Source organism: Actinopolymorpha alba DSM 45243 (assembly GCF_000373925.1).
Taxonomy (GTDB): domain Bacteria; phylum Actinomycetota; class Actinomycetes; order Propionibacteriales; family Actinopolymorphaceae; genus Actinopolymorpha; species Actinopolymorpha alba.
Map to the genome: position 1 here is coordinate 1 of NZ_KB892755.1, position 56655 is coordinate 56655.

55 protein-coding genes and 1 pseudogene (1 of these 56 only partly in view) are annotated in these 56655 nt (G+C 66.4%); 25 read left to right on the top strand and 31 right to left on the bottom strand.

Annotation, left to right across the window (positions count from 1 at the left end):
• Window positions 1-106: 106 nt before the first annotated feature.
• The gene (locus B141_RS49355; RefSeq protein WP_157181064.1) at window positions 107-322 is read right to left on the bottom strand and encodes a hypothetical protein; all 216 of its coding nucleotides are present in this window, start codon (window positions 320-322) and stop codon (window positions 107-109) included.
• A gap of 11 nt (window positions 323-333) precedes the next feature.
• Between B141_RS49355 and B141_RS0116815 the strand changes: the two genes are divergently transcribed.
• Together B141_RS0116815 and B141_RS0116820 are read left to right on the top strand one after the other, a co-directional pair.
• Window positions 334-627, top strand: coding sequence for a hypothetical protein (locus B141_RS0116815; protein WP_020576340.1), 294 nt, complete (start codon window positions 334-336; stop codon window positions 625-627).
• Window positions 621-1004, top strand: a complete 384-nt coding sequence (locus B141_RS0116820) for a hypothetical protein (protein WP_020576341.1) — start codon at window positions 621-623, stop codon at window positions 1002-1004. Before B141_RS0116815 ends, B141_RS0116820 begins: the two co-directional genes overlap by 7 nt.
• On the opposite strand, the gene B141_RS41115 is transcribed toward B141_RS0116820, so the two are convergent.
• The 3 genes from B141_RS41115 to B141_RS0116835 are packed head-to-tail and all read right to left on the bottom strand — an operon-like array spanning window position 1005 to window position 2705.
• On the bottom strand, window positions 1005-1676 hold the full coding sequence (locus B141_RS41115) for a Chromate resistance protein ChrB (RefSeq protein WP_237742719.1): 672 nt from the start codon (window positions 1674-1676) through the stop codon (window positions 1005-1007).
• A 19-nt stretch (window positions 1677-1695) separates the two neighbouring features.
• Window positions 1696-1914 carry a hypothetical protein gene (locus B141_RS0116830; RefSeq protein WP_020576343.1) on the bottom strand — a complete coding sequence of 73 codons (219 nt, stop codon included), beginning with the start codon at window positions 1912-1914 and terminating at the stop codon, window positions 1696-1698.
• Window positions 1911-2705 carry a COG4280 domain-containing protein gene (locus tag B141_RS0116835; protein ID WP_020576344.1) on the bottom strand — a complete coding sequence of 265 codons (795 nt, stop codon included), beginning with the start codon at window positions 2703-2705 and terminating at the stop codon, window positions 1911-1913. Before B141_RS0116835 ends, B141_RS0116830 begins: the two co-directional genes overlap by 4 nt.
• A 254-nt stretch (window positions 2706-2959) precedes the next feature.
• Between B141_RS0116835 and B141_RS45755 the strand changes: the two genes are divergently transcribed.
• The 9 genes from B141_RS45755 to B141_RS0116880 all read left to right on the top strand — a co-directional run bounded on the left by B141_RS45755 (window position 2960) and on the right by B141_RS0116880 (window position 13528).
• Window positions 2960-4027, top strand: coding sequence for a YncE family protein (locus B141_RS45755; protein ID WP_020576345.1), 1068 nt, complete (start codon window positions 2960-2962; stop codon window positions 4025-4027).
• A 5-nt stretch (window positions 4028-4032) separates the two neighbouring features.
• Window positions 4033-5136 carry a YncE family protein gene (locus B141_RS0116845; RefSeq protein WP_157181065.1) on the top strand — a complete coding sequence of 368 codons (1104 nt, stop codon included), beginning with the start codon at window positions 4033-4035 and terminating at the stop codon, window positions 5134-5136.
• Between the two features lie 54 nt (window positions 5137-5190).
• Complete coding sequence (locus B141_RS0116850) at window positions 5191-6351, top strand: PstS family phosphate ABC transporter substrate-binding protein (protein ID WP_020576347.1); 1161 nt, start codon at window positions 5191-5193, stop codon at window positions 6349-6351.
• An 85-nt stretch (window positions 6352-6436) separates the two neighbouring features.
• On the top strand, window positions 6437-8104 hold the full coding sequence (locus B141_RS0116855) for an ABC transporter substrate-binding protein (RefSeq protein ID WP_020576348.1): 1668 nt from the start codon (window positions 6437-6439) through the stop codon (window positions 8102-8104).
• 93 nt (window positions 8105-8197) lie between these two features.
• Entirely contained in the window at window positions 8198-9175 is a 978-nt protein-coding gene (locus B141_RS0116860) for an ABC transporter permease (RefSeq protein WP_020576349.1), read from the top strand.
• A 13-nt stretch (window positions 9176-9188) separates the two neighbouring features.
• On the top strand, window positions 9189-10127 hold the full coding sequence (locus B141_RS0116865) for an ABC transporter permease (RefSeq protein WP_157181066.1): 939 nt from the start codon (window positions 9189-9191) through the stop codon (window positions 10125-10127).
• On the top strand, window positions 10117-11223 hold the full coding sequence (locus tag B141_RS0116870; protein WP_020576351.1) for an ABC transporter ATP-binding protein: 1107 nt from the start codon (window positions 10117-10119) through the stop codon (window positions 11221-11223). The genes B141_RS0116865 and B141_RS0116870 overlap by 11 nt, the downstream gene beginning before the upstream one ends.
• The gene (locus B141_RS0116875; RefSeq protein WP_020576352.1) at window positions 11220-12284 is read left to right on the top strand and encodes an ABC transporter ATP-binding protein; all 1065 of its coding nucleotides are present in this window, start codon (window positions 11220-11222) and stop codon (window positions 12282-12284) included. The genes B141_RS0116870 and B141_RS0116875 overlap by 4 nt, the downstream gene beginning before the upstream one ends.
• Window positions 12281-13528, top strand: a complete 1248-nt coding sequence (locus B141_RS0116880; protein ID WP_020576353.1) for a hypothetical protein — start codon at window positions 12281-12283, stop codon at window positions 13526-13528. Before B141_RS0116875 ends, B141_RS0116880 begins: the two co-directional genes overlap by 4 nt.
• Window positions 13529-13656: 128 nt before the next feature.
• On the opposite strand, the gene B141_RS0116885 is transcribed toward B141_RS0116880, so the two are convergent.
• The gene (locus B141_RS0116885) at window positions 13657-14703 is read right to left on the bottom strand and encodes a PstS family phosphate ABC transporter substrate-binding protein (RefSeq protein ID WP_157181067.1); all 1047 of its coding nucleotides are present in this window, start codon (window positions 14701-14703) and stop codon (window positions 13657-13659) included.
• A gap of 70 nt (window positions 14704-14773) precedes the next feature.
• Here B141_RS0116885 and B141_RS41125 point away from each other — a divergent pair, with 70 nt between their 5' ends.
• Window positions 14774-15751, top strand: coding sequence for a PstS family phosphate ABC transporter substrate-binding protein (locus tag B141_RS41125; RefSeq protein ID WP_020576355.1), 978 nt, complete (start codon window positions 14774-14776; stop codon window positions 15749-15751).
• 79 nt (window positions 15752-15830) lie between these two features.
• Here the strand turns inward: B141_RS41125 and B141_RS0116895 are convergent, their stop codons facing one another.
• From B141_RS0116895 to B141_RS0116905, 3 genes are all read right to left on the bottom strand, one after another.
• Complete coding sequence (locus tag B141_RS0116895; RefSeq protein WP_020576356.1) at window positions 15831-16466, bottom strand: Chromate resistance protein ChrB; 636 nt, start codon at window positions 16464-16466, stop codon at window positions 15831-15833.
• A 99-nt stretch (window positions 16467-16565) separates the two neighbouring features.
• On the bottom strand, window positions 16566-17531 hold the full coding sequence (locus B141_RS0116900; RefSeq protein ID WP_020576357.1) for an FkbM family methyltransferase: 966 nt from the start codon (window positions 17529-17531) through the stop codon (window positions 16566-16568).
• Window positions 17532-17661: 130 nt separating this feature from the next.
• Window positions 17662-18501, bottom strand: a complete 840-nt coding sequence (locus B141_RS0116905) for an oxidoreductase (protein ID WP_020576358.1) — start codon at window positions 18499-18501, stop codon at window positions 17662-17664.
• A gap of 191 nt (window positions 18502-18692) precedes the next feature.
• Here B141_RS0116905 and B141_RS0116910 point away from each other — a divergent pair, with 191 nt between their 5' ends.
• Entirely contained in the window at window positions 18693-19601 is a 909-nt protein-coding gene (locus B141_RS0116910; RefSeq protein WP_020576359.1) for a helix-turn-helix transcriptional regulator, read from the top strand.
• Window positions 19602-20033: 432 nt separating this feature from the next.
• Here B141_RS0116910 and B141_RS0116920 read toward each other — a convergent pair whose 3' ends face one another.
• The 13 genes from B141_RS0116920 to B141_RS0116980 form a co-directional block, all read right to left on the bottom strand.
• Complete coding sequence (locus tag B141_RS0116920; RefSeq protein ID WP_020576361.1) at window positions 20034-20813, bottom strand: SDR family NAD(P)-dependent oxidoreductase; 780 nt, start codon at window positions 20811-20813, stop codon at window positions 20034-20036.
• Window positions 20810-21829, bottom strand: coding sequence for a sugar phosphate isomerase/epimerase family protein (locus B141_RS0116925; RefSeq protein ID WP_202805813.1), 1020 nt, complete (start codon window positions 21827-21829; stop codon window positions 20810-20812). The genes B141_RS0116920 and B141_RS0116925 overlap by 4 nt, the downstream gene beginning before the upstream one ends.
• Entirely contained in the window at window positions 21826-22611 is a 786-nt protein-coding gene (locus B141_RS0116930; protein ID WP_040421562.1) for an SDR family NAD(P)-dependent oxidoreductase, read from the bottom strand. The genes B141_RS0116925 and B141_RS0116930 overlap by 4 nt, the downstream gene beginning before the upstream one ends.
• Window positions 22612-22790: 179 nt before the next feature.
• Window positions 22791-23654 carry an HpcH/HpaI aldolase/citrate lyase family protein gene (locus B141_RS0116935; RefSeq protein ID WP_020576364.1) on the bottom strand — a complete coding sequence of 288 codons (864 nt, stop codon included), beginning with the start codon at window positions 23652-23654 and terminating at the stop codon, window positions 22791-22793.
• Entirely contained in the window at window positions 23654-24895 is a 1242-nt protein-coding gene (locus tag B141_RS0116940; protein ID WP_020576365.1) for a CaiB/BaiF CoA transferase family protein, read from the bottom strand. Before B141_RS0116940 ends, B141_RS0116935 begins: the two co-directional genes overlap by 1 nt.
• A gap of 23 nt (window positions 24896-24918) precedes the next feature.
• Complete coding sequence (locus tag B141_RS0116945) at window positions 24919-26325, bottom strand: ADP-ribosylglycohydrolase family protein (protein ID WP_020576366.1); 1407 nt, start codon at window positions 26323-26325, stop codon at window positions 24919-24921.
• Window positions 26325-27518, bottom strand: a complete 1194-nt coding sequence (locus tag B141_RS0116950; RefSeq protein ID WP_020576367.1) for an ADP-ribosylglycohydrolase family protein — start codon at window positions 27516-27518, stop codon at window positions 26325-26327. The genes B141_RS0116945 and B141_RS0116950 overlap by 1 nt, the downstream gene beginning before the upstream one ends.
• Before the next feature lie 29 nt (window positions 27519-27547).
• Window positions 27548-28624: an ADP-ribosylglycohydrolase family protein gene (locus B141_RS41130; RefSeq protein WP_020576368.1), complete on the bottom strand. Its 1077-nt coding sequence runs from the start codon at window positions 28622-28624 to the stop codon at window positions 27548-27550.
• Window positions 28621-29634, bottom strand: a complete 1014-nt coding sequence (locus B141_RS0116960) for an ADP-ribosylglycohydrolase family protein (RefSeq protein ID WP_020576369.1) — start codon at window positions 29632-29634, stop codon at window positions 28621-28623. Before B141_RS0116960 ends, B141_RS41130 begins: the two co-directional genes overlap by 4 nt.
• A gap of 40 nt (window positions 29635-29674) precedes the next feature.
• The gene (locus B141_RS0116965; RefSeq protein WP_020576370.1) at window positions 29675-30970 is read right to left on the bottom strand and encodes an ABC transporter substrate-binding protein; all 1296 of its coding nucleotides are present in this window, start codon (window positions 30968-30970) and stop codon (window positions 29675-29677) included.
• 33 nt (window positions 30971-31003) lie between these two features.
• Complete coding sequence (locus B141_RS0116970; protein WP_020576371.1) at window positions 31004-31843, bottom strand: carbohydrate ABC transporter permease; 840 nt, start codon at window positions 31841-31843, stop codon at window positions 31004-31006.
• A gap of 1 nt (window position 31844) precedes the next feature.
• Window positions 31845-32843 (bottom strand): carbohydrate ABC transporter permease, encoded by a 999-nt coding sequence (locus tag B141_RS0116975; RefSeq protein ID WP_020576372.1) that lies wholly within the window; start codon window positions 32841-32843, stop codon window positions 31845-31847.
• Window positions 32840-33832: a LacI family DNA-binding transcriptional regulator gene (locus B141_RS0116980; RefSeq protein ID WP_020576373.1), complete on the bottom strand. Its 993-nt coding sequence runs from the start codon at window positions 33830-33832 to the stop codon at window positions 32840-32842. The genes B141_RS0116975 and B141_RS0116980 overlap by 4 nt, the downstream gene beginning before the upstream one ends.
• 1184 nt (window positions 33833-35016) lie before the next feature.
• On the opposite strand from B141_RS0116980, the gene B141_RS0116985 reads away from it, so the two are divergent.
• Window positions 35017-36171 (top strand): phosphotransferase, encoded by a 1155-nt coding sequence (locus B141_RS0116985; protein WP_020576374.1) that lies wholly within the window; start codon window positions 35017-35019, stop codon window positions 36169-36171.
• 149 nt (window positions 36172-36320) lie between these two features.
• Entirely contained in the window at window positions 36321-37187 is an 867-nt protein-coding gene (locus B141_RS41135; protein WP_084678344.1) for a P-loop nucleotide/nucleoside kinase family protein, read from the top strand.
• Here B141_RS41135 and B141_RS0116995 read toward each other — a convergent pair.
• Both B141_RS0116995 and B141_RS0117000 read right to left on the bottom strand, forming a co-directional pair.
• Entirely contained in the window at window positions 37172-37801 is a 630-nt protein-coding gene (locus B141_RS0116995; RefSeq protein ID WP_020576376.1) for an SRPBCC family protein, read from the bottom strand. The genes B141_RS41135 and B141_RS0116995 overlap by 16 nt on opposite strands.
• A gap of 110 nt (window positions 37802-37911) precedes the next feature.
• A complete protein-coding gene (locus tag B141_RS0117000; protein WP_020576377.1) occupies window positions 37912-38220 on the bottom strand; it encodes a DUF4180 domain-containing protein in 309 nt (102 codons plus the stop codon).
• A gap of 94 nt (window positions 38221-38314) precedes the next feature.
• Here B141_RS0117000 and B141_RS0117005 point away from each other — a divergent pair, with 94 nt between their 5' ends.
• From B141_RS0117005 to B141_RS0117020, 4 genes and pseudogenes are all read left to right on the top strand, one after another.
• Window positions 38315-40879 (top strand): amidase, encoded by a 2565-nt coding sequence (locus tag B141_RS0117005; protein WP_020576378.1) that lies wholly within the window; start codon window positions 38315-38317, stop codon window positions 40877-40879.
• Between the two features lie 188 nt (window positions 40880-41067).
• A complete protein-coding gene (locus B141_RS41140; protein WP_020576379.1) occupies window positions 41068-41598 on the top strand; it encodes a SigE family RNA polymerase sigma factor in 531 nt (176 codons plus the stop codon).
• Window positions 41595-43001, top strand: a complete 1407-nt coding sequence (locus B141_RS0117015) for a hypothetical protein (protein ID WP_020576380.1) — start codon at window positions 41595-41597, stop codon at window positions 42999-43001. The genes B141_RS41140 and B141_RS0117015 overlap by 4 nt, the downstream gene beginning before the upstream one ends.
• A 98-nt stretch (window positions 43002-43099) precedes the next feature.
• Window positions 43100-43687: pseudogene (locus tag B141_RS0117020) on the top strand (dienelactone hydrolase family protein); the annotation flags it as partial.
• 350 nt (window positions 43688-44037) lie between these two features.
• Here B141_RS0117020 and B141_RS0117025 read toward each other — a convergent pair.
• Window positions 44038-44943: a sigma-70 family RNA polymerase sigma factor gene (locus tag B141_RS0117025; protein ID WP_020576382.1), complete on the bottom strand. Its 906-nt coding sequence runs from the start codon at window positions 44941-44943 to the stop codon at window positions 44038-44040.
• A 150-nt stretch (window positions 44944-45093) separates the two neighbouring features.
• Between B141_RS0117025 and B141_RS0117030 the strand changes: the two genes are divergently transcribed.
• Window positions 45094-45444, top strand: coding sequence for a DoxX family protein (locus tag B141_RS0117030; protein WP_020576383.1), 351 nt, complete (start codon window positions 45094-45096; stop codon window positions 45442-45444).
• A gap of 21 nt (window positions 45445-45465) precedes the next feature.
• Here the strand turns inward: B141_RS0117030 and B141_RS0117035 are convergent, their stop codons facing one another.
• Both B141_RS0117035 and B141_RS0117040 read right to left on the bottom strand, forming a co-directional pair.
• Entirely contained in the window at window positions 45466-45786 is a 321-nt protein-coding gene (locus tag B141_RS0117035) for a DMT family transporter (protein WP_020576384.1), read from the bottom strand.
• Between the two features lie 49 nt (window positions 45787-45835).
• Window positions 45836-46576 carry an SDR family NAD(P)-dependent oxidoreductase gene (locus B141_RS0117040; RefSeq protein WP_020576385.1) on the bottom strand — a complete coding sequence of 247 codons (741 nt, stop codon included), beginning with the start codon at window positions 46574-46576 and terminating at the stop codon, window positions 45836-45838.
• 95 nt (window positions 46577-46671) lie between these two features.
• Here B141_RS0117040 and B141_RS41145 point away from each other — a divergent pair, with 95 nt between their 5' ends.
• Window positions 46672-47328, top strand: coding sequence for a TetR/AcrR family transcriptional regulator (locus tag B141_RS41145; protein WP_020576386.1), 657 nt, complete (start codon window positions 46672-46674; stop codon window positions 47326-47328).
• Window positions 47329-47387: 59 nt separating this feature from the next.
• On the opposite strand, the gene B141_RS0117050 is transcribed toward B141_RS41145, so the two are convergent.
• Window positions 47388-48098 carry a GNAT family N-acetyltransferase gene (locus B141_RS0117050; protein ID WP_157181068.1) on the bottom strand — a complete coding sequence of 237 codons (711 nt, stop codon included), beginning with the start codon at window positions 48096-48098 and terminating at the stop codon, window positions 47388-47390.
• A 56-nt stretch (window positions 48099-48154) separates the two neighbouring features.
• On the opposite strand from B141_RS0117050, the gene B141_RS52835 reads away from it, so the two are divergent.
• Window positions 48155-48580 (top strand): GNAT family N-acetyltransferase, encoded by a 426-nt coding sequence (locus B141_RS52835; protein WP_157181069.1) that lies wholly within the window; start codon window positions 48155-48157, stop codon window positions 48578-48580.
• Here the strand turns inward: B141_RS52835 and B141_RS0117060 are convergent.
• Together B141_RS0117060 and B141_RS0117065 are read right to left on the bottom strand one after the other, a co-directional pair.
• The gene (locus B141_RS0117060; RefSeq protein WP_272944081.1) at window positions 48566-49978 is read right to left on the bottom strand and encodes an MFS transporter; all 1413 of its coding nucleotides are present in this window, start codon (window positions 49976-49978) and stop codon (window positions 48566-48568) included. The two genes, B141_RS52835 and B141_RS0117060, sit on opposite strands and share 15 nt — an antisense overlap.
• A gap of 132 nt (window positions 49979-50110) precedes the next feature.
• Window positions 50111-51001 carry a LysR family transcriptional regulator ArgP gene (locus tag B141_RS0117065; protein ID WP_020576390.1) on the bottom strand — a complete coding sequence of 297 codons (891 nt, stop codon included), beginning with the start codon at window positions 50999-51001 and terminating at the stop codon, window positions 50111-50113.
• Between the two features lie 96 nt (window positions 51002-51097).
• Between B141_RS0117065 and B141_RS0117070 the strand changes: the two genes are divergently transcribed.
• Entirely contained in the window at window positions 51098-51694 is a 597-nt protein-coding gene (locus B141_RS0117070) for a LysE/ArgO family amino acid transporter (protein ID WP_020576391.1), read from the top strand.
• A 26-nt stretch (window positions 51695-51720) separates the two neighbouring features.
• Here B141_RS0117070 and B141_RS0117075 read toward each other — a convergent pair whose 3' ends face one another.
• Entirely contained in the window at window positions 51721-52839 is a 1119-nt protein-coding gene (locus B141_RS0117075) for an FAD-dependent monooxygenase (protein WP_020576392.1), read from the bottom strand.
• Window positions 52840-53015: 176 nt separating this feature from the next.
• On the opposite strand from B141_RS0117075, the gene B141_RS0117080 reads away from it, so the two are divergent.
• Both B141_RS0117080 and B141_RS0117085 read left to right on the top strand, forming a co-directional pair.
• Window positions 53016-53984 carry a TetR/AcrR family transcriptional regulator C-terminal domain-containing protein gene (locus tag B141_RS0117080; RefSeq protein WP_020576393.1) on the top strand — a complete coding sequence of 323 codons (969 nt, stop codon included), beginning with the start codon at window positions 53016-53018 and terminating at the stop codon, window positions 53982-53984.
• A complete protein-coding gene (locus B141_RS0117085) occupies window positions 53977-55554 on the top strand; it encodes an LLM class flavin-dependent oxidoreductase (RefSeq protein ID WP_020576394.1) in 1578 nt (525 codons plus the stop codon). The genes B141_RS0117080 and B141_RS0117085 overlap by 8 nt, the downstream gene beginning before the upstream one ends.
• Window positions 55555-55592: 38 nt before the next feature.
• Here the strand turns inward: B141_RS0117085 and B141_RS0117090 are convergent, their stop codons facing one another.
• Window positions 55593-56655, bottom strand: the 3' portion of a protein-coding gene (locus tag B141_RS0117090; RefSeq protein ID WP_020576395.1) for an FAD/NAD(P)-binding protein. It continues 857 nt past the right edge of the window; the window shows 1063 of its 1920 coding nt (coding positions 858-1920); its start codon lies off the right edge, out of view; it ends in the stop codon at window positions 55593-55595.

A 56655-nucleotide genomic window follows, 5' to 3' on the forward strand; every position in this document is an offset into this window, starting at 1 on the left:
CAGCCGCAGCCGCAGCAGGACCAACCACAGGATCAGCAGGACCAACCACAGGATCAGCCGCAGCGTTAACCGGAGTTCGCCGGACGGTTGGTTCGCTGGGTACTGGTCAGGTCTGGAAGAAGCGTGCGAGTACGGGTGCGAGGACGAAGCCGGTCTGCATGCCGGCCATGTGCGGGTCGATGCCCGCACCCGTGGTCACCAGCGCGGGCGCACATTGCCTCAGCACCGGGCGCACCCGTCGACGAAGCTCGGCACCCATCAGGTCAGCGAGCGGACATCTGCGACGTCGTACTCGGTGACGGATGCCGCGAGCATCGCCCATGGCAGAGCACCTTGACCGACGCTCAACCCATAGCAGAGATCAAGACGGTGGCGCTGGTCACCGGAGCGAACAAAGGCCTGGGGCCGGAGACCGTACGCCGCCTGGCAGGCAAGGGATGGCTGGTCTTCCTGGCCGTTTGCCTGTCTTGCCTGTCATGGATGGCGCTCGGCGACACCGACCTGAACAATCACACCGGTAATCATACTGTCGCCGAGGGCGCCGAGGCGGTTATCCGGTTAGCTACCTTGGACCCTGATGGGCCCATCGGAGGATTCTTCGACCGTAATGGCTTCGTCCCGTGGTAGAAGCGAACATGACAAAGATTCTGACGATCGGGCTTCATCCGAGCGTTATCGACTACAGCAAACATCCAGACCTCGACGAGGCGACGCTTACCGCACGGATCGAGCAAGGCATGGGGGCTCTGCGAGCGGCGGGCTTCGACGCCGTGTCGTGCCCTATTGGTACCGACCCGGACGCGGCAGAGGAGTTCATCCGTGAACGACTGTCCGAGGCGCACTTCGATGTAGTCGTGATCGGGGCTGGCGTGAGAATGGCACCCGAACACACCATCCTGTTCGAGCGGCTGATCAACCTACTGGCTGCGACGGCACCCGGGATCCGGTTCTGCTTCAACACCTCCCCGGAGACAACGATCGACGCCATTCGCCGTTGGGTATAACTATCTCTCCGCCGATTCGGAGTCGGCGGTCGTCGTCTCGACGTGCGCAGTGCGCAGATAGACATCTTCCTCGAACTCCTCGAGCAGTCGTTCGCAGTGCGCGATCTGCCGCATCGCTTCGGTCCGTCCGTTGCCGCCGAACCAGTCGCGTTCGGTGACCCGCGCGAACCACCTGTGGATCTTTTCCAGGTCCTGCCGGATCTCCTCGGCCTCCTCGGCCGTGTAGTTTTCGCGGAATCGCTCAAATTCGATTTCTTTGACGAATTTGGTGGCGCATTCCTCGATGATCTCGGCGTACTCGCGGCCGGCCAGATTCCGGAATCCGTCGACAAGTCGATCTTCCTGCTCCGCGCCGATGTCAGAAAGCTCGAAGAGGTGGTACGACCCATCGAGTGAGTCGATGCGTCCGCAGATGTCAGTCAGGATGTCGCGTACTTCCGGCCTGATGGGAAGCACGCAGACGGCGTGCTGAAGATAGAGTGCGCCCGCCCGCTTGAGATCCCGCCAGATCGCCACCCGCGCGCGCGAGGAGCCCGATGGCGTTCGGTAGACGAGGAGATACCAACTCAGCGGGCCGCAAGCAGAGTCGCCGTCGGCGCGGTCGTGGCCCGACCGCGCCGACGGCGACTGCGTGGGTTGCCTGGCAAACATCTGCTCGGTATGGGTTTCCATCCTGTCCGCCACGGGTGAGCTAACTGCGATGAGAACGGGTGTCAATGAGAATGCTGGCGGTGAAGAAGAGGACGATGAGCAGGCCGCCAACGACGGTCAGGACTGCCGGCGAGGTTAGGCCCGCCACCAGGGCCAGCGTGACGACGGCGAGGGCCAGCCCGACTGCGACAGCGATCTTCCAGTCGTCACCGATGATGAAGTCGTACCAGAACTGCCCGAAGCCCTTGAGGAATCTCATGCGTTCACCTCCGCGGTGGGCGCGATCTCGCGCGTACGCGTACGTCGGCGGAAGGTCGAGACGAGGGCGACGGAGAGCAGGAACCAGGTCGCGAGCAGCGCCAGGATCGCCCAGTCGTGGCCAGGCCAGCTGAGGCTTTCACCGCCGGCACCGAAGATGCCGATTCCCTCGACCGCCCAGTAGGTGCCGAAACTGGCTAGCAGCAGCCCGACGCCGTATTTCAGTGTGTTTTCGGGAATCATGGCGAGCGGCCGGCGTACCGCGACTCCGACAGTCAGCACGATCAGGCCGGCGGCGCCGGCCCCGAGGATGGCGACCGGCATGTCCTTGGCGGACAGTCCGAAGGTGATCACGATGAAGACCACCTCGACGCCCTCAAGGAAGACGCCCTTGAAGGAAACCACGAACGCGAACCAGTCGAGACCGGCTTTGTTGACCTCGCCGGCGCTCTTCGCCGCCGCCGTCTGCTCCTTGAACTCCTCGTCTTCGTCATGCAGCGCTTTGAGTCCGGAGGAGCGCAAGATGGCCTTGCGCAGCCATTGCAGGCCGAAGATCAGGAGCAGTGTTCCGACGACCAGCTGCAGGAGGGATTCCGGCAGCCAGGTGGCCAGAGCGTAGCCGGCCGCCGCGGTGAAGGCGACGAGGGCGAGGATCGCTGTGCCGACGCCGACGAGCGCGGACTTCCAACTTCGCGTCATTCCCATGGCGATGACGATCGTCAGCGCCTCGACGAACTCCACGAATGAGGCCGCGAACGTCGCGGCCGCCAACCCCCATGCGGCACCCGTCATGGGATGCCTCCTTTCATAGGTCTCCGCTTACACGACCGCAGCCGTTCGTAACAACCTTTCGACGTAACAAGTGATACATCAGAGCGAGGGTAACAAGACTCCCAGCGAACCTCAACACCTGGGAGGCCAGTTCCGGTGGGCGTGGCAACTAACGGTCGTTACTCATTGACGGGATCGACCGTTAACTCGTACGGTCGACCACAGTTAACCCCGGGGTGATCGTCCTTTCATCGAAAGTACGAGAGGTGGTTGGTATGTCAGAAGCACTCTCCCCATCGCTGGCAGAGGTGACGACGGTCGACGTTGGCGCCGGCCCACACGGACACCTCACCTACTCGGCGGCGACGGACAAGGTGTGGGTTCTCAACGGCAAGGCCGGAACGATCTCCGTTCTTGACGGCGGCGACGGCGACGTTGAGCACACGATTGAGGTGGGAGGTACGCCTCGGCACATCATTCTCGACGACCGCTCCGACCGTGCGTATGTCACGCTCGCTGAGGATGCGGTCGCCGTCGTGGGTGTCCGGAAGGCTGAGTTGGAGTCGACAGTGTCGCTGCCGTCGGGCAGCGGACCGGGCGCGATGGTTCCGCTGCTGGACACGAATCGGTTGTACGTACTCAACAATGGTGGCTCGAGTGTTTCGGTCCTCGACGCCGACACTCTTAGGCTGCTCGCGACAGTTCCGGTCGGAAGACAGCCCGCTTGGGGTCAGCCGCACAAGAAGTCGTGCGGAAAGATCCACGTGGCCAATGAGGGCTCGGATGACGTCACCGTGATCGACGAGAGCACAGGGCAGGTGCTCGCCACCGTCGGCGTCGGCAAGGGTCCGGCTCGCAACGCGGTCTATCGTGAGCGAGACGCGATGTATACCGCCAATCTGGGGGACAACACCCTCACCGGGATCAGCCTGCAGGATGAATCGGTTGTGGGCACAGCTCATGTCGATATCGACCCCTTCCGGCTGGTGCCGGCGGAGAAGAAGACCGGGCGTCCCGAGATCTGGGTGCTGGGGCGCGGTGACGAGCGGAGCCCGGGCGGTGTCGTGGTCGTGGATTCCACCACTCACACCGTCAGCCACACGGTGGAGACGGTCGATCGGCCGGCTAACTGGCTCTTCGACGGTGCCATCGCGCACGTGGTCGGGACGAGTTCCCGCGAGCTCGCCGTCGTTGACGCGCAGGCCATGGCAGTGGTCAGCACAACTCCGCTCAGCCACGATCCTGACCTGTCCGCCTTGAGCAACATGGTGTTCGCCAGTGACCATCGGTTGTTCCTGGTCAACTCGGACGACACTGTGACGATCCTCGCGCCGTCCGCATGACCGCCATGGGCGAACGGCTTGGCCGTGCCGTCGACTTCCGCGAGTCGCGCACCGTGGATGTCAGTGCGGGCCCACACCTCCACATCGGATACGTCAAAGAAGCTGGCGAGGTGTGGGTCTGCAATACCGGTGGTAACACCATCACCGTTCTGGACCACGCCGATGGTCGGATACTCCACGAGCTGCCGATCGGCGCGGGGCCAGCACACTTCTCCTTCGACAAGGGATGCCACCTCGGTTGCGTGACGCTCAGCGCCGACGACGCCGTGGTGATCATCAGTCCGCTCACCCACGCGATCCACGCGCGGATCAGTCTTCCGGCGGGAAGCCGGCCAACCGGCACGATGCCGGCGTTCGATCGCAGCCGGATGTACACCCTCAACCTCGGTAATGCGACCGTGAGTGCCATCGACACCGATCAGCACACGCTCGTTGCGAGCATGGCGGTCGGAGGTCGGCCGATGTGGGGGCAACCATGGGGCGCAAGCTACAAGCCCATCACCAAACCCGTCGGCAAGTCATACGTGGTGGGCGCCGACTCCGATGACCTGACCGTGTTCGACGACAAGACCGACACGGTGCTCGGCAGGATTCCAGTCGGCCGGCAACCCATCCGCAACGCGATATTCCGAGAGCACGGGACGATCTACACCGCGAACGCCGGCGACAGCACGGTCACTGTCGTACGCATCCGCGACGACGAGGTCCTGGCCTTGATACCAGTCGAGGCGGCGCCGTTCCGGCTGCTGCCCGTGCAGGCGATCGCGGGTCGCGATGAGATGTGGGTCCTGTCCGCGGGCTCGGCAGGTTCGCCTGGCGGAGTCAGCGTGCTGTCGGGCACGGAGCACGTCGTACTCCGCACGGTGGAGGTCGTCGACCACCCGGCCAACTGGGTCGTCAACACGCACAAGAACCTCTTCGTGGTCAGCGGCGACGGTCGACAGCTGAGTGTGATCGACCTGCCGGCCGACCGGATTGTCGGGACGTCGACATTAAGCCACGACCCGGCGCAAGGAGCGATCAGCGGTCTGATCTACACCGAGCCCGGAACTCTGTTCGTGCTCAACGCGGACAACACCGTCAGCTTGTTCACGGACCGGAACGCCTGAAGGCTGCGGGAGCAACTCGAAGAACGCCGGAATGTCGAGGGAAAGGGGCTGGACATGCAGGTGGCGAACACTGGTCCAACAACAGGTATAGACCCTGAGGCGCTGGCCCGGGCGCGAAACCTCGGCATCACGGCGCGGGCCAAGCAACGCTTCTACACAAAGAAGTTCGACCTGAGCGGCCTGCCCACCTACCAACCGAAGCACCGGGTGAGATCGCCGATCCGCCAATGGGGCGACAACTACTACGCCCTGAGCGGACTGATGGACGTCTGGGAGAAGCAGTTTCGCACGTACCATCCCCAGGCGACCTTCGAGGACAACCTGAGTAGCTCGGCGGTGGCGTTTCCGGGGCTGATCGCTGGGGTGGCCGACCTTGCCCCCATGGGACGGGCGGCGCTGTGGACCGAACTCAAGGGTGCCGAACGCCAGAACGCCGACCAGAGCGGCAGCGGAAGCGTCCCATTGGAGATCGTGGCGTGCACGGGGTCGTACAACGTGAGCGGTTGGACCTTTGCCCTCGGCGTCTTCGTGCACAAGAGTAATCCGCTCACCCACCTGACTCTCGACCAGTTGGATGGGATCTACGGCGCCGAACGCAGCGGGGGTTGGAAGGGCCTGGAATGGGACCAGCGCGTCGCCCGCGGGGCAGAGGGCAACATCCGGACGTGGGGCCAGGCAGGCTTGACAGGTGAATGGGCCGACAAGAAGATCAACGTCTATGGCTACAACCTTCATTTCCACTTCCCGGACGAGTTCGACAAGAAGGTGCTCAAAGGGTCCTACAAGTGGAACGAACGCCTGGTGATGTACGCCAACCAGTTCGGTCTGAAAGCCGACGGATCCATGACGGTGGCCGGGGAGTTGATGATCGAGGCCCTCGCCAACGACCCGTACGGCATCGCGTACACCGGAATCCGCTATCAGAACGCTGACACAAAGTCAGTGCCGCTTGCCGCCGGGCCGGAGAGCGCTCCGGTCGCCTTGACTCTCGACACAGTCCAGAACCGGTCTTATCCGTTGACCAGAGACATCTATTACTACGTGAACGTGAAGGGAGGTCGCATCAACCCGGCGGCCGGTGAGTTTCTGCGATACGTACTCAGTCGCGAGGCGCAGGAGGCGATCCAGGAACACGACGGGAAGTACCTTCCGTTAACGGCGGATGTCGCTGCTGAGCAGCTCGCCAAGGTCGAAAGGCACATAGGGCTGCACTGAGCTGGTCAGCCGCGCGGTAGTGCGGCCGTCATCGGCACTTGACACAACCTACGTGAATCTCAGCGTCCCCAAAGGAGGGAGCGCCGTGATCAACGCAGTGCAACGAATTGCCGCCGTCGTCGGGGTCCTGCTGCTGCTCGGCGCCTGCACGGCGAAGACCAATCCCGACGCTAATCCGGGTGTGACTGTCAAGGTCGCTGGAGCGGCTTCCGGGCCGTTCGTTCGGGGCTACAACCCATTGCTGCTCGGCGCTGCCAACGGCGCTGGGTATTCAACACAGTCGATCTACGAACCGCTTCTGCAGGAGGACTTCGCGAAGGGCGTGACCCGGCCGTGGCTTGCGGAGTCCTTCCGGTGGGGCGACGGCGGCAAGTCGTTGACGGTCGAGCTCCGCAAGGACGTCACCTGGTCCGATGGCCAGCCGTTGACGGGCGAGGACGTGGCGTTCACCTTCGAACTACTCCGGAAGTTTCCTGGCCTGAACACGAACGGCTATCCGCTCGCGGGCGCCGAGGCGCCCGGCCCCAACACTGCCCAGATTCGCTTCACGGAGCCTTCCTACCAGCTCATGTGGTGGCGTACCACGCCGGTGCCGAAACACCTTTGGAAGGAGGTCAAGGATCCGGTCACCTACGCCAACAAGAACCCAGTGGGCACCGGGCCTTACCGCCTGAAGAGCTTCACGTCGCAGGTCATCACCCTGGAGAAGAACCCTGGGTACTGGCAAAAGGGCCTCCCGGCCGTGAAGACGGTGCGGTACATCGCGTTCGACTCCAGCAGCAGCATGATCGCCGCCCTCCAAGCCGGCGAGGTCGACTGGATCGGCGCCACCGGCGTCGACGCGGCGGCCGTGGCGAAACTCGATCCAAAGTCGATTGGCTACTGGAACACCAAACCGAATCCAGCAGTCGTGATGGTCATACCGAATCACAGTGTGTATCCGCTGAACCTACCCGAGGTGCGGCAGGCAATGAGCCTGGCGCTGGACCGAACCGTGATCTCGAAGATCGGAACCGGCGGCCAGAACGCGCCGGTCGAGTCCCCGACCGGTTTGGATGTCGAGAGCCGCGCCGACCTGCTGGCTCCGGCCTACGCCGACCTGCGGTATGGCTCGGCCGATCCCGCTGGCGCGAAACGGTTACTCACCGGCGCGGGATTCACCATGGGGCCGGACGGTGTGTTCCGCACGCCCAAGGGAGCCAAGCTCAGCCTCACTATGTTGCTTCCCACCAACAACCCGTTCGGCGACTTCGTACGCGCGTCGAAGGTGATGGTCAAGCAATGGGCGGCCGCTGGGATCGAGGTGAAGGTCAAGACGGAGCAACAGTCCGCCTGGCGCGAGGACACCGAGCTCGGAACCTTCGACCTGACGATGCGGCCGAATGGCGGTACTCCGGCCGTCTATGACTTCTTCAACCGGATCTTCAGTCAGGAGCTCCTTGTCGAGCCTGGCAAGAGGACCCAGCGAAACTACGAGCGTTACAAGAATCCTGAAGCCGGTCCACTGCTGAAGCTTTATGCCTCGAGCGCGGCTCGCAGCGCCGGCGAGCGGGAAGCGCTGGCCGGCCTGCAGAAGCTGATGGTCGAGGACGTGCCGGTCATCCCGTTGATGTTCACGGCGGGTCTCGGTTTGTGGCGTACCGACCGGGTTACGGGCTTCCCGAGCGAATCCAACCCCTACGCGGTGCCGCTTCCCAACAGCGTCAATTCGGAAATCGTGCTGACGAAGCTGCGCCCGGTGCGCTCGCCCTGATCTGACCACACGGGGGCGAAGGACAAACGCGGCACATGCCGAACCCTCCCGCAAGCCTCTTACCTCACGCAGTGTCGAAGGCAGGCGAGCCGAATGCATTTCCTTCTCCGGCGAGCGATCTTCTATCTCATCGCCGCGTGGGCGGCGATCACGACGAACTTCATCCTGCCGCGCCTGATGCCGGGCGGTCCGGTCGAGGCGGTGATGGCGCGGCACGAGGGTCAACTCAGTGATCAGGCGGTGAACGCGCTACACATCGCGTTCGGCCTCGATCCCAACGCCAGCATGTGGTCGGAGTACGTTGAGTACTGGCGCAATCTGTTCACCGGAAACCTTGGCCTCTCGTTCACCTACTTTCCGACACCGGTGTCGACGGTGATCGCTCATGCCCTGCCGTGGACGCTGGTCCTGCTCGGAGTGGTGACGCTGGTCGAATGGATCCTCGGCACGTTCGCCGGCATCGTGGTCGGGTGGCGCCGCGGCACCTGGGTCGATGCCGTGCTCCCGCTGGGTGCGTTCCTTCGCGGAATTCCGCACTTTTGGATGGGACTCGTCATTGTGACGGTCTTCGCGGTGACCCTCGACTGGTTTCCGGTGAGCGGCGGCTATTCGTCGGACCTGCTGCCCAACGTCAGCGTGCCGTTCGTTGGCAGTGTGCTCTATCACGCGGTCCTACCAGCGTTGGCGATGGTGGTGGGGTCGCTGGCCACGCACATGCTGAGCATGCGCAACATGATGGTGACGACCCTGTCAGAGGACTACGTGCTGGTCGCCGAGGCGAAGGGCCTGCACCGTCGGCGGGTGATGCTGTCCTATGGTGCGCGCAACGCGATCTTGCCGAATGTGGCGGGCTTCGCCCTGCAGCTGGGATTCGTGGTCAGCGGGGCGCTGTTGGTGGAGAAGGTGTTCTCCTATCCGGGGATCGGTTATGTGTTGTTCCAGGCGGTCCATAACCAGGATTACCCGTTGCTGCAGGGGATCCTGCTCATCACCACATTCACAGTGCTGATCGCCAGTTTCCTCGCTGACCTGGCGTTCTTCGCGCTCGATCCACGAACCCGGGAGGCGTGAAATGGCGGCGGAGGTGACGGTCACATCCAGCGACGTCGGCCTGGTGTCGCAAGGCGGCGCCCGCCGCCGCCCCAGGGCGCCGTGGCTCCGCTCACCCAAGGTTGTGGCAGGTCTGGGGGTGGCCGGGTTCTTCATACTCATGGGCGTGTTCGGCCCGCTGATCGTCCCGGCCGACCCGTCGGCCACCAGCGCCGCGGTCCTTCAGCCGCCGTCACTCGAGCATCTGCTGGGTACGACCGCCACCGGCGAGGACGTTCTCTCACAGGTCCTGGCCGGGGCGCGGCTGAGTCTCGTGGTTGGCTTCACGGCGGCGGTCGTGGGCGAGGCGATCGCGATCCTCGTTGGCATCACCGCGGGCTATCTCGGCGGACTCGCAGACGAGGTGCTCTCGCTGGTGACGAACGTCTTCCTGGTGATACCGGTTCTTCCGCTCCAGATTCTGATCGTCACCTATCTCGGTGACGGCGGATGGCTTCTGCTCGCACTTGTCATCGCCCTGACCACGTGGTCACATGGCGCGCGACGGTTGCGGGCGCAGACGCTCTCGATCCGGCAACGTGACTATGTGCAGGCGGCAAGAGCGGCTGGCGAGCCGACCTGGCGAACGGTCGGTTTCGAGATCCTCCCGAACGTCAGCGCGATCGTCATCACCAGCTTCGTTTTCCACGTCACGTCGGCCATCGTGGTGCAGACCGGTCTGGCGTTCCTCGGCCTCGGAAACGTGTCCGACTGGAGTTGGGGCAGCGTTCTCTACTGGTCCGACAACAGCAACGCCTTCCTGCTGGGTGCGTGGTGGTGGTTCGTACCCCCGGGACTGTGCTTGGCGTTCCTTGGCAGTGGGCTCGCTCTCATCAATCTCGGGATCGATGAGGTCATCAACCCGCGACTGAGAACCGGCCTGAAAGCGGCGCGGTTGTTCGGGAGGGCAAGGGCGGTGGGCAATGAGCACTGACTGGACGGCGCGGCCCTCGGCGACGCCTGCGGACGCCGATGCCGTGCTCGAGATTCGCGGGCTGCGGGTCGATTATGGTGCTGGAGCGCACGCGATCCATGCGGTCAACGGGGTCGATCTGACGCTCCATAGAGGAGAGGTGCTCGGCGTCGCGGGCGAGTCTGGCTCGGGCAAGTCGACCCTTGCGTACGCGGCGAGCCGGCTACTCCGCCCACCGGGGCGAACGGTCGCGGGCGAGGTCACGTACTACCCCGCTGGCGCCGGCAGGCAGGAGCCGGGGATCGACGTACTCGCGTTGCCGCCAGAGCGGCTGCGGAAGTTTCGATGGACCGAGCTGTCTGTGGTGTTCCAGGCCGCGATGAGCTCCCTCAACCCGGTCTTGAACGTCGCAACGCAGCTCACTGACGCGCTGGAGGCGCATCGGCCGGGGATGACCCGGCGGCAGTGCCTTGCCCGGGCGCGGGAGCTCCTCGAGTTGGTCAACATCGACGTGGCGCGGCTCTCCGCTTATCCGCATCAGTTGTCCGGCGGGCAACGTCAGCGGATCATGATCGCGATGGCGCTCGTGCTCGAGCCCGAGGTCATCATCATGGACGAACCCACCACCTCACTGGATGTCGTGGTGCAGCGCGAGATTCTCGCCCGCGTGATGGAGTTGCGGGCGCGATTGGACTGCTCGGTCATCTTCATCACCCACGACCTTTCGTTGCTCGCCGAAATCGCCGACACCATCGCGGTGATGTACGCCGGCAAGGTGGTGGAGATAGCTCCGGCCGAAGTTCTGTGCCAGACGCCCAGCCACCCTTACTCCGCTGGGCTCCTGTCGTCGTTTCCCTCCTTGCACGGGCCGCACCGGACCCTGGTGGGCATTCCCGGCCTGCCGCCGGACCCGCGGGCGCTCCCAGCTGGCTGCCCCTTCCACCCGCGTTGTGGCGAGGCCGTCGCGGCGTGTTCCCGCGACGTCCCCGCGTTGTTCGCGCTGGGGCAACGGCATCAAGCTGCCTGCCTGGTGCGAGAGGCGGCGGCCCACGCGGAGCTGAACGCGACGGACAGTCGGCAGGCATCTCCGAGTCTCCCCGGGAGGGCGGAACGATGAAGGCACCTGACGGGCTCGACGGGGTACCAGTGCTCGAAGCGCGGGGTTTGACCAAACTGTTCAAGGTCAGGTCAGAGCGGGGCGCGGGATACCGCCGGGGAAGGGTGCTCTACGCGGTCGATGGCGTCAACCTCGCCCTGCGCCCCGGGCGGTCGGTCGCGCTCGTCGGCGAAAGCGGGTCCGGAAAGTCCACGGTCGCGCGGCTGCTCGCGCATCTCTACCCGATAACCGCGGGAGAGGTTCGGCTGAACGGCCGCCCGACGCGGCCAAGGTTCGCGCGAGCGCGCCGGGCGTACGCCAGGAACGTCCAGCTCATCTTCCAGGACCCGTTCGCTTCCCTGAATCCCACGCACCGGATCCGGTATCAGCTGACGCGCGTACTCCGCCTCCACGGTTACGCCCGGGGGCGAGACCAGACGGCGCAGGTGCTGGAGGATCTGCTTGCCCGCGTACAACTCACGCCCGCGAACCAATACCTCGAGAAGTTCCCGCACGAGTTGTCCGGCGGGCAGCTGCAGCGGGTGGCGATCGCCCGCGCACTCGCCGCACGCCCTCTGGTGCTCCTTGCCGACGAGCCGGTATCGATGCTGGACGTCTCGATCCGGCTGGGTGTGCTCAACCTGCTGGCGGCTCTGAAGGTGCAGGAGCGGCTGGCGATTCTCTACATCACGCACGACATCGCCTCCGCACGTTACTTCGCCGAAGAGACGCTGGTCATGTTTCTCGGGCAGCTGGTCGAGGGCGGGCCCAGCGAGGAGCTGACCCAACGGCCAGCTCATCCGTATACCCAGTTGCTCATCTCCTCTGCTCCCGACCCGAGCAAGCGTGGAGTTCGCACTGAGGGTCGACCTCCGCGCGCGGGGGGAAGGCCGTCGCCGGAGGGCTGCCGCTTCGCCGGGCGCTGTCCGCACACGATGCCGGTGTGCCGCGACACCACTCCGGTGGTGTCCGACCTGGGTGGCGGCCATTGGGTCCGGTGCTGGCTGCATGAGCCGGCGAGTGCCGAAACAGTGGGGGCAAGTGCCACCCGTCCGGACCAGCAGGAGGTTGCGCGACCATGAAGAAGATCGCCGCGATCGTCAACGAGTACTGGGAACGCTCGCACGCGGACCTCATCGTGACAAAGCTCTGCGACGGCTACGAACTCATGTGGACCCCGCTGCGTCCGCACGTGCACGTCGCCTCCCTGCATGTGAGCGATCCCGGGCCGACAGATGTCGGGCAGGATCGGGCGGACGCGCGCGGTGTCCGTACTCACTCCAGCATCGAGCGGGCACTCACCCGCGGCGGGGAGAAACTCGCGGTTGACGGCGTGGTCCTCATCGCCGAACGCAACCGGCGAAGTGGGCGTCCCGAGCAGTTCGACGAGCGCGGCCGTCCGGTAGACCGCCGGCACGAGTCCTTCTCCGAGATCGCGAGGGTGTGTGCGGCGAACGGACGTGGAGTTCCGGTCTTTATTGACAAGCATCTCGGTCACAACTGGACGCAGATCAAGGATGTCTATGACACGGCGAGAGAGGTCGGCATCCCGCTGATGGCGGGATCGTCCGTGCCGGTGACGGTGCGGTGTCCACCGGTCCAGTTACCTGCCGGAGCCACCGTCGAGGAAATCATCGTACTCGCGACCGGCGGGGGCGAGCCGCCGATCTTTCATCCGCTCGAACTCGTGCAGTCCATGATCGAGCATCGAAATGGACACGAGACGGGTGTCGCGGCCGTGCGGTTCCTTTCAGGCAAGGCGTTCTGGGACGCGTGGGAGTCGGGCCAGGCCTGGTCGCGCTCCCTTCAGGAGGCCGCTCTGGCGGCGGTGCCGCACATCGACGGCCCGCCTCGGGACTACTACGAGAAGGAACGCGCGGCCGGACGGTTGAGCGCGTTACCGGAGCTGGGAGCACCCACCAAGCCCGCAGGTCGCGAAGAGGCGCTCCTGGTTGAGTACGTCGACGGCACCCGCCTGGCCATCCTGCTCCTGACCGGATACATGCTGCGCCGCTCTGTTGCCATGCGGGTGCGCGGTCAAGACGCGCCGCTGGTCACCTGGACCCCAACCGGCGCGAAGGTGCCGGACATTCCGATGGTGGGTGCCGCAGTGCCGCCACCGGGGTCGCCGAAACCGGCCACGTGGAACTTCGACCACCTGGCGTTCTTCATCGACGAATTCATGCAGACGGGGGTTTCGCCGTTCCCGATCGAACGAACGCTGCTCACCAGCGGGATCATCGACGCTGCCATGACGTCGCGGCACCGCGGGGGCGAGCGGGAAATGACGCCGCACCTGGCGATCGAATACCACCCAACGCGGTGAGGTTGTTGGTTGGCGGCATGGGCCACCGCGACGAAGCGTGCTCTTCGTCGAACGTGGGTTGGTCGAATGCCGATCGAAGGGGAGGCGGCCGAGGCCGCCTCCCCTTCGGTTGTTGGAGGATGCCGCGCTCAGGTCGCGGAGGAGATGTCCGTCAGCCGGGTGAGCTCCTGATGAACGTGCCCTGCAGGCAGCGGCAGGTAGTCGCCTTCCTGCGCGACCACCTCCTGGCCCTCGCGGCTGAGGATGAACCTGAGGAACTCCCGCACCATCGGCACCCAGGTGGTGTCTTCCGCTTCGCGGACGAAGGCATACACGGATCGGCTCAGGGGGTACGCCCTGGTGGCGGTCGTCTCGCGGGTTCCCTCAACGAACGGTCCGTCGTATTCGGAAAGGGCAACCGCCTTGATCTTGGCGGTCCGGTTGCGAAAACCGGCCAGGCCGATGGCGTAGGGGTCCTGTTCAAGAGCGGTCACCAGCGCGTCGGCCGCGTGGCCTCCAGAGCCGGCATACATCTGGGTCGGTGCGCCTGGTGGAAGTTGTGCCAGGGGAGACCACCTGCCGCCCTGCAAGACCCGAATCTGGAAATGCTGGGCGGTGCCGGTGTCGGGATCGAGGCCGTATATTTTTATCGGCTTGTCTGCCCACTCCCCGGTGAGTCCAAGCTGTCCCCAGGTCGTGATCGGTGTGGATCCACCCTGTTTGCGGTCGGACGAATAGATCGCATCGAGCTGCTGAAATGTCAAGCTTGTCACCGGATTGTCCGAATTCACCAGAACGGCGACGGCGACCGTCTTGGCGAACGTGTCGAAAGCGCCGGTCGCGATACTGAATCCAACCGGTTGATGACTGAACACCCGCTTCCACGACGTCCGCTCCAGCTTTCGCATCTCGCGGCCGAACAGGCCAATCTCCGCCGTTCCCGTATAGAGCGCGCCCACCGCGGTCGAGGTCCCGACGAGGAAGTGCTCAAACTCCAGGTCCTGATGAAACCGCGCGAACCCGGTGGTCCAACCACGCCAGAGCTTCTCAAATGCCGGATCGCCCCAGGCTGTGAGCTTTCCGTGGACATCCTGCAGCGGCTCGTAGGCCGGCAGCTCAGGTGACTCCTTGAGACGGGACTCCGTTGCAGTCATAGGCGTCAGCCCTCTCGGAATGTAATCCGATTCTAGAATCAATCGTTATTCTGAAAATGTAGCGACTGTTAGACTCTTGGTCAAGATCGACTGTCCGGATATGCTTCGTCATATGCTGATAGAGAAGCGGACGCACGCCCGGCCGCGTGCTGAGGCGTCGCGTCCGAAGCTTGACGAGCAGCTACCCGAGTTCGAGCCGGGTGATGATTCCACCGCGTGGTTGAGGTGTGTCGAGTCGGACACCACAGTCGAGTTGCTGGACCGGTGGATGACCGGCTTCAGGCGCTACCATCCCGAGGTCCGTATCGACAGGTTCGTTGGTGGATCGACGTCCGCTGGCCCGGCACTGACCGGTGAATGGGCGGACCTGGGCTTGATCGCCCGCGAGTTGTTACCGCGCGAGGAGCGCCCCTTCGTCGACAAGTTCGGCTATCGCCCAGAGCGGATCGCGGTCGCTGGCGGAAGTTACCGCACGATCGGATATACGGATGCGATCGCGGTGTTCGTCCATCCTGACAACCCGCTCGATTCCCTGTCCCTTCCCCAACTTGCCGCGATCTACGGTGAGATTCCGCCGCCGGGGCATGAACCCATCGTGACGTGGGGACAGCTCGGCCTCGAGGGTGAATGGGCAGGTGAACGAATCAGGCCGTGGGGAACCAAACCGGAGAACGGCTTCGAGCACTTTCTCCGGGAGCGAGTCCTTCGCAACGGGCGATACCGCAGCGGGATCGCCGTGCGAGAGACGGTGCGCCCCCTTCCTTCGGCGGTGGCGGAGGACCGCTACGCGATCGGTTATGCGGGCGTTGGCTATCTGACGCCGACGGTCAAGGCGCTGGCACTCGCGGCGGACGACTGTGGGCCACACCTGAGTCCGTCGATGGACAACGTCGCCACTCATCGGTATCCGCTCAGCCGGCTGATCTACCTCTTCCTCAATCGGAAGCCAGGCGGGCAGATACCGCCCGGATTACGACAGTTCGTGAGGTACGTCCTCAGCTACGAGGGCCAGCAGGCGGTCCTCGACGAGGGGATATTCATGCCGTTGCCGGCCGAGATCGTTAGTCGGGAGCTCGGACGCCTTCATTAGAGGTCGCGCGACCTCCTAATGCTCCGTCCGTCGACCCCGGGCGGAGAGCGGACGGTCGTCCGCGCACTCCAGGCTCTCGTCAGCGGCGACCGCGAAGCACGGAGTTGGTGGCAGTGTCGACCTCATAAACCCGGTCGGCGAACCCGTTCAATGCCTGGGTGCACTCGGTGAGCGCGTCCTCGGCGTGCCGTGCACCATCTGACCCGAGCACGTCACGACCGCGAACCTTGTCGAACCACCGTCGAAGCTTGGTCAGGTCCTCGTCGTTCTCTTCGAGTTCGACGTAGGTGAATCGCTTCTCGGCGGTCTCCTTCTCAATCCGATCAAGGAAGGCCTGGCAGCGATCGACGATCTCTTGATACTCCTCGTCGCGTGCTGCGTTGAACGACGCCACTATGTCGGCTTCACCTACCAACGCTTCCGATGCGAGCAGCAGCGCGGTGCCACCCATCTCCTCGACGATCTCGTTGCGCAACGCGCGGAACGCGCGAGCCCCGCCGACGGTGGACGGCATCGCGGCGACCGAATTCTGGAGGTAGATCGCGCCGAGCGCCTTCAGGCGCCGCCACACTGCCGCACGCAGGCGGGTGGGTTCGCTCGGAACGCGGTACACCAAAACCAGCCACGGTGCTCCGACGTCGCCCGCGCTGGTCGATCCGCGGGTGCGTGCGCGGGGCGAGTTGGCCCCGCCGGGATTGCCAATCTGCTTCTCCACAACCTCATAGGGTAACGGGAGTAACGAACAAGGGCTAACGGGCGTCATCATCTTCGAAACGCGCCGATCCCGGGCGCAGCCTGATGACGGCGACTGAGGCTAGGCGGTGGCCACCGAGATTCCGAGGTCACGCAACTGTTCGGAGCTTTGGGTGGTGAGGAGCCAGTCCCGGTGGCGCGGGTTTGGTACGAGGTCGCCCGCGGGGGCCAGCTCGTGATCTTGGACGAGATGGAACCGATAGCCGTGGGGTGCGAGGAGCCGCGCGAGGCGCGCCTCGTCCGCCTGCTCCAGCACCTCGCACAGGATGTCCGGCCGGTGGGTCCTGAGGAAGCTCTGCCCGTGTTCGAGGACGGCCGCCTCCGCGCCCTCCACGTCGATCTTCATGATCACGCGGGCGTCGCCGTCGGCGACCTCGGTGAAGGAGTCGAGGGAGCGGATGGCGATCGGCACGCCGTCGTTGAAGCGCATGTCCACGGAGTAGTAGCAGGGCAGAGCGGCGTCACCGGAGGCGATGGGCATGTCCACAGTCGAGCCGGGAACGCCTATGCCCACGTGATGCAGGGTTGTCCGGTCCAGGACGCGGTTGCGTACGCAGTTGTCGAAAAGCATCCGGTAGACCTCGGGGACGATCTCGAACGCGTGCGCCACGAGCTTCGGGTTGACGGTCGTCCCCACCAAGGTGAACAGCCCGGTGTACGCGCCGACATCGAGCAGCACATCGGCAGACCGGGCCAGAGCGGCGAACATCTGGACAGCGAAGTCATCGGCCGGCTGTGGGCGTCGACCATTGCCCCAGTACAGCTCCTTCGCCACCACACAGGCCGCCGGCCGGAGCATCACGAACCGCTCCTCCGCTACGACGCCGGCAACCTCGCTCAGCGCCGCCGGTGCGGGCAGCCGTCCGGTCTGCCGTAACTCGGGTCGAACCGCGGCCACCGCCCACCGCATCGCCACATTCGGCACCCGCCAGCCAAGGACCCGCTTGACGTGCTTCTTCGCACCTCGCCAACTCTGCCGCCGCCCAGCCGCCGTATCGCGGAAATCGACACCCGTCACCTCGACCACACCCCGGTCCTCGCGTCACCGGCCAACGAACCTAGCCGCAGGCCGCACAGGACGTGCCCCGACACGCATGCCCAGCGCGGGAGTGGTTCACAGCCTGACAGTCCGCCGGCAGTGCAACGACGGGGTTCGCTCAAAGAGTCACAGGGTCGTATCCGGTGCTGACGGTGAGCTTGCTCCATTGCTCGATCTCGGCGCGCGCAGCGTCGAGCACACCGGTGACCGCGGTGAGCGCGTCCTCGCCGAGCAGCAGCAACTTTGGCGGGGCCGGCGACTCGACGGCGGCGATGATCGCGCGGGCGCCCTTCGCCGGGTCTCCGGGCTGGGTTCCGTGGACGGTGGCGTTCTCCTTGCGTCGCTTCCCGGCGGTGTCGGCGTAGTCGGCGATCGTCGTGGCCGACTGTGTGAGGGAACGCCCGGCGAAATCGGTGCGGAACGCGCCGGGTTCCACGATCGTGACGGTGATGCCGAGCGGCTGAAGCTCCTTCTGCAGCGAGCCTGACAGTCCCTCCAGAGCGGCCTTGGTGGCGGCGTAGTAGCCAGATCCGGGTGGGCAGATCCGGGCACCCATCGAGGAGACGTTGACGATCGCGCCTGACCGCCGCGCCCGCATGCCCGGCAGGACGGCCTTGGTCATCGCTACGGCGCCGAAGAAGTTCGTCGCGAACAATTGCTCGACATCGGCTTCCTCGGCTTCCTCGACGGCGGCCCGGTAGCCATACCCTGCGTTGTTGACCAGAACGTCAACGCGCCCGAATCGTCCCTCTGCCTCCCGCACCGCGGCTTCGACCTGGCTCCGGTCGGTGACATCGAGTGGCTGCGCGAGCGCGGTGTCGGGGTACGCGTCGGCGAAGTCGGCGATCTTCGAGGTGTCGCGGGCGGTGACGACCGCGTTGTGGCCACTTTGGAGGACTGCCTCGGCAAGGGCGCGGCCCAGGCCGGTGGAGCAGCCGGTGATCAACCACGTACTCATGTCGTGTTGGCTCCTTTCGGTTCTCATACGAGACTCAGAGCCCGGCGATCCGGGTTCGCGAGCCAGCACACCGCAGCGCTGGCGCGGGAGGAAGTTCCTGCTGATCCGTGTACTGGCAGACCACCTCTCAGCTCTGAGGGGTGTCCTGGCAGTGCCTGCCACCACCTCGAGCGGCGGCATACCCTGACGCCATGGACAGCCGAACCGAGGTGCGTGAGTTCCTTCGCTCGCGCCGCGGCAAGATCACGCCAGAAGAGGCGAGCCTGGCCGTCAGCGGGCGTCGCCGAGTGCCCGGCCTGCGCCGCGAAGAGGTGGCCTTCCTCGCCGGAGTGAGCGTCGACTACTACGCCCGCCTCGAACGCGGAGACCTCTCCGGTGTCTCGAACGAAGTGCTCGCAGCGATCGCGCGCGCTCTCCGGATGGATGAGGCCGAGACCAGCCACCTCTTCAACCTCGCCCGTGCTGCCCAGACTCGGACCACTCGCCGGAGGCGCCCCTCGACCAACGCGGCGCCGCAGATCCGGCCCACGCTGCGGAGATTCCTCGACGCCGTTACCGGCGCGCCGACCCGGATTCGCAACGAGCGCATGGACTTCATCGCCGCCAACCAGCTTGGCTGCGCGCTCTACGCACCGGTCCTCAAGGATCCCGTCCGCCCGGCCAACAACGCCCGCTTCATGTTCCTCAATCCCGAAGCGCAGAGTTTCTATCCGGACTGGGAACGAGGCGCTGACGACATCGTCGCGACCCTCCGCAGCTACGCCGGCCGCAATCCCAATGACAAAAGCCTCACCGACCTCATTGGTGAACTTGTCACCCGAAGCGATGCATTCCGCACCAGGTGGGCCAAACACAACGTGCGCTTCCACCGCACCGGCATCAAGCGCATCCACCATCCCGTCGTCGGCGAACTCGAGCTCAACTACGAAGCCATGGAGCTACCCGCCAACCCGGGCTGGACGATGTTCGCCTACACCGCCGAACCCAACTCCGCCACCGACGAACGCCTCAAACTCCTCGCCAGCTACGCAGCAACGATCAATCAACAAGAAGGCATCACGCAAGGCCTGGATCACGACCTCGCGGTGCGCGAACCGTAATCAATGCTCGCGTGAGCCCAAGTTGGCGGGACGACGTTAGGCAGGTCGGAACTCGGCGATCGCATTGGTGGTGTCAAGGACCGGTTGCGGGTGGTTCCGCTCCCAGCTGAGTTGGGCACGGTCGATTGTTCGGACCCGCGCCCATTGGCGCACGTGTTCGCGGTCCAGTTCCGATTCGAGTTGGGTCCTGAAACTGTAGACCGAAGGGCCGCGCGGTCTACAGTTTTAGGACCCAACTTGGCGAAAGGGGAGGGGAGTGGAGACTTTTCCGGGTCAGGACACGGAAAAGCTTCCACTGTTTCGCCGGTTAGCCTGCGGCGCCGGCGAGCCGGTCCGGGTCGTATGCCCAGCGCTGCGACGCGAGCTTGATCGCGGGTCGCCAGAAGCGCCCGTACGACCGGCTCGCTTCCATTCTGCAAGCGAGCCGAGCGGCTACCAGCAGACGATCGTCTCGCCGGTGAGGTGGTCCGAGGCCGGTCCCGCGAGGAAGAGCACAATCGAGGCCATGTCGCCGGGTTGTGCGATGCGTTGCAGCGGCGACTTGTCGCTCTCATCGGCTACTTCACGAGTGGCGAGAAACCGGCCGGTGTAAGTAGGGCTCGGAGCAAGGCAGTTGACGTTGACGTTGAAAGGCCGAAGCTGTTCGGCCAAGCATCTGGTGTAGTGCGAGTTGGCCGCCTTCGCCGCGGCGTAGACAATGCCTGTCCGGGCCGGCACGTGACCGGCGGTCGAGCCGATGTTGACGATCTTGCCGCTACGGCGTGTGCGCATGTGCTGGCCGGCGTACTTGCATGCGTACATCGTCGTCAACACGTTGCGTTCGACAACAGCGCGGATGTCGTCGGGGTCGATGTCCAACGCATCATTCGGATCCGGTCGTGGAGTGACGGCGCCAATGTCGCCGCCGGCGTTGTTGACAAGGATGTCGATCGTTCCGAACGACTCGATCACCTCCGAGACGAGTCGCTCGGACTGTGCTGCGTCGGTCAGGTCGGCCATGTGAAAGCCCGATTGGCGGCCGAGCGCACGGATCTCCTTCGCCACCGCGATGCCCGACTCCGCTTCACCGAACCTGGCGGCCGCCGTCACGTCCACGTCGTGGATCGCCACGTCCGCGCCGTGCCGCGCCAGCTCCAGCGCATAGTGGCGGCCCAGGCCCCGGCTGGAACCGGTGACCAGGGCGACTTTGCCGGTAAGATCCGGGGTTGTCATCGACCTTGCCCTTCGCGAGTTCCTGGACCAAGGGTGCGCATCCGTTGCAGGGCTTGCAGGTAGCCGAGGCTCTCGGCCAGCTGCCGTTGTTCGTACGCGACGATCACCTCGGTGGGTTCGCCGCGTTCGAACGGCGTACGCCAGTCGCCGCTCGACCTGGCGTTGGCGTGCACCACCCGCAGCGCCTCAGCCAGCTGGGCCGGGGTCCTCGGCGGGTAGTCGGGCCAGAAGTCCGGGGCGAGCACCCGGATGTTTCGGGCCTCCAGCGCGCCGAGCTCGATCGCCATGGTGACGCCGGGAACGGAGGCGTCGAGGATGTCGAGGAGGCCCGGGAAGTCGGTCAGGCCCTGTCCAAGCGGGCAACGGACCAGCAGGTATCCCTCCTCGCTCCACCAGGTCCAGTAGTCCTTCAGATGCACGTTCTTGACGAAGGGCGCGACCCGGCGGAAGTAGTCGACGGGCTCCTCGGCGGTGCCCAGCGGGTTACCGGTGTCGAGGTTGATGCCGAAGTACGGCGAGTCGATGGATTCGCACAGCCACAGGAGTTCTTCCGACGCCAGGTCCTGGTGGTTCTCCACGGCCAGGTTGATGCCTGCGCGCTCGGCAGCACCGGCGGCGACCCGCAGCTTCGCCTGGACCTCGTTGAGGAAGGGTTGCCATCGCCCGGCCAGCGGTCGCCGGTCACCGCCGATCTTCGCGCCACCAACGACAGTGCGTACCGTGGGCGCGCCGATCTGTACGGCGATCTCGATCACGCGGGCGAGGTGGTCCGGCTCGTAGCCGCCGGTGTCAAGAGTGACGAACACATCCCGCTCTGCCGCGTACCGCCCCACCGCCGCAACGTCCTCACCCTCGAGCAGTCTGACCGGTAGCTCCACACCCGTCAGGCCCAATGCGAGAGCTTGGTCGATCACCGCGCGCGGAGTGATCGCGGGGCGGCCGGCCGCGGGGTGCAGGCCCATGCTGTACGTGGTGCCTGCCACTGTCAGCCCCACCCGCATTGTTGATGAACTCATTGCGCTGTCCACCCTCCGTCGATCACCAACGTCGAACCCGTCATGAAACTCGACGCGTCGGAGGCGAGGAAGATCGCCGCGCCGGCGAGCTCTTCGGGGTTTCCCCAACGTCCTAAGGGAATCCGCTCGACGAAGTATTTGTTCGTCTCGGGGTTCTCGATCACAGGAATGTTCAGGTCGGTGGCGAACGGCCCTGGGCACAAGGCGTTCACCGTGATGCCGTGTCCGGCCCATTCCAGTGCGAGCACCTTGGTCAGCTGCATCACGGCTGCCTTGCTCGAGCAGTAGGCGCTGCGGTCGGGTAAGGCGGTCACGCCGAGCATCGATCCGACATTGATGACGCGGCCGTACTGCCTGGATTTCATGTGGGGCGAGACCGCACGTGCCAGCAGGTACGGCGCCTTGAGGTTGGTCGCCTGCACCAGATCCCAGCTCGCCTCGTCGAACTCCTCAACCGGCTTACGGATGTTCACACCCGCGTTGTTGATCAGGATGTCCAGCCGACCGAACTGCTCCACCACCGCCGCGACCGCGCGTTCGACGTCGTCGGCCCGGGTCACGTCCGCGCCCACCCCCAGGGTCCGCCGCCCGCTCGCGTCAGCGATGCCGGCCGCCGCCTGCTCGGCCTGTGCCTGTTGGCGGCTGACCACCGCGACCTCAGCACCCGCGCTGGCCAGTGCCGTCGCCATGACCAGCCCGAGGCCCCGGTTGCCGCCGGTGACCAGCGCGACCCGGCCGTCGAGCGCGAACGACTCCAACCCCATGACGCGAACCCCTCTCATCCGACGCAGCGGCCGGGCGGCTCCCGGCGCCGATCTTGAACGCCATTTCGAGCCCAGCCTCGGCCCAAGTTACTGAGGCGGCGAAGGAGCTTTGGGGAGTTGTTCACATAGCGGAGCGTGTACTCGGGCCGATTGCTGACAACCCGATCGCAGTCAACAGCACGTTGCGGGGGAAGCCCTTACGACGCTCCCTCCGAACCCGCCCCGGCAGGCGTTGTACCCGTCCGCTCGGCCAACTCAAGCACACGCTCGGCGCCGCGTCGCATCGCGACGTCCAGGAAACGTCCGTCTGCGAGTACGGCAGTGCCGTCGCCCGCGACCTCTGCCTGTGCGAGCGCGTCGATGACGGCCCGGGCACGGGCGACCTCCGTGGAGGAGGGCGCGAAGGCCGCCTCGATCACCGGTAGCTGTCGTGGATGGATCGCCGCGCGCCCGAGCATTCCCAGACTCCGCCCGACCTGGCAGGAACGCGCAAGCCGGGCGAGGTCGCTGACATCGGTGAACGCCGACATGGCGGGCGGGCGGAGTCCGGCAGCCGCCGACGCGACGACGATACGACTGCGTACCCAGCCCAGCGCGTCCTCCTCGCTGATCGCGAGCTGCGAGCACAGGTCGGCTTCACCCAGACCGATCGCGGCCACCTGCGGATGAGCGCTGGCGAGCTCGGCCGCGCGTTCAACGCCACGTGCGGACTCCAACAGCAACGTCAGGGCTCGACCTGTCCCAACCCGGGCGATGATCGTGGCTACGTCGTCGATCCGTTCGACCTTGGGTATACGTACGGAAACGTTCGGCGGTAGTACGGCCACCACGTCGAGATCGGCGGCCAACCACGCACTGTCGATGGCGTTGACGCGTACTTCCACGGCGCGGCCCGGGAACTCCTCGACAACCTCCGCGAGAGCGGCCCGCGCAAGGGGTTTGTGGGCAGGGGCGACCGCGTCCTCGAGGTCGACGATCACCACGTCGGCGGCACTCGTCATGGCCTTGCGGATCCGCTCGGGTCGATCACCCGGAACGTACAACCAGGTCAACGCGGCCATCAGAGGACTCCCTGGTCGCGGAGTTCCTTGATCTCGGCTGGGTCCAGGCCAAGCTCGGTGAGGAAAGTGGCCGTGTCGGCGCCGTGCGCCCGACCCGTGAATCGGATCGTGGCGGGGCCGGCAGAGCTACCCGACGGTCCCGGTGGCCGCGACGGCTCCGACCCGCCGGAGCCGTCGGACAGCCGGAACAGCGAACCCTGCATCGCCATCCGCCCGAAGTCGGGATCGTCGACGTACTGAACCGTCCCGAGCGCCGCGAACTGCGGATCGGCCGCGATGTCGGCCGCGTCGTACACCGGCGCGACCGCCGCCTCGGCCGCCTCGAACGCCTCCAGCACCTCAGCCCGGGTACGCCCGGCCACCCAGCGCGCCACCGCCTCGTCGAGGACATCGGCATGCTCGGCCCGACCGGACCCGCTGGCGAACCATGGTTCGTCGATGACCTCCGGCCTCCCCACCAGCCGCATGACCCGCTCGGCGATGCTCTGCGCGCTGGTCGACACCGCGACCCAGCTGCCGTCGCTGGTGCGGTAGGTGTTGCGCGGCGCGTTGTTCGCCGACCGGTTGCCAGTGCGCGGCGCGATGGTGCCGAGTTGGTCCCAGCGGGTGATCTGGGGTCCGAGCATGGCGAGGATGGGTTCGATGATCGCCACGTCAACGACCTGACCACGCCCGGTGGCCGCACGTGCGTGCAGTGCGGTCATGATGGCGAACGCCGTCGCCAACGACGCGACGCCGTCAGCCAGACCGAACGGCGGAAGCGTCGGCGGACCATCCGGCTCACCGGTGAGGGACGCGAATCCGCTCATGGCCTCGGCCAGCGTGCCGAACCCCGGCCGGCGGCGGTAGGGACCAAGCTGGCCGAAGCCGGTGACGCGAGCGAGGACCAGCCCGGGGTTGGCCGCGGACAGTTGGGCGTACCCAAGGTTCCAGCGTTCCAAGGTGTCCGGGCGGAAGTTTTCGATCACGACGTCCGCCGTCTCGGCGATCCGGACGAACACCTCCTGCCCACGCGGCCGCGACAGGTCGAGGGTCACCGCCCGCTTGTTCCGGCCGAGCGTCTTCCACCAGAGGTTCTGGCCGTCCTTCGCCGGTCCGTGTCCGCGGGCCGGGTCGGGCCGGCGCGGATGCTCGATCTTGACGACCTCCGCGCCCAGGTCGCCGAGGTGCATCGCGGCCATCGGGCCAGCGAACAACGTCGACATATCGATGACCCGTAGACCGTCGAGTGGGGCGTTCATCGCGGGTCTCCTTCAGAGGTGTGTCATGAGGTCGACCGAAGCCGGTCGGCCACCGTCTTGGTGCGCGCGGCAAGGACGTCGAAACCGATCCCGTCGAAGCCCGCGAGGGTCGAGGCGAGCCGGTTGTCCAGGGGGCTGATCCACGACTGAGGAAGTGCCCGCGCCCCGGTGAGTGCCCCGACGATCGAGCCGACGGTCGCGCCGTTGGAGTCGGTGTCCCAGCCACCGCTCACCGCGTGGGTGATGCTCGCGGAGTAGTCGCCGTCGCCGTACGCCAGTGCCGCGACGACCAGCGCGGTGTTGTTCAGGACATGGACCCAGTGCAGGTTGCCGTAGCGTTCCGCGATGGCGTCAACGGCGTCCTCGAAGTCGGCATGGGTGGCCGGCAGATCGCGGGCGAAGCGCACCGCCTCCGCGTACCTCGACTGTGGGGGTACGACGTCGAGCGCCGCATCGAGCACCTCGTCCACGCGGTCAGCCACCAGTGCCGCGGCGCTCGCGGCCGCGACGAACATCTCGCCGTACACGCCGTTGCCGGTGTGGGTGAGCACCGCGTCGCGCCAGGCGAGTCGCGCCGCTCTGGCCGGATCGCCGGGTGCGGCCCAGCCGAAGACGTCGCCGCGGATCTGGGCGCCGATCCACTCCTGGAACGGATTGCGGACCCGCGCGCACCGCTGAGGCGGGTATCCAAGCAGGAGGTTGCGGTAGGCGACCCGCTCGGCGGTGAAAACCCGACCCGCGGGTAGCGCCTCGAGCCAGCGCTGCGCGATGTCCTCGGTCGTAACGGACGCACCATGGTCTTCGAGCAGCGCGAGGTTGAGCAGCGGGAAGTTCAGGTCGTCGTCCTCGGGCATGCCCGCGATGTTCTCGACGAGTGACGTTGGCGCGCTGCGCCGATTCCATGGCCAGCGGGCCGCGACCTCAGCCGGCAGATCACGTTCAGTGAAGTACGCATGTAACGGCCAGCGCCCCTGCGACTGAAGGATCTCCCGGATGCCCCGGCGGGGGATCTTCTCGACCGGCTTGCCCAGCAGGCAGCCAGCCGCGCGGCCGAGCCACGCACCGTGGTACCGATCCATCGACGGGGCGCCCGGCGACGGGGACGCGGCAGCCGGTGCGGCCGGTGCCGCGGGCGCGGCCGATGCGGAGTCCCGGAGCGCGGGGGCGAGGTGGGCGATCTCCGGCAGGTCGGTGGGTTCGCGGTCGGCGTACGGCGATGGGAGGGCGTCGAGCTCGTCGAGGAGCCGCTCGGCCAGCGCCCGCAGCTCCGCCGAGAACGGCAGGTCCGATGCGCCGGCATGGAGGGGACGGGGGTCGCCGCCGGCGTCGACCCATTGCGCGCGCAGGGCCGCCACGTCGAGGCGAGCGAGTTCAGCCCGGTGGAGCGCGTGCCCCACCAGATCCGGCGGCTGGATCCAGGTCAGTCTCATCACGACGCCTGCGCTGGAGCGGTCTCGGACGGCGGGCGCTGAGTGGCGCCCGTCAGCGCGTCGAACGCCGCGTCCGCAGCCGCGCGGCGGGCCCCGTCCGCCTTCCGGATCGTCTCTGTGGCCTGTACCAGCCGGGCAATCGGCCCCTCCAGGTCGAGGCGGCTTGCCGTACCCACCGCCTCGACGAGATCGGCCGGAACCACGTCGCGGCCGCCGAGCGCTCCGGCGATCGCACCGGCCATGGTGGCGATCGAGTCGGAGTCGCGGCCGTAGTTGACCCCACCCAGAACGGCATCGGTCCACTGTCCGCCGGACAGGACCACCATCCCCAGCGCCACCGGCAACTCCTCGATGGAATGCAGGCGACTTGGTCGGCGGGCACCGAGGCCCTGGTCCCGGTAGTCGTCGCCGACCGTGTCGAACTCCCGCATCGCCGCTCGCAGAACGCCAGAGGTGATCGCGTCGGTCCAGTGGTCCGCGGCCTGCGCCGCCTCGACGACCCGCTCGATCGCCGCGCGGGTACCGTCCTTCGCCAACCGCAAGGCGTCGTTGACAACCTGGTCGATGGTGGCGCCCGGCCGCAGCGCGCTGGCCACTGCGGCCGCCATCACCCCGGCCGCCTCGCGACCGTACGACGTCTGGTGGGCGCCGGCGATGTCGATCGCTTCGGCGTACGCTCCATCTGGATCGCCCGCGTTCACCACTCCTACGGGTGCGACGTACATCGCCGCGCCGCAGTTCACCGCGTTGCCGACGCCGCCTTCGCGCGGATCGGCATGCGCCCAGTTCAGGCGCAGGGCCATGTGCTTCTCGGCGAGGAAGACCCGCTGCAAGGGGAGCGCCATGCTTTCGAGTTCGGGCACCCAGACCGGCGTACTGATCATCTTCGGCACCAGGCGTTCGGCCACGTCGTACGCCGTCAGGTGCGCGTTGGCCTCGGCGTACACCTCGATCAGTAGGTTCGTCATCAAGGTGTCATCCGTCACGTGCCCGTCGCCCTTGTGGTACGGCGCGATCGGGCGTGCCTCGCGCCAGTTGGCGTAGTACGGCGGGACGATCCCCTCCACCCATCCGCCCCACCGGGCGCGGATCTGGTCGGGGCTCCAGCCCTCGGTGGCTCCGCCCAGGGCGTCGCCGACGGCCGCTCCTAACAGGCATCCAGCAGCACGGTCAAAGAGGGCTCCCGCTGTCACAGTTGTTCCTTTCGAAGGTCGGGCCGGGCTTATGAGGCGAACTCGCCCGAGGACGGCGTGGCCGGTTCCACAACGGTGGGGAGCCGGGCGGCCAGGTCGATGAGGTCGATGCCGGCGAGGTCGGGCCGGCAGCAGCCGCTGCTCGTCCGGCACCGGTCCACCCAGGCCGCCGGGAGCGCCGCGAGTCCGCGGGCGGCCCCGATCACGGCGCCGGTGAGGGCCGGGGCTGAGTCCGCGAGTCGTGGGAGGCAGGCCGCGGCGGCGATCGCCTCGGCCGGTCCCACGCCGGTCCGCAGCGCCGTCGCTGCCATCGCGCACGCCACCGCGACCGTCTCCGCGGCGGCGACGCCGTAGCTGTAGACGACATCGAGATGGTCGTCGAGCAAGGCCGCGGCGTCCATCGGCCCGGAGGCGGTCCGGCCGATCTCGCGGGCGCGGCCTACGTTGCGGCCGATCAGGCTCAGCTCCGGCAGGTACGCCTGGGCGAGGTCGAGGGCCGCGTCGAGTTCGGTCCCTCCGACACAGGCCGCGACGAGCGCCGCGACCGCCTTCGCCGCGTGTACGCCGTCCTCAGCGTTGGTCACCTCGGCATCCCAGCCGGCAAGCTCGGCGGCGCGTTCGGGGCTGCTCGCGTAGACCCCGAACGTCACCGCGCGGACCGCGGCCGCATCGTCGAAGTGGTGCGGATTGTGCTGTCCGGTCAGCGGAATCTCGCGGCCGCGTACGAGCGCGTCGGCGGCCGTGGCGACGCTGATCCGACCACGGGGCAGGGTTCCTTCCCGGGCCGCCGCGCGCCACTGCTGGTGGACGCAATCCCGGGTGGGGTGGGGGCCGAGGGCCAGCAGCCACTGCGCGGTCCACACCACCCAGTCGGTGTCGTCGGCGGGTCCAAGGTGAAGGGGTGCCGTGGGCTGATTGAGGGCGAAGGGCACCGGGAGGGTGGTGACCTCCGCGTCTTCGGCAAAGGTGTCGAGCTCGCGGCGGATCCGGCGGGTCCAGGCCGGTAGCAGGAGGGAACGATGCTGACGCGCTGGCCAGCCGGCGGCATCGCCGACAGCGAGGCCCACCAGTGCGCCGGACCGGCGTTCCGCAAGCGCGGCGCTCATGCGCGTCCTTCCAAACGAGGCGTCGTGGATCTCAGTCCTGCCGTCACCAGCCGCTCGGCCAGCTCGTCCATCCGCTGACCAGCGACGACCTCGCCGAGGCACCGTCCCCTCACCACCCCGGCGGCGCGCCGCCAGTCCGCCGGGATCACCGACTCTCCCCCGAACGCACCGCTGAGCGCGCCGGCGATGGCAGCGGTCGTATCGGCATCCCGGCCCATGGCGACGGCACCCGTCACCGCTCGCCGGAACTCGCCGTCCGCCCGCAGGAACGCCGCGAACGCCAGCCCCAGTGCCTCCGGGCCGAGATCAGTCCACGGGTAGCGCCGCGTGACGAGGGCGTCCAAGATCTGCTCGGCGGACCAGGACCCGGCTGCGGCGTGCATCGCCGTACCCAATCCGGCCGCCGTCCACGACGTGGCCGGAACAGCGGCGAGCGCGTAGTCAGTCGCGGTCCGCGGATCAGCGCCGCCCATCAATGCCGCGACCGCGGCGGCGACCGCCGCACCAGCATGAACGCCTTCGCCGCTGTGGCTGACCGAACCATCAATGCGGGCCAACTTCGCCGCCGTGCCGGGGTCACCTGGCGCGAAGACGCCGTACACCGCCGCCCGCATGGCGAGTCCGTCGCTCCATCCGTGCAGGTGCTGGCCGGTGTCTGGTGGTTGCAGGCCGGCCAGCAGGTTGACGATGGTCCCGAGTTCGCTGAAACCCGCGCCGGGAAAGCCACCCTGGCGGCCAACCAGGTGCTGGCGGTAGGCGTCAGCGATGTGCGCGGCCGACAGAGAATGCCCGTGTTCGAGGAGCAACAGCGCACTGAACGCGGCGTACTCCGTGTCGTCAGTGCCGCTCGGCTGCTCGGTAAGGAAGCCGGTGATCTCGCCCCAACGCTCGCGGATCGCCTGCGCTGTCATGTTCTCCGCTGGTGCGCCCATGGCGTCGCCGACGGCCAGACCGAGCAGGCAGCCACGAGCCCGCCTATGGGCGTCAGGTATGGATACCTGCTCGGTCATGGGTGTCCTCACTTCTTACAGGTCGGGGAACCAGGCTCGCTCAGCGTTGGTAGCGCTCGAGGATGCCGTTGCCGTCCTTGACGAGCTTCTGGCCGAGCTGGTCGATCGTGATCCGGTCCTGGAAGTACTCCTGGATGGACGGGTTCGCGATCTTGTTCTTCCACTCCTCATAGCCCTTGACCGTCTGGAAGGGCGCCTTCTGCAGGAAGGACCCGGACGCGACGGCGACCTCCCAGCCAGGCGTCTTGGTCAGCACTGGGTCGTCAAGAGCGCCTTGACTGGCCGGCACCATGGCGTCGCCGTTCGCGAGGCGGGCTTGGTTCTTGGGGCTGAGGAAGAACTCCATGAACTTCACGGCTTCTTCGGGATGCTTGGTGTCAGCCGATACCGAAAGCGTCTGAGGTGCTGCGGCCTGGGTCTGGCTGGTGCCTTTCAGTGCCGGGATCGTGACCCACTCGAAGTCCTTCGGCGCCTGCTCGATGATCTGTTGGCGGAGCCAGATACCGCTTGGCACCATTGCGAACTTGCCGTCGAAGAACGCGGGAAGGGTGTCGGCGCCGCCCATGCCGATCGCCTCCGGAGCGGCGATCTTGTCCTTGTAGAGCATGTCGTGGATGCGCTGGAGAACGACCTTCTCCGGTGCGCCGAAGACCGCCTGGGACTTGTCGTCCTGTTGGGCGAAGAACTTCCCATCGAAGTTGAGGGAGAGGTTGAGGATCCGGTTCGCCGGCGACTTCAAGGCGAACGCCGCGCCGTACCGTCCTTGCTTCGTCAGCTTCTTCGCATTGGCGGTGAACTCGTCCCAGGTCCAGGGGTCGTCCGGTGCCGGGACCTTGATTCCGGCTTCGTCCAGGAGCTTCTTGTTGGCGAAGACCACAAAGGCGTCGAGCAGGAATGGCATGCCGTAGACGCCGTCGTCGAAGGTCGCGGTGTCCCAGATCGCGGGCCGGATATCCCTGCGGGTCTTGTCCGTCAGGTAGTCGTTGAGGTCGAGAAGGTTCCCGCGATCGGCGAAGTCGCGAAGGTACGACGACTCGTAATGAAAGATGTCGGGCGCGGTCCCGCCTTCAAATCCGGTGACGAGCTGGTCCTGGACGGACCCCCAGTCGCCCTGGACGTACTCCACCTTCACATTCGGGTTGGCCTTGTTCCATTCCGCCACGATCTCCTTGTTGGCGGCGATGGACTCAGGCTGGAACGCCAGACTCTGGAAACGCAGCGAGATGGGTTCCTTCGGGGAGCCCGCCTCATTGGTGCCGGAGCCGGCGCCGCAACCGGCGGCGATGAGAGCGCCGGCGGCGACAAGTGCGGCGGCAGCGCGGACGCGGTGTCGCATTCTTCCTCCTTCAGTAAGGCTTGGGGTGGTTGCTCAGGACTTCACGGCGCCGCTCAGCAGCCCGCTGGTGAGATGACGTTGGATGATCGCGAAGAAGATGAGACTGGGAATGGTCGCGACGAGTGAAGCCGCCGCGAGTGCTCCCAGCCGGGCTACCCCCTCTGCGCCGATGAACTTCACCAGCGTCAAGGACAGCGTCGACAATTCAGGACTCTTGAGCAGGACCAGCGCGAAGAAGAACTCATTCCAGGCGGAGACGAACGTGAACAATGCGGTTGCCACGACACCGGGCACCAGCAGCGGTGCGAGGATTTCGCGGATCATCCGGACTCGGCTCGCTCCGTCGATGGCGGCGGCTTCTTCGACTTCGATGGGAATGCTCTGGACGTGGCTGCGCAGCATCCACAGCGCGAACGGCATGCTCCACACGATGTAAACGATGATCAGGCCCAGGTGGGTGTCGAAGAGCCCGAAATCTCGCACGATCAGAAAGAGCGGGATGATCACGAGAATGAACGGGAAGATCTGGCTGAGCAGCACCCATACCATCGTCGACTTGCCGACGATGGAGCGATATCGGGCCATCACGTAGGCGCCAGGTACAGCCAGGCCCACCGTGACCAGTGACGAGACGCCCGCGACATAGAGCGTGTTGAGGATGGAACGCAGGATCGGTTGCTGTTCGAACGCCGTACGGAAGTTCTCCAGCGTCGGGTGGATCGGAATCACCGTCGGGTCGATCCGGGCGATCTCCTGCGGCGTCTTGAGGGCGGTGGAGATCAGCCACCACAGCGGAAAGGCGAGAAAGACCAGATAGCCGGCCAGGGCGAGGTACTGCAATGCGCGCCGCGACGGGCTGGTGCGGGTCATCATGTCAGTCGTCCTCCCGCATCCGGATACGTAGGTAGAACACGACGAAGAGAGCGATCACGATCACCATCGCGTTACCAAGAGCCGCCGCGTAGCCGTAGTTGCCGTAGCGGAATGCCTCCTCGTAGGCGAACAGCAGCGGCAGTCTGGTTTCTCCGCCGGGCCCGCCCTGGGTGAGCACATAGACCAGGCCGAAGGAGTTGAAGTTCCAGATGAAGTCCAGCGTGGTGATTGCCACAATGATGGGGCGCAGGTGGGGCAGGGTGACAGACCAGAATCTGCGCCAGCTTCCCGCGCCGTCGACGGCCGCCGCCTCGTGCAACTCCTGGCGTACCCCCTGCAGGCCGGCCAGGAGGACCACCGTCGTTTGCGGCATCCCAGCCCAGACGGCCACCAGGATGACCGCGGGCAAAGCCAGCTCGGCCGTATTGAGCCAGTCGACATCGCGACTGATAAGCCCAAGGTCTCCCAGAATGGTGTTGAGGATGCCGGCATTCGGGTGATAGACGAGCCGCCACATGATGCCGATCACGACCGGCGGCATCGCCCAGGGCACCAGTGCGAGTGTCCGCGCGAGCCACCTCATCCGCAACGGCTCGTTGAGCAGGAGGGCGAGCCCGAAGGCAAGGAAAAACTGCAGGGCCGTTACGGCGACGGCCCAGATCAGGCCGATCCGGAAGGACGACCAGAAGTACGAATCGCCGAGGAGCTGTGCGTAGTTTTCGAAACCGGTGAAGCTGGTCACGGAGTTCCGGCCGGCGCGAGCATCGGTGAACCCGAGGTAGATCCCGCGCAGCAGGGGATAAACGCTGAACGCAACGATCGGTAGGAGTGCCGGAATCACCAGGATGAGGCCGTCCCGGTCGAGCCCGAGAAGCGTACGCCGGCCCGACGGGCGGCCGGACCCGTGCCGACCCGGCGTACGACCGGGTTGACGGCCTGCCGTCCGGCGCCGACCTGCCTGCGCCGAGGTGCCTTCGGGCACCGTCGTTGACCGGCTCATCTGCTGCTCTCCCGAATGTTGAGGGAAGGCTCGACCGCGACGCGAGTGCGTGCGGCGGCGCGGCCGGCCAGCCGATCGAGCAGCAACTGGGCCGCCAACTGCCCGCGTTGAGCCGCACCGAGGTCGACGCTGGTGAGCGGCGGGTAGGCGGTCGCGGCCAACTCCGTGTCGTCGATGCCGACCACCTTGACGTCGCGAGGAACGACCCGGCCGGCTTCCCGAAGCGCCTGCATGGCGCCGATCGCGATCCGGTCGTTCGCGCCAACCAGCCCGTCGATCGGAGTGCCCGCGAGCAGGTCCTTGGTCGCCTCGAGCCCGCCAGCGATGTGGAAGTTGGTGAAGCGTACGAGCTCGTCACGTACCGGCAGGCCGGCCGAGCGGAGTCCGTCCACGTAACCGGCGTACCTCGCTGATCCCGGCGTTGTGTCGGCTGGCCCGTTGACCAGGGCAATGTCTCGGCAGCCGGCAGCCGCGAGGTGCTCGACCGCCAGCCTGGTGCCAGTGCGGGAGTCCGCCCGCACAGCGTCCACGTCCACGGTCTCCGGCAGCGAGCCGATGACCACGACCGGGACGGCCGTTTGGGCCAAGGCCGCGAGGTGCCGGTCGGTGACTCGGATGGGGCACAACACCAGACCGTCCACATAATGCTGGTTGAGGCTTTCCAGGACCTGGATCTCCTCCCCGACGTCTGCGCCGGTGCTGTGCAGCAGAAGGCGATAGCCCGCGCTACGCAGAAGCGGCTGGATCGCTCGCACCATCGCCAGGTAGGCCGGGTTGCCGATGTCCTCCATCGCGAACGCGATCTGGCCGGTGTGCCGCGTCTTCAGCGTCTGCGCGGCCGCACTCGGGAGGTAGCCGACCTGCGCCGCCGCGGCCCGGACCCGCGCGACGGTGTCAGGATTCGAGGTCTGGCCGTTGAGCGCCCGCGACACCGACGAGATCGACACGCCGGCGGCCTGCGCCACTGTCTTGATCGTCGCGCGCGCCATGGTCATCCTTCCAGGCACCTAGGGGTTGGAAACGTTTCCGACCTGGCCCGACCGATGTCTCGGAAACGTTTCCGGGCGATGGCGGCAGAGTTAACTCGGCTGCGTGGCACCTTGTCAAGACCCACGGAGTGAACCCGTAGCCACCCACTCAGCCGGGGCCGGCCTGCCGCGAGGTTGAGATCGCGGGTGGGGAAGGCGTGCTCTACCGGCCCTTCGCAGATGCGAGCCGTCTGCCTGACTCCAGTGGTGAGGGCCCAGGCGGGCCCGCCGGCGCCTCCGCACGGTCGCGGCTGCGGAGGCTTCACCTCGCCGCGGTGTGACGCCACCTATTTCGATCTGCAGAAGAACGCCGTCCGGGTTGAGGACGAGGCGTACCGCGCGAGCGGCTTGCATCATCCCCGCCATAACGGCGGCCCCTTTCATGACCGGCAAGTTGGTGCCCGCCCATAGAGCGGGGCCAGTCGACGTCCGCGTGTTGGGACAAGAGCAGGACGATCTGAAGGGTTATTCGTACCCCGTCGCACCGGCAACTTGCGGCGTCGTGAAGGAAACGGGAGGTGCCGGGGGCGTCTCGCATTGTGTACACCTTCTGCAGTGCGAGGCGGGGCATTTCCCTACCAGACAAAGCAAATTTGCCTAGCGAGGTGGGGACTTGCCGCGTGAGGACTGCCAAAGGGTGTACACAATGTGAGACAGAAGCCTGGCTTCTCACTATCCGATACAACCGGGTGTACGCCATTCGAGGCAGCCGCCACCTCATTCGGATTCTCCCCACGAAGCACGCCGAATTCGCTTGCTCGGTGGTCGCGTGGCGCACGAGGACTCGACCTGGTCTCACATCCGCTGTTCTTCAGTAAGATTGTGAAAACTTTAGGGGGTCATAGCGCCCCAAAGTTTTCACGATCACAGCTGGCCCGCCCACTACGACATCGCCGCGCCTTGCCGCGGCGAGGTGGCGCCCACAATGCGCCGGTCTTCTGGTCCGCACACGGGTCCTCGGCCTTGGCTGTCAGGGGTTGACAACCCATCGATGGGCGTGGCTACGCTTCGACCAGCGCGTTGGGGATCGCGCCGCGACTCGCCGGAAGGCTTGAAGCCATCCCTCTCCTTAACGAGTCGAGCGACGGACGCCGAAGCTCTTTGGTCTGCCCGTGCGAGTCCGGGCGAAAGAGCGAGGTGTTCTTGTGAAGACGCTCCCCGACAATCCGAATCTCGATCATCTTCGCCAGCAGGCCAAGGATCTGTTGGCTGGCCTGCGCGATTCCAAGCCCGAAGTCACGCTTTCGGAGGCGCAGGCGGCGCTGGCGGGGCAGTACGGCTTCCGTACCTGGACCGACCTGAAGGCCGAGGTCGATCGCCGGGCAGGGAAAGCCGACATCACCGACGACGCACTCGCAAAGGCGATCGCCGAGCGGTACAACCTCGGGAAAGTCACCGCTCCGATGCGATCATTGGCCCGCGCGGACGAGGGCGGTCGACGCTGGTCGCTCGAAACCGAGCGCGGTCGGTGGGAAGCCCGGACGATGGACAACTGGATCCCGATCGTCGACGCCGACACCGGCGTCCAGTTGCAGGAAGCGGCCGCGAAGGTCGGCGTCGGGCTCCCCCTCCCAGTCCGCAGTATCTCCGGCGCCGTCATCGAGACGATTGGTGAGCACAGCTGGCGGGTCGACGAGTCGGTGCAGGCTGGACCGCCGCTGTCGGCGCCGGTGGGAGCGACGGCCGCGTACGCCGCCGGCGAGGTGCTCGCGACGCTGCACGGTCTGGCGCTCCCTGTCGACCGGATCTGTCCGTACCACTCGAGGCGGTTGACTGAGGAGAGCTGGGCCGAGTTGGCCGCCAGGGCAAGGGCCGCGCAGGCCGACTGGGCTGAGAAGCTGGCGGCCGCGACGCCCAACCTGACCGACCTGGAACGCATCGGTGAAGGCGTCGAACCGCCGGCGCCCGTGCTGACGCACAACAACTTCACGCCGGGCAACGTTCGCAAGGCTGCTGACAGCCGGCTGATCGTCGTGGGCTGGGAGAACGTCGGCGGCCAGCCGCCAAGCTGGGAACTCGCCAACACCCTGATGCAGTGGGTGATTGGCAATAGCGCGGGCGCCCGCGCGATGCTCGGCGGCTATCGTGCGGTCGCCGGAGGCCTGCCGAGGCTGGACCTCGCGATGTTCCGGGGTGGCACGATCAGCTTCGCGAACTACGTGTTCGGTCAGGTCGACTACGCGCTGAACGCCACCGAACGCGAGGACCGGCGGCACGCGAACCGCAGCGTGCGGCACCTGCTGGCCGGTCTGCCAACGCGCAGAGACCTCGAGCGGTTGGTCGAACTCGCCACGCACTGAAGGTTGGCGGAAGGAAGGCCACCGGGAAGCGGTGCGTCTCCACCTAATTAATCACGGTGGGAGCCGAAGAACAAGACTTGAATTCGGGAGTGCGGACACCGAAAACTTGCCACCGGAATAACCAATAGCCACAGGTGAAAGGGGATTCGGTGAAGCTTCCGCAGGTGTTGTGGATCGGTGGTCCACCCGGGTCGGGTAAGACGACGGTTGCGCGACGGCTAGCCCGACGGTACGGACTGCGGTGGTACAACTCCGATGCGCACACCTGGGAGCATCGTGATCGAGCACTCGCGGCGGGAGTTGCGGCGGCGGTCCGCTGGGAGGCATGGCGGGCAATGGATGAGGCAACGCGGGCGGCCACACCGCTCGCCGAGCAGCTCACGATGGCCTTGCACGACGAGCGCGGGCCGATGACCGTCGACGATCTGCTGGCGCTGCCGAGCTCGCCACTGATCGTGGCAGAGGGTACGCAGATCACGCCGAAGCTCGCTGGTGACGGTTCAAATGCCCTTTGGTTGATACCTTCACGCGAGGTTCGGCGCGACAGGTTGGAGGCGCGCCACGGTCCCGGCGGGCCACCCCCGCTGTACCTGTTCCTGGGTCAACTGATCGAGGATGAGGTGAGACGCGCGGGCGCCCAAACGCTGGTGATCGAACGCGAGACCACAGTCGAGCAGACGATGGCGGCGGTCGAGGAGTATTTCGCGGACGCGCTTGCGAGCGGACCGAAGGCCGAGACGGCGCACGACCGCCGCGCACTTCTGCGCTATGCCAACCGCGCCATTGTCTCGCAGTACCGCGCATTCTTTGCCCGGCCGTGGAGCTCCGGCGACCTGAGTTCGGCGGTCGCGGCGTTCGAGTGCGAATGCGCGGATCCCGAATGCGATGCGAACGTCGAACTCCCCGTCACCGACTTTCCTACCCCGCCGGACGACCACACCTCGCCGCCCGTTGTCGCCGCGGGCCACAGCCACCCCGACTTCCGGAGCGGCCGAGCGGGTCACCCCGAGGTGTAGAACTCGGTTGTCCCCGCGACCTGCTTGGCGACGGCATCCGCTGGCTCGCCGGCCGCGATCGATACCTCGCCCCAGGCCTGGGAGCTGCGGGTCGCCGCCCGCTTGGCGTCCGCGCTGGATTCCCACGTCTCGACGTCGAACTCCAGTCCGCCCAGATGCCAGCCGAGTGCGACCAGTGCGAGGTCCCAGCCGACGCCGCCAGCGCCCGGGCCGTACTGCTCCCACATGTCGTCTGGGATTACCGCGGCGTGCTCGAGCACGAGCTCGGTCGACCCGTCGATGGCGGTAAGGCGTACCTCGACCTCGCTCACATCTTTGTCGGTGACGTTCTCGCCGTAGATCCACGTGGCCTTGAGCAGGTGCGGTGGCTCGCAGACGAGGATCTCGCCGCGGGCGTTGTCCTTGAGTTGGTACGTCCCACCGAGCCGCAGGTCGCCTTCGACGGGCAGCAGCCACCGGCTGATCCGGTCGGTGGTCGTGAGCGCGTCCCAAACGTCGCTGATTTTGGCGTCGTACGTGCGGCTGAGCACGATCGTGCGCCCTTCCCCGGCCGGGATGCGCTTCGTGTCGACCGTCCGCGCAACCGCATTGATCTGGTCGAGGATGTCACTCATGCTCGTTGCCTTCCCTCTCTAGCGGAAACCTTCCCGCGCAAACAGTAACAGCTCTCGCTTATATAAGCGAGGGCTGTTACGGAGAGAGGTCGACGAACGGAGTCGACCGGTTAGCGGGCGGTCAGGCGCTCGTTGAGTTCGTCGAGGCTGGTCAGGAACCACACCTGTCGGCCGCGGTTCGACTCGCGTACGAAGCTCGCGAACGCCTCGCTCTGCTCGACGTACCGCGACACGTCACCGAGGACAACGAGCCGCGGCAGGTGGTTGACGAGCTTCTGCAGAACCGCGCCAGCGGTGCCGGTCCTGAGCTGGAAGAAGTCTTCCGAGAACCGCTCGACCGGAATCACGATCAGCTCGGCGTGATGCTGGGCGACCTCGCCGATGAGATCGAGGGCGTCGCCTCGCCGCCGCGCCCGCAAACCAGTTTCGCTTAACCGATGAGAACCGACGCGGAAACTCGGCCGTGATCTCGCGGTAGTTGGGTCGCCTCACCAGAACTACCAAGGAGTTCGCATGGCGCAGCGCGGTTCCAAACGGGGAAGAAGGCGGCTCGTCGTCGGCCTCGCCGGATCGATGGCCCTGGCGGGCAGTCTCCTGCCCGCGTCCTCGGTGTCGGCGGTGACGCCGGAAACCTCCGGCAACGGCGCGACGTGGTGGATCCATGACGCCGCTCCACCTGGTCTCGACACGGGCAGTATCCGTTCGGTCAGCCAGTCTCCGGTCGACGGATTCGGCAACATCCTCGTACGTGTCTCCTCCGAGCCCGTGCCCCGCCTCAACGGTCAGATGATGCGGGGCTTCGGGCTCACGTACGACGGCACGGACACGTTCGAGACCACCAGGTCGGTCGACCTTGGTGGAGTGCTCATCACCCGCGAGGTCACGCTCGACGAGGGCGGCGACTGGTCGCGGTTCTTCGACACGTTCACCAACACCACCAACAAACCCGTCACGGTCGAGGTCTCCTTCGGCGGCGCCCTCGGTTATGGATCCGGAAACGATCAGGGTGCGGTCCGTACCACGTCCAGCGGCGACCAGGCCATCACGCCCGACGACGCGTGGACGTTGGTCGCGACACCCGACGCGAACGACCGTCCGGTTGGCGTCGTGCTGGGCAGCCCCGCGCCGTACGCAGGTGCCCTGACGAAGGTCGGCAACCAGGAGCGGGACCCGTTCGAGACGCCACGGGCCACGACGGGTCACGAGTCGAACTTCTACGGGTACGTCAGCAAGCTCACCTTGCGGCCGCAGGAGACCGAGTCGCTCGCAAGGTTCGTCCTGGTGGGAACGACCGGCGCCGATGCCCAGCCGGCCACGGCCGAGCAGCTCGGGAGCCTCGCCGCGGCCCCCGACCTCCGTGGCCTGTCGAAGGCCGAGATCTGTTCGCTGGAGAACTGGGATCTCTCTCGACTGCCGAAGTTCGACGCCAGGACGTGCCCGCAGTTCAGCAAGCTCAAGGTCCCGGCGGCACCGAAGGCGGCCGAGGCGTACACCACCTCGCCGTACGACGTGACCGGCAAGTCGATCGCGAAGCTCCAGGCGGACCTGACGGCCGGCGTCACCACGTCGGAGCAGATCACCCGGGCATACCTCGACCGGATCGCGGTCTATGACCGTGGGCAGTTCGGGTTCCACGCGTACCTCAACGTCGCCGGGAACGCGATCAAGGAGGCGCGGGCGGCCGACCAGGCCCGCAGGAAGGGCGCGACGGGCGAACTGCTCGGCATCCCGATCGCGGTGAAAGATCTGTACGACACCAAGGACATGCCGACGACGGGCGGCTCCCGTGCCCTTGCCGGCTGGCAGCCGGGCACCGATGCCTACCAGGTGGCGAAGCTGCGCGCGGCCGGTGCGGTGATCATCGGCAAGACCAGCCTGTCGGAGTTCGCCCGGTCGGGCAGCTACAGCGACAGCGGCTGGGGCCAGGTGTGGAACGCGCTCTACCCCTCCAAGACGTCGTTCGGGTCCAGCGGCGGGTCGGCGGTGTCGGTCGCCGCGGGCATGGCCGCCGGTGCCATGGGTAGCCAGACCGGGGTCTCGCTGTACGCGCCGAGCACGGGTGCCAGCCTGACGACGTTCCGGGGTACGGACGGCATGGCGAGCGGGCGCGGCGTCATGCCGCTCACCTGGGGGCAGGATTACGCCGGCCCGATCGCGCGTACCGTCACCGATCTCGCGTACCTGCTCAACGCCACCACTGGCACGGACCCGCTCGACGAGCAGACCTTGGAGGCCGATGCCCGCCGCCCGGACGACTGGACGGACTCCCTCGACGCGGACGCGCTGAAGGGGAAGCGGATTGGCTACCTGCCGGGTTCGTTCGTGTCGAGTTACGCCGACGACGGTACGGGTGAGGCGGTGATGAGCCGCTTCGCCGACCTGGCGGCCGCGGGCGCGACGATGGTCTCGATGGCGACGCCGCCGAGCGGTGGGCCGAGCCCGTCCGGTAGCCGCCTCGAGGAGGGGTGGGCGCGCTACATCGAGCCGCACGACACGTTCCCGTACGTGGACGGCGATGCGGTCCAGGCGTCCCCCGACGTACTCCCGTACAGCCGGCAGGAGTTGCGGGACACCCCGCGGATGACGCCGGAGCAGGTGGCTGCGTGGCTCGCCTACCGGCAGCAGTACAAGCAGCGGATCGCCGCCTGGATGGATGAGTACGACGTGGACGCCGTGGTCTACCCCGGCTTCATCAGCGACATGTACAACAACGACAGCGCCAGCAACCAGCACAGCTCCGACCGGGGGACCGGCGTCCTGACGTCGAACGTCGGCCTCCCGACCGTGGTCGTCCCGGTGGGGACCAACCCGCACGGCTACTCGATCTCCATGCAGCTGGTCGGGCGGGCGTGGGACGACGCGGCGGTGCTCGGACTGGGGTACGCCCTCGAGCAGCAGGCGCAGGGTCAGCAGCACTCGGCGTACGTGCCGGCGCTGCCGTACCGCCCGAACGGACGTCCGCACGAGGTCGCCGGCGCGGTCGCAACCGTCGCCCCTGACCGGACTGCGGCTGGCAACAGTGCGCGGAGTCCGCTGCGCAGCGGCAGCCGGATTCCCGAGGAGCAGTACGACCGGTAGTAGCCGGAGTGAGAGGTCGCGCGACCTCGTAGGTGGGGCCGTGGAGACTTTCCCGGGCGCTGGCTCGGGAAAGTTCTCCACGGCCCCTAGCCATGTCTCGGCGCAAACGCTCGAATTCTTGATGCCACTCAACCTTCTCCACAGCGGCGGTACTCCTTGCAAGTGACAGGCTCAACGAAGGGGTAGCGATGAAGGCGAACGACGAAGAGGCGTTCCGCGACTTCGTGAACGCACGCTGGCACAGCCTGTTGCGGACGGCGTACCTGCTGGTGGGTGATTACGGGTACGCGGAGGATCTGGTCCAGGTCGCCTTGGTACGTACGCACCGCCGCTGGCTGAAGATCGAGCGGATCGATGCGCCGGACGCCTACCTACGAAAGGTCCTGGTCAATCTGGCCAGCTCACACTGGCGCCGCCGGTTGCGGTTTCGTGAGTCGCTGGTGGCAGAGCCACCGGATGGCACCGAGGACGATGCGGCTGCGGTGAGCGATCAGCGGGATGAGGTGTGGGCCGCGCTGCGTTCGCTGCCGCCGAGGATGCGCGCGGTTCTGGTTCTGCGGTATTTCGAGGATCTCTCCGAGGTCGAGACCGCCGCGATCCTGGGGTGTTCGACGGGAACGGTCAAGAGCCAGGCCTCGCGTGGCCTCGATCGGCTGCGCGGGGTGTTGCTGGGAGCACAGGTTGATGCGGGCAGCGTGAAAGGGGAGATGTCGGCATGAGAACGCACGCCGATGAGGAACAACTCGAGCAGGAGCTGCGTACTCACCTTCAACGCCATGCGGGATTGGTCCCGGGCAACCTGGGCGGATATGGCAAGGTCATGCGCCGTCGCCGGGCGAGCCAGCAGCGCCGGATCGCCGGGATGGCCGTGGGTGCGGTGGCGGTTCTCGCGGTTGGCGGCACGCTGGCTCCGAGCGTGCCGGGCCTGGTGGATCGGCTGCAGCCGGCCCAGACAGTCCAGGTGGTGACCAGCGATCCGCTGACCTGGCCCACCCGTGGATCCCTCGCCGGGGACAGGGCCTTCCTCGCCAAGGCCAGCACCTTCTTCCGGATCAGGAATGGTGCGACGCCCGGCCAGGTGAAGTTCCTGTACGCCGGTGATATCGCTGACTCGCGGATCGTCGCGGCGGTCGCCAGAGACGCGATCTGGGTGCTGGAGGCCCCGAGGGGAGCTGAGAGTGGCTTCAATGGCTCTGAGGGGCCGTGGCGGGATGAGAAGGGCCAATGGACAAACAACGGCCTGCTGGCGATCGCGATACCAGACAGCGATGGGACGACGGTTATCGCGATGGGGGGCGACATCGATCGGGTAGAGCTGTCGCCGAGACAGGAGATCGATGCCAGCGGCCAGGTCACGCGTGACTGGGGGGCACTGACCGAGCGCAAGGGTGTCTACACCACGCACGTCGATGGATCCGGAGTACCGCAGATGCGGGCTCGAGCGATCAAGGACGGCAAGGTCGTCGCGGACGATTACCTTGTGACAAGTCGCGACCGGAACATCACCGAACCCAAGGCCAGCGCTCGGCTACGTTCCCTTGTCGAGGGGGCCGCGCGCGCCCACGGTGAGCAACCAACCCCCAGGCTCGCCGACGCGTTGGCGGATCTGGAACACGACGTGTTGGGCATCGACGCGATCACCTCGGTCGACGCGTTGTGGCAGTTGAGAGACGAAGCCGGCAACTGGTGGGCCGGCGTAGTGGTACGTACGTCCTACGGTGCGGCCGTGGAAGGGATCTTCCGGTACCGCGACGGCGAATCCCTGCAGCCGCGGTCCATGTTCGACGCGTGGCCGGTCGCCGTGGACCGGGCGGGCACGTCCCCGATGTTCTGGAATCCACCATGCGAGGTGGGTGGGTACCTTCCAGAGGCCATCGGCCCTGTCACGTCCGTCGAGCTCGTCCTTGCGGGTGATGTCCAGCCACGCGACCCGGTGACGGGCCGGCTCTTCAGCAAGCGGATCTGCTCCACCGTGGCCGAACTCGACCGGCTGGCAGACAGGGTGGAGGTCCGGCTCTACGACGCGAACGGCAAGCGGGTCTGGTCTGGCAAACCAGAAGGCGGCTATGACGTTTACGGCCGCCTCGATGCGCCGATAACGAGGGGCCAGAAGGTCGACTGACTGCGTGACCACGCAGGACGTCGTGGTCGCGTACATTGCTCGATATGATTGGATCGTTCTAGAATTCTGGATCGTTCGTTTCCCTCGCAGCCCCGAGCAGGAGTATCGAGATGGTTGAGGTAGTGCTGTTCCACCACGTGCAGGGCCTGACACCGGGCGTCGTCGCGTTCGCCGATGAGCTGCGCCGAGCTGGGCACACCGTGCACACACCCGATCTGTTCGACGGGCGGACCTTCGGCAGCATCGAGGAGGGTCAGTCCGCCGTCGGCGAGATCGGCTTCGAGGAGATCCTCGACCGCGGTGTCCAGGCGGCCGAGAAGCTGCCCGCCGATGTGGTGTACGCCGGCTTCTCGCTCGGCGTCGTCCCGGCGCAGAAGCTGACCCAGACCAGGCCGGGTGCGCGCGGCGCGCTCTTCTTCCACTCCTGCGTGCCCACGTCGTACTTCGGATCGTGGCCCGCCGGCGTCCCGCTGCAGATCCACGGGATGGAGGCCGACCCGTTCTTCGTCGACGAGGGTGACATCGAGGCTGCCCGTGCGCTCGTCGATGAGGTCGAGGACGCGGAGCTGTTCACTTACCCTGGCGACCAGCATCTCTTCGCCGACAGCTCGCTGCCGGCATACGACGCTGACGCCGCCAAGCTCCTGACTGAGCGGGTGCTCGCATTCCTCGCGGCGCGGGGGTGAGGCAAACTCGAAATCCTCGCTGGTTTCCTACCTGAGCTATGACTCTACGGATCGCGTCCAGCCCCGCCCCGTGATCATGATCTTCTTCATGAAGGGTTTCGGGACGTATAGCCCTTTCTGCCTTCATGATCATGGGCCCTCGGGTTGTTGGGCAACGTGCCGTGCGGCCTGGAACCGTGCTGCTTACCGTTTCGGGTCGGGGCACCCTTGTGCGGCTCTATTGGCCAAGGGGACCCCCGACCCAGAACGATGGCCCCGCCGGATGCCGGATTCCCTTGTTTTGTTGGGCTTTCGGGATCCGGTGTTGTCGGTGGTCGCCGCCGTTGACCGGTGGTGTGCGCGAGCAACCGTCACTTGACGGTGGACCAAGGCCCTGGCTGGACGAGCGTCAGTGTCATGGTGCCGAGACGGTCGGCGTCGCCGATGATCTCGATGCGGTGGATACGGTCGTCCGCGTCCATGGTGAGCCGCATGACCGCGCGGACCCGTCCACGCGGTGCGAGCGCGATCCCCGGGACGCCATCGACGAGCACGACGACACCAGACCGTGCGCGATGCGCGAACAGCGGGGTTTCCTCGGCTACCTGCCGGGCGCCGCGCACCTCGGTCGCCACATTGTCAGGTACGAGTTGACGGTCGACCGTGCGTACGACATCCGGGGCGAGCAGGTTGAGGAGGGTGGGAAGGTCCCCGCCCCGCGCGGCCGTCAGGAACGCCTTGACGATCCGGGCGTGTTGCGTGGTACGCCGAGTGTCGAGAGGTGGCGGGCTTCCGTGCAGGCGTTCGCGGGCCCGGCTCGCGAGCTTCTTCGCGGCCACGGCTGATCGGTCCAGCAGTTCGCCGATCTCGTCGAAGGGCATCGCGAAAACGTCGTGCAGAACGAACGCCACCCGCTGGGCGGGCGACAGACGATCGAGCACCACCAGCAACGCGCGACTGACCGAATCGGCAAGCAGGACGTCCTCATCAGCGGAAGCCGCTCCCGGATCATCCCATTCAGTGTCGATGTCGCTCAGGGGTCGCTCGGCTCGTCGTCGGCGGGCGCGCAACTGGTCCAGGGATTCGCGGACCGTGATGGTGGTCAACCACCCGGTGGGGTTCTGGATGTTCTGGACATCGGCGCTGCTGGCCTTCAGCCACGCTCCCTGCACCGCGTCGTCGGCGTCGTCCACCGAGCCGAGCAGGTGAAACGCGACCGATCGCAGGTGCTGCCGATCGGCCTCGAACTGGTCCGCGAGCGCACGGGTCGCTTCCATGGGTCACCTTTCCTGCGCGGCGGTCGTCAAGGAGGTGACCGAACCTTCAGAACGACCGAGAACGACCGAGAACACGGAGACCTGTCACTCGTGAGCCTACAGATCGGGTGCTTCCTGACACTCCAGGACTCGACCGCTGAGGAGTAACCCATGGAACTCGCCTACGTTCTTGTCACGGCGGTGACGGCTGTGCTCATCGCGGTCAATGCCGTGGCCGACTTTCCTCCCGCGAAGTTCGTCCTCGCCAACTCCGCCGAGGTCGGAGTCCCGCCGTCCTGGTTGCCGATGCTGGGAACGCTGAAACTCGCCGGCGGGCTCGGCTTGATCGTTGGCCTCATTGGCGTGCGGGCGATCGGGATCGCGGCGGCGGTCGGGCTCGTGATGTTCTTCATCGGGGCCGTCGTCACGCACCTGCGCGCCCGCGTTCTCTACAACATCGCGTTTCCGGGTGCCTACCTCCTGCTGTCGATCGCCTCACTCGTGCTGGTGATCAGCCACTGACGCCTGACGCCACCGACTCCGCTACGAAGGCGCAACGAACTTCAGGCCGGCGATACCGATGATGATGAACGCGAGGAACACCAGCCGTTGCCAGGTTGCGGGTTCGCCGAGGGCGAGCATGCCCACCACCGCCACGCCGACGGTGCCGATGCCGACCCACACCGCGTACGCCGTACCGACAGGGAGGCTTTTCAGCGCCACCGACAGCATGCCGAGGCTGACCATGGCGACCCCGATCCCGAAGACCGCGGGCCACAGACGGGTCATGCCGTCGGCGTGCTTCAACGCCAGTGACCAGACGATCTCGAGTAAGCCGGCGACGATGAGGATGAGCCATGCCATTGCTGTCTCCCTTGTGTGTAAAGCTCGACTCGCAGAACCGCGGGTGCCGTCAGGCGTTGGCGCCGCCGTCCACGGTGATTGACGTACCCGTGATGTTGCGGCCGGCTTCACTGGCCAGGTAGGCGACCATTCCCGCGACGTCGGCGGTGGTCCCGTAGCGTCCGAGAGCGGTGCGGGCGCGTTCTGCGTCGGCGATCTCCCCGTCGGCGGGGTTCATGTCGGTGTCGGTGGATCCGGGATGTACGACATTGGCTGTGATACCGCGCGGACCGAGATCGCGGGCGAGGCCCTTGGTGAAACCAACCAGCGCGGACTTGCTCAATGCGTACAGGCTGAGACCTGGCCCGGGCACGCGTTCGGCAAGGTTGCTTCCGATGCTGATGATCCGGCCACTCTCGGGCAGATGCTTGACGGCCGCCTGTACAGCTACGAACACCGCGCGGACGTGAACCGCGAGCGTCTCCTCGAACTGCTCAAGGGTCAGCTCGTCAATCGGTCCGTACGTGAAGATCCCGGCATTGTTGATCAGGATGTCGAGCTGGCCGAGCTCGGCGACGGTCTGCTCCACCGCCTCGGTCACGGCCGCGGGGTCGGTGGCCGGAGCCGCCAACGCCAGGCCCCTTCGCCCTGTGTCCTTGATCTTCGCCACCACGCCGTCCGCCCGGTGCGCCGCGGTGTTGTAGGTGATCGCGACGTCGGCGCCGTCCGCGGCGAGGCGCTCGGCGATCCCCGCGCCGATGCCGCGACTGCCGCCGGTGACCAACGCGACCTTGCCTTGCAGAGCCAGCATGTCCCCACCCGTTCTTTCTGTAGTGATCGATACATAAATTGGTATCATCGCTACAGTCGGGCTGTCAACGCGACGCTGGTAGGGAGGGATCGCTGATGTCGCCACGTGGGCGCCCCCGAAGCTTCGATCGGGAGACGGTCCTCCGGGTCGCCATGGAGCTGTTCTGGGAGCACGGGTACGAAGCCACGTCCGTAAGCGATCTCACGGCGGCGATGCGCATCAGCGCACCAAGCCTGTACGCCGCGTTCGGATCCAAGGAGGAGCTGTTCCGGGAAGCCGTGGGGCTCTACAACCGGGCCGCCGACGTCTCGGACCAGGGCGCCCTCGAGGAGCATGCGACGGCCCGGGAAGCGATCGAGGCCTGGCTGCGGGGCCACGCCGATTTCTACGTCGATCCGAGCACGCCGCGCGGTTGCATGGTCGTCCTCGCGGCGACCACCTGCGCCGAGGAGAATGCTCGCATCCGCGACTTCCTCAGCGCCTGCCGCGCCGATGGCTATCGGGCCGTGCACGTGAGGCTGCAACGCGCGGTTGACGAGGGTGACCTGCCGGCCCGCACCGATGTTGCCGCGATGGCGTCGTTCTATCTGACCGTCCTACAAGGCCTGTCGATCCAGGCGAGTGACGGTCAGTCGCGAGCGGCCATCCACAAGATCATCGACTGCGCCCTGCTGGCGTGGGATGGGATGACCGAGGTGCCCCGGCGCCGACCCGGCAGCGTCAAACCTGGCCGCCAGATCGAGGCGTCGTGAGGCGGGCGAGGGTCTGACCCGCCGCGCCGGACGCTGGCGACGCTGACCTCGGACGTGGTTCAGGCGCGTGCTGCGGAGTTGATGCGGGCCCGCATCACGCAGTGCCGGGGGCTCCTCTCGACGAGCTCGAACCCGTGTGCGGTGAACAGCTTTGCTGGCCCTCGCCAGTTGTCCTCGTCGACATTCTCCTGATCGTTGAACGGATATGCCTCCACCCATTTCGCTCCCCTGGTCGGAGCGTCAGCGAGGACCCGTTGAAATAGGAGATGCACCAGCCCGTGACCGCGGTACGGTGGTGCGATCCCGAAGCAGGAGAAGGAAATGACGTCCCAGTCGGGCGGCGCGGCACCATCGCCGATTCGGTACATCGAACATTCGGACCGTTTCGAGGCGTTGACCCAGCCTGCCGGTTTGTCATCGACATACGCGAGATAGCCAAAGGCGCGGCCACTCTGGAGTAGGCCGATCATGAGTTCGCGGTTCTGCCGCCAGGATCGGTGTTCGAGTCCACCTTCCTGTTCGCGTGGCAGGATGTGTGGTCCGGTGCAGTAGCACACCGCGTCGACCGGGTTGCCGGCGAAGGCGTCGTGGTCAAAGAAACTCAGCCAGTCAGGGATTCGTGACGGGGTGACGTGGTGGATCGTGACGGGCCCGACTGCTTCGAGGCGTTCAGTCGAACCCGTGAGGCGCTGCGTCGCTTCGGCGGTGTTCCGGATGGCCATATCGGGGAACGGCGCGGGGAGGTTGCCGCGCCACCTGACTGACCGCAACAGACTACGCTTGCGACCGCGGATATGGCGGATTGAACTCAAAGGGAGGCAGGGTCGTGATTGATGTCGTTCCGTTGGATTACAGTGAACCTACTGACCTGGAGGGTGCCGACGAACTGCTCCACATTCTTTATCCAGGGTCCAGCCGGCGGTTCCAGCCAGACCTGAGATCGGACGGTGTAGAGGTATTCCTCGCGAAGAAGGCTGACCATCAGGCAGTCGGCCTCGTCGTAGCAACCTTCGTCCATGACGGGTGGGAACCCTACGGGCTCATTGACCAGCTTGTCGTTCATCCTGAATACAGATTGAGAGGGATTGGGCGCCACCTTGTCATCCACGCATGTAGGTCCCTGGTGGAACGCGAGGCAGTTGTCGTGTTCGTGACCACCAATACGGCAGAGGCCGAGCGGTTCTATAGAAAAGTTGGGTTCGATTCAACGGGTCCATGGCTGGCACGGGCAACGCATTCAGGCCGTAGGTGACAGTGCACGATCGGTGTCGCGACTGATCTGACGGACGCCCTTGAGTTCAAGGAGAAGCACCAGAACGAAGCCGGTGCCGGCGATCGCCCAGACTGGTCGTAGCCCGATCCAGTGTCCGAGGAAACCGCCGAGGGTCAGGCTGAGTGGGACGGTGGCGGCGCCGACAATGCGGAAGACCGCGGAGACTCGACCGAGCAGGTTGGCCGGAACGATGGTCTGCTGCAGAGACCTCGTGGTGGAGTTGCAGGCGATGAGTGGAATTCCCTGGATGAACGCCAGCACACCAACGGCCACGCCAGAGGTCAGGAAGGCGGGCGGGATGAGCAGGAGTCCGTAGGTGGCGTACGTGACGATCAGCAGACGACTCACGCCGAGACGCCGGAACAGCCGGCCGGAGAGCAGCCCGCCGACGACGGCGCCGAGGGTCGTGGCGGCCAGAAAGATTCCGAAGCCCCGGTCCGTGAGGTGTAGCTCCTCCTTCGCGTAGAGGACCAGCGTGGCCTCGGGCAGCCAGCCAAAGATGCTCGAGGAGGCGACGAGCACCAGCAGTGTTCGCGTACTTCTGTTGTCTTTGATGAACGCCGCACCAGCGGTGATGTCAGCCAGATACGTTCTGGCCCGCTGTCCGCGGGTCTCTACGGACGTCGGCGCTGACGGCTCTTTCGGCTGCTTGTGCCACGCGAAGGAGCCGATGAGTACTGCTGAGATGAGGTACGAGACGCCGTTCGCCAGGAAGGGCAGGACGGGTTCGGCGGTGTACGCCGCGCCGCCGACGGCTGGGCCGACGATTCCGGAGCCTACTGATGAGGACGTCGAAAGGTAGCCGTTCGCCTCAACGAGTTTCCCTTTGTCCACGCTGCTTGGAAGAAGCGCGAACGAGCTGGTACCAAAGACAAGCTCGGCCACGCCAAGAGCGGCTGAGACGGCAAAGAGGTGCCAGAGTTCGAGTTGGCCGAGCAGGAGCAGGCTCACCAAGCCGCCGAGCAGTGCGGCACAGGCCAGATCGCTGCCCACCATCAGCCGGCCTCGATGGGACCGATCGACCCACGCTCCGACAGGTAGTGCGAGCAGGAGCGAAGGAACGCTCGACGCCGCCGCAAGCGCTGCGATGATGCGAGGGTCCCTTGTCAAGCTGCTCGCCAGGAGCGGGATCGCCACCAAGTGAAGACCGGTGCCGAGACTGGAGGCGGAACTCGCTGCGAGGAACCGAGCAAATCGTGATCCGAGTTCGGTGACAGACAACCGACTACTCCCTACAGGAAGACGTGGACAGGTCTCACTGAGGTTGTCGGTCGAGTCGCTTCCCGCTCGGCTTGAAGATCGAAGTCGCTGACGTCGCCAGCACGAGGATCGTGGAGGGGCTGGAGGCGCTGGCAATGGCCGGATGCTGGCCGCCACGGCGTGGCAGCCGTCACCGGAGGGGGCGAGAGTTAGCTCGACCGACCCATCGTGCAGCGCATGACGACAACGTTTATCACATGTGGGGGAAGGCTCGCACCTGTGTTGGTGAGGGGCTGGATCATTCGCGGATCAGCGAAGTGCGGCGCGGGCGGCACGTTTCACGGATGCAGTGAGCGCCGCGAGGATGGCCGAATCAACTCGCCAATGTTGCCAGTACAACGGCACGTCCAGGTGGCGATCAGGGGCGATATCGAGGCAACGCCCGGATTCGAACTCCGGCCGTGCGATGTCCTCGGGAACCATCCCCCAGCCCAGCCCGAGTCGCACGGCATCGAGGAATCCCCAAACGGACGGTACGTAATGAACCGGCGGGTCGAACCGGCGCCGAGTGATCTTACGGAGGAAGCGAAACTGCAACTGATCCTTGCGGTTGAAGACCACGACGGGAGCGGCCGGTAGTGCCGTACCAAGATCGTCCGAGAGATATCGCTCGACGAACGCCGGCGAGGCTATCGCCTGATAGCGCATCGCACCGAGGCGTTCGACCTGGCAGCCTTGCACTGGCGCGTTCTGTGCCGTCACTGCCGCCATCACCGAGCCGTCCCGCAGCAGATCCGCCGTGTGGTCCTGATCGTCCTCACGCAGGTCGAAGAGGTATGCGCGCTCCTCCGACAGCTCCGCCAGCGCCGGAAGGAACCACGTGCCCAGCGAGTCGGCGTTCACCACCACCGTCACCCGCGTGCGGGGTTGGCCGTCGGCGAGCGGACTGCGGGCCGCGTCCATGGCCTCGCGTTCGAGAACGGCGATCTGCCCGGCCAGCCGGAGGAGCGCCTGTCCGGCTTCGGTCGCCTTGCACGGTTTCGTACGGCGGACCAACACCTGGCCAACGGCGTGCTCCAAGGCCTTGATTCGTTGGCTGACAGCCGAAGGCGTCACGTGAAGCGCACGCGCTGCTGCGTCGAACCCGCCCTCGTGAATCACCGCGGCGAAGGTGGCCAGCTGCACCGAGTCCAGTCCCATGATGAAGCAATACTAATCGTCCATGAAAATCTTTAGCTGGACTGTCGAGCCGGGGGAGCCCTAGCGTCAGCGCGTGACCGAAATCCTCGACCTGTCGTGATCAGCTCCGCCCTTGCTGGGTTCGCCACCTCCATCGCTCTCATCGCCGTGATCGGTTCCCAGAATGCCTTCGTACTTCGCCAGGGGCTGCGGCGTGAGTACGTGGTGCCAGTGGTCGTGACCTGCGCCGCATCGGACGCGTTGCTGATCTCCGCCGGCATCGCCGGGCTTGGTGAACTTCTGACCCGGCACCCTGCCGTCGTGGTGGTGATCCGCTGGGGCGGTGCGGCGTTCCTGCTGTGCTATGCCGTACTCGCGGCGCGGCGGGCGCTGCGGCCGAGCGCGCTGACGCCGACCGTCCAGGGGTCCGCCGCCTTTCGCGCGACGATCCTGGCGTGTCTCGCGTTCACCTATCTCAATCCCCACGTTTATCTGGACACTGTCCTGCTGGTCGGCGGGGTGGCGAACCAGCACGCATACCCGTGGTTGTTCGGTGCGGGCTCTGTGCTGGCCAGCGTCGTGTGGTTCACCGCGCTGGGTGCCGGCGCCCACCGGCTCGCGCCATTACTCGCCCGCCCAATGGCGTGGCGAATCCTCGATGCCGTCGTTGCCGCGATGACGGCGACCATCGCGGCAACGCTCATCCTTCAATGACCGCAAGCAATGCCCACGCATTTAAGTCAATTGGAAGGAGTGTCCAGTGTGATCGCGTTCTTTGCGTTCGTCATCGATTCTTCCGATGGTGGCCCGCCGGCATTGGCGGTGACGAGCGCCTGGTTGACCTCGACGAACGGTCGCATCCGCGCCACGTAACAACCGAATGCGGTGCGATGGTCGCCGCCTGCCTTGCGGAGTGCGTCGGCGAGGACGTACGCGCCTACCAGCGCCAGGCTGGTGCCCTGTCCAGACAACGTTGACGCGCAGTATCCGGCGTCGCCGATCAGCGCCATCCGGCCAGTTGTCCAGGCGTCCATGCGGATCTGAGCCATCGTGTCGAAATAGAAGTCTGGTGCCTCGGCCATGGCCTTCAGGAGCCGGGGGATCTCCCAGCGGAGGTTCGCGAGTTTGTCGGCGACAATCTGCCGCTGCCACGCGGTGTCCCGATAGTCGTACTCCAACGGCTCGGACTCGAAGCCGAGCGTGACCCGGAGTTGGGTATTGTCGCGCACCGGATAGACGACGCCACCGGTGGTCCCGTCCCGGAACCACACCTGCCAGTTGTCGAGATCCAGGATGTTATCCAGGCCGAAAACCGCGAGGTACGTGCCCAGGTGGTGAAGGTAGTGCTCCTCGGGGCCGAAGGCGAGCCTGCGTACCTGCGAGTGAAGGCCATCCGCTCCGACGACAAGGTCGAACCTACGCGGATGACCGTGGGTGAACTCAACGTGGACGCCGTTTTCGTCCTCGGTGAGGGTGCTGATCGAGTCGCCGAAGATGTACTCGACATCTGAGCGGGTCCGCTCGTACAGCAACTGAGTCAGGTCCTCGCGCAGCAGCTCGACGTCATCGCTGTCGAGCCGGCCACTGCTGAACGCAGTCTCCGTCGACCGCATGAGTTCGTTGCCGTCACCGTCGACTACCGACATGCCCCGCATACGGGTCCGGGCCTGCCGCACCTTCGGCAGGATCCCCAGCCAATCGACGACCTTGAGTGCGACGCCACGGACGTCAATCGCCTGCCCGCCGACCCGGAGCGCGGCGGCCTGCTCGACCACCGTCGGGGTGAGGCCGTGGCGATGGAGCCAGTACCCGAGCGTGGAACCCGCGACACCCGCACCAGAGATGAGCACCGTTGTCATGAAGAACTCCTTCGTACGCCGTACACGCTGCGCGTACACCGTACACGCAGTTCTGAGGCGCGGCAACGTACTGCTCGCTGATTCAGTCAGCGCCTTGGTAGCGCGGGACGCTGAGGGCTTTCGGCTACCATTAGCTGCGACTGGCTGTACTAGTACAGATTGGGGAAGGTGTGCCGATGGCGACCGCTGATCCGCCGTATCTGCGAATCGTCGCGGAGATCCGGCGGCGTATCGCGGCCGGCGAGCTCGCGCCCGGCGACCGGGTGCCGTCGACCCGGCAGATCGCCAGGGAGTGGGGCGTCGCGCTCGCGACCGCAACGAAGGCGCTGACGGCGCTCAATGCGGAAGGGTTGGTACACGCCAAGCCGCGCGCCGGCACCGTGGTGGCGGCGCGCGAGTCGCCGGCGACCGCGCCCTCGCGGCCGAGGTCGGGGTGGTCCGACCATGAGCTGACCCGTGAACGGATCGTGCGTGCGGCGGTCGAGATCGCCGACTCCGAAGGGATGGCCGCGCTGTCGATGCGGGGCATCGCGGCCCGTCTCGGGGTCGCGGCCATGTCGCCGTACCGCTACGTGACCAGCAAGGAGGAGCTCATCCTGCTGATGGCCGACGCGGCGTACGGCGAAGAGGGCTACCCCGAGCAGCCGGTTGGTGGTTGGCGAGAGCAGGTGGAGCTTTCGGCGCGCACCTTGTGGGCGTTGCATCGGCGGCATCCCTGGCTTGCGCAACTCAGCCCACTCACGCGGCCGCTGCCATTGCCCAATCTGCTGGTCCACGGCGAGTGGCTTCTCCGGGCGGTCGATGGCCACGGGCTGGATCCAGGCGCGATGCTCGATGTGGAGGTCCTGATCTACAGCTACGTTCAGGGCATCGCCGTTAATCTCGAACGCGAGGCTCAGGCGCAGGCCGCCACCGGTGTCTCGGGCGAGCAGTGGGTGGACAACCAACAGCCGGCCCTTACTGCGATGGCGGCCTCCGGTCGTTATCCGACGTTCGCCAAAGTCCTCCAGAGCTTCGCGACGGACGGATACGACCTCGATCTCGATGAGCTTTTCGAGCTGGGTCTCCAGTTCCTCCTTGACGGCCTCGCCGTCCGCCTCGAAGGCGACCGCTCGGCACACGCCGCGAAGGGGTTCCATGCCTGACTACGGGCACGATCTGATCTTCGGCACGTTCCTGACTCCCTCAGCGGACGAGCCGCGGCGCGTCATCGAATTGGCCCAGCTCACCGAGCAGGTCGGGCTCGAGCTGGTGAGCGTCCAGGACCATCCGTACCACCCCAGGTTCCTGGACGCCTGGACGCTGCTCTCAGTCCTCGCGGCCAGCACCTCGCGCGTCCGGATGGTCCCCAACGTGCTGAATCTTCCGCTGCGCCCGCCGGCGGTCCTGGCGCGCAGTGCCGCGAGCCTCGACCTCATCAGCGGTGGGCGGGTCGAACTCGGGCTGGGTGCTGGTGCGTTCTGGGACGCCATCGCAGGTCAGGACGGTCCCCGGCGGACGCCGTCCGAAGCGGTCGCCGCCCTGGCGGAGGCCATCCAGGTCATCCGGGCGCTGTGGGCGCCCGGCGGACGGGTGCGGTTTGACGGCCGCTACTACCACCTGCACGATGCCGCGCCGGGTCCGGTTCCCGCCCACGACATCGGCATCTCGATTGGCGCCATCAAGCCTCGCATGCTCCGCCTGACCGGACAGCTTGCCGACGGGTGGCTGCCGAGTTCGCCGTACGTCGCTCCAGAACGCCTGGCCGCGGCGAATCGCCTCATCGACGAGGCGGCCACCGAGGCGGGAAGGTCACCGTCAGCGGTACGCCGGCTCTACAACATCGTCGGGCGGTTCTCCGCAGCTGGGAACGGATTTCTCGACGGACCCCCCAAACTGTGGGCGGAGCAGCTCGCCGAACTCACCCTCACCGAAGGCATCAGCGGCTACATCGTGATGGTCGACTCGGCCGACATTATCGAACGCTTCGCCGGCGAGGTCGTGCCTGCCGTACGAGAGTTCGTGGCCACCGAACGCGCGGGCGGCACGGAAGGTTCGGTACGTACGACAAGCGACGGCGAGGCTCGGCCCTCAACGCAGGCGTCACCGGTGCGGGCGACGGCTCGGATCGCGACTGGCCCGCTGGCCGTGACGCCCACGTCTGACGACGGCGTTCGCCGAAGCGACGTGCGGGTCTGGGACGAAACGACTCGGCCCACCGGGCCGGCACCCGATTCCGCCCGGCGGTACACGCCGCACGAACAGGCCGCCGGCCGCCACCTCGTCGACGTACACGATCATCTGCGCACCGAGCTCACACAGGTACGCGACCTCGTCGCGCAGGTCCTCGCTGGGTCCACGGATCCCGGCGTCGCGCGCTCGCACCTCAACACCATGACGATGCGCCAGAACAACTGGACGCTCGGCGCATACTGCGAGTCGTACTGCCGGATCGTGACCACCCACCACACGTTGGAGGACCAGAGCGTCTTCCCGTACCTGCGCCGGGCCGACGCTCGGCTCGCTCCAGTGCTTGACCGGCTCGAGGAGGAGCACCACGCCATCCACGGTGTGATCGAACGCCTGGACCGGGCGCTGGTGGGGTTCGTGACCGGACCCGACGGCGCGGCCGAGTTGCGCACCGCCGTCGACCTGCTCACCGACACGCTGTCGTCCCACCTGTCGTACGAAGAACGCGAGCTGGTCGAACCCCTTGCCAGACTGGGTTTCGGCTGACCGTAACGCGACTCGACGACGTACCGACCTTTTGCTGATCAGGTCCGGGGTTCGGGCTGGCCGGCGTACACCTGCGCCGCCGCGACGTCGGCTCCCGCGATCAGCGGCGAGGGAACGCCCGGCGTGGCCCCGATCGCCGAGCCGGGCTGCACCCCCTCAGCCGGGATGCCGAGGACGATCACCCGATCGTCCGCACGACCTTCGGCGTCGAGCAGGTGGAACCCCTCACGCGTGACGTCGAGGCTGGCGTCCGGCGTCCGCGTACCGTCGTGGTTCGGTAGCGAGTGCAGGCGGGCCCGGCCGGTGTCGAGGAGCCGTCGCAGCAGCGGATCGCAGGTCGTGGTCACCTTGCCCTTGGACATGCGGGTTTCGATGAACGCCCTTGCCCGCACCGGCTCCCGGGCCACCCTGGCCGCGCGGCCGACGAAGGTGCCGTCCTCGAGGCTGATGCTCGAACCCTCACCGAGTAGCTCGAGTACGCCGGCCTCAATCAACGCGTGCACCTGCGAGCTGCGACCGGGCGGGGGACCGGAGGCCAGGGCCAGGCCCAGCGCGTCGAACCACCCGTTGAGGTCACCGACGACCGACCGCCCGTCGATCGCGCCCGCTCGCACCAGCCGGCGGGCAGGCCCGCGGACGGCGGCCATCGCGCGGTTGACCGCGTTGCGTGGATGGGTGAGCGGGTCGGTGATCGCCGCGCGCTCTTCCGCGACGTACGCCGCGACCCACTCCTTCCAGCCCTCGTCGGTGAAGACCTCCTCGGGCGTGGGCCGGTCGAGCCGGTCGACGCGGAACTCCCATCGGGGATCGACGATCGCGGCGGCCACTACGGCGTTGATGTCGGCGTCGTACTTCGCGTCGACGAGCGCCTGGAGGAGGGCCGCCTCGCGTGCGTCTGCGCCGAGCGCGCCCGGATGGTGCGCCAGCAGCGTGGACAGGTGGGCCCAGGCGAACTCCCGGGCGAGCTGGGGCCAGACGGTGGTACGGAAGTCCTGCAGGGGCGCCTTCGCCGCCTCAGCGAACCACGCCGGCGTGGCCAGCCGGGGTTGGTACATCGGCGGGAATCCGTCGGGATAGGCGGCCTTACTGCGGTACGGCAGG

Excerpts from the sequence above, each read along its gene's own strand:
- B141_RS49355 (WP_157181064.1), bottom strand. The coding sequence starts at position 322 with ATGGGCGATGCTCGCGGCATCCGTCACCGAGTACGACGTCGCAGATGT.
- B141_RS41115 (WP_237742719.1), bottom strand. The coding sequence starts at position 1,676 with ATGGAAACCCATACCGAGCAGATGTTTGCCAGGCAACCCACGCAGTCG.
- B141_RS0116830 (WP_020576343.1), bottom strand. The coding sequence starts at position 1,914 with ATGAGATTCCTCAAGGGCTTCGGGCAGTTCTGGTACGACTTCATCATC.
- B141_RS0116835 (WP_020576344.1), bottom strand. The coding sequence starts at position 2,705 with ATGACGGGTGCCGCATGGGGGTTGGCGGCCGCGACGTTCGCGGCCTCA.
- B141_RS45755 (WP_020576345.1), top strand. The coding sequence starts at position 2,960 with ATGTCAGAAGCACTCTCCCCATCGCTGGCAGAGGTGACGACGGTCGAC.
- B141_RS0116845 (WP_157181065.1), top strand. The coding sequence starts at position 4,033 with ATGGGCGAACGGCTTGGCCGTGCCGTCGACTTCCGCGAGTCGCGCACC.
- B141_RS0116850 (WP_020576347.1), top strand. The coding sequence starts at position 5,191 with ATGCAGGTGGCGAACACTGGTCCAACAACAGGTATAGACCCTGAGGCG.
- B141_RS0116860 (WP_020576349.1), top strand. The coding sequence starts at position 8,198 with ATGCATTTCCTTCTCCGGCGAGCGATCTTCTATCTCATCGCCGCGTGG.
- B141_RS0116870 (WP_020576351.1), top strand. The coding sequence starts at position 10,117 with ATGAGCACTGACTGGACGGCGCGGCCCTCGGCGACGCCTGCGGACGCC.
- B141_RS0116875 (WP_020576352.1), top strand. The coding sequence starts at position 11,220 with ATGAAGGCACCTGACGGGCTCGACGGGGTACCAGTGCTCGAAGCGCGG.
- B141_RS0116880 (WP_020576353.1), top strand. The coding sequence starts at position 12,281 with ATGAAGAAGATCGCCGCGATCGTCAACGAGTACTGGGAACGCTCGCAC.
- B141_RS41125 (WP_020576355.1), top strand. The coding sequence starts at position 14,774 with ATGCTGATAGAGAAGCGGACGCACGCCCGGCCGCGTGCTGAGGCGTCG.
- B141_RS0116905 (WP_020576358.1), bottom strand. The coding sequence starts at position 18,501 with ATGAGTACGTGGTTGATCACCGGCTGCTCCACCGGCCTGGGCCGCGCC.
- B141_RS0116910 (WP_020576359.1), top strand. The coding sequence starts at position 18,693 with ATGGACAGCCGAACCGAGGTGCGTGAGTTCCTTCGCTCGCGCCGCGGC.
- B141_RS0116920 (WP_020576361.1), bottom strand. The coding sequence starts at position 20,813 with ATGACAACCCCGGATCTTACCGGCAAAGTCGCCCTGGTCACCGGTTCC.
- B141_RS0116925 (WP_202805813.1), bottom strand. The coding sequence starts at position 21,829 with ATGAGTTCATCAACAATGCGGGTGGGGCTGACAGTGGCAGGCACCACG.
- B141_RS0116930 (WP_040421562.1), bottom strand. The coding sequence starts at position 22,611 with ATGAGAGGGGTTCGCGTCATGGGGTTGGAGTCGTTCGCGCTCGACGGC.
- B141_RS0116935 (WP_020576364.1), bottom strand. The coding sequence starts at position 23,654 with ATGGCCGCGTTGACCTGGTTGTACGTTCCGGGTGATCGACCCGAGCGG.
- B141_RS0116940 (WP_020576365.1), bottom strand. The coding sequence starts at position 24,895 with ATGAACGCCCCACTCGACGGTCTACGGGTCATCGATATGTCGACGTTG.
- B141_RS0116945 (WP_020576366.1), bottom strand. The coding sequence starts at position 26,325 with ATGAGACTGACCTGGATCCAGCCGCCGGATCTGGTGGGGCACGCGCTC.
- B141_RS41130 (WP_020576368.1), bottom strand. The coding sequence starts at position 28,624 with ATGAGCGCCGCGCTTGCGGAACGCCGGTCCGGCGCACTGGTGGGCCTC.
- B141_RS0116960 (WP_020576369.1), bottom strand. The coding sequence starts at position 29,634 with ATGACCGAGCAGGTATCCATACCTGACGCCCATAGGCGGGCTCGTGGC.
- B141_RS0116965 (WP_020576370.1), bottom strand. The coding sequence starts at position 30,970 with ATGCGACACCGCGTCCGCGCTGCCGCCGCACTTGTCGCCGCCGGCGCT.
- B141_RS0116970 (WP_020576371.1), bottom strand. The coding sequence starts at position 31,843 with ATGATGACCCGCACCAGCCCGTCGCGGCGCGCATTGCAGTACCTCGCC.
- B141_RS0116975 (WP_020576372.1), bottom strand. The coding sequence starts at position 32,843 with ATGAGCCGGTCAACGACGGTGCCCGAAGGCACCTCGGCGCAGGCAGGT.
- B141_RS0116980 (WP_020576373.1), bottom strand. The coding sequence starts at position 33,832 with ATGGCGCGCGCGACGATCAAGACAGTGGCGCAGGCCGCCGGCGTGTCG.
- B141_RS0116995 (WP_020576376.1), bottom strand. The coding sequence starts at position 37,801 with ATGAGTGACATCCTCGACCAGATCAATGCGGTTGCGCGGACGGTCGAC.
- B141_RS0117005 (WP_020576378.1), top strand. The coding sequence starts at position 38,315 with ATGGCGCAGCGCGGTTCCAAACGGGGAAGAAGGCGGCTCGTCGTCGGC.
- B141_RS41140 (WP_020576379.1), top strand. The coding sequence starts at position 41,068 with ATGAAGGCGAACGACGAAGAGGCGTTCCGCGACTTCGTGAACGCACGC.
- B141_RS0117015 (WP_020576380.1), top strand. The coding sequence starts at position 41,595 with ATGAGAACGCACGCCGATGAGGAACAACTCGAGCAGGAGCTGCGTACT.
- B141_RS0117025 (WP_020576382.1), bottom strand. The coding sequence starts at position 44,943 with ATGGAAGCGACCCGTGCGCTCGCGGACCAGTTCGAGGCCGATCGGCAG.
- B141_RS0117030 (WP_020576383.1), top strand. The coding sequence starts at position 45,094 with ATGGAACTCGCCTACGTTCTTGTCACGGCGGTGACGGCTGTGCTCATC.
- B141_RS0117035 (WP_020576384.1), bottom strand. The coding sequence starts at position 45,786 with ATGGCATGGCTCATCCTCATCGTCGCCGGCTTACTCGAGATCGTCTGG.
- B141_RS0117040 (WP_020576385.1), bottom strand. The coding sequence starts at position 46,576 with ATGCTGGCTCTGCAAGGCAAGGTCGCGTTGGTCACCGGCGGCAGTCGC.
- B141_RS41145 (WP_020576386.1), top strand. The coding sequence starts at position 46,672 with ATGTCGCCACGTGGGCGCCCCCGAAGCTTCGATCGGGAGACGGTCCTC.
- B141_RS0117065 (WP_020576390.1), bottom strand. The coding sequence starts at position 51,001 with ATGGGACTGGACTCGGTGCAGCTGGCCACCTTCGCCGCGGTGATTCAC.
- B141_RS0117075 (WP_020576392.1), bottom strand. The coding sequence starts at position 52,839 with ATGACAACGGTGCTCATCTCTGGTGCGGGTGTCGCGGGTTCCACGCTC.
- B141_RS0117080 (WP_020576393.1), top strand. The coding sequence starts at position 53,016 with ATGGCGACCGCTGATCCGCCGTATCTGCGAATCGTCGCGGAGATCCGG.
- B141_RS0117085 (WP_020576394.1), top strand. The coding sequence starts at position 53,977 with ATGCCTGACTACGGGCACGATCTGATCTTCGGCACGTTCCTGACTCCC.